General features: G+C 66.7%; 55 protein-coding genes and 2 tRNA genes (1 of these 57 cut by a window edge). 36 read left to right on the top strand and 21 right to left on the bottom strand.

Features of this window, described 5'->3' with window-relative positions; translation table 11 throughout:
- The 5 genes in view from WEG36_05245 to dapB are tightly spaced (at most 54 nt apart) and all read right to left on the bottom strand, a layout consistent with a single transcriptional unit that may run on beyond the window.
- Positions 1–212, bottom strand: the beginning of a protein-coding gene (locus WEG36_05245; GenBank protein ID MEX1257005.1) for a hypothetical protein. 601 nt of this gene lie to the left of the window's left edge; 212 of the gene's 813 nt are visible here — the first part of the coding sequence; the start codon lies at positions 210–212; its stop codon lies beyond the left edge, outside the window.
- Between the two features lie 54 nt (positions 213–266).
- On the bottom strand, positions 267–731 hold the full coding sequence (locus WEG36_05240; GenBank protein ID MEX1257004.1) for an Lrp/AsnC family transcriptional regulator: 465 nt from the start codon (positions 729–731) through the stop codon (positions 267–269).
- Complete coding sequence (locus tag WEG36_05235; protein MEX1257003.1) at positions 728–1594, bottom strand: 2,3,4,5-tetrahydropyridine-2,6-dicarboxylate N-succinyltransferase; 867 nt, start codon at positions 1592–1594, stop codon at positions 728–730. The genes WEG36_05240 and WEG36_05235 overlap by 4 nt, the downstream gene beginning before the upstream one ends.
- A complete protein-coding gene (dapA, locus tag WEG36_05230; protein MEX1257002.1) occupies positions 1591–2493 on the bottom strand; it encodes a 4-hydroxy-tetrahydrodipicolinate synthase in 903 nt (300 codons plus the stop codon). The genes WEG36_05235 and dapA overlap by 4 nt, the downstream gene beginning before the upstream one ends.
- 4 nt (positions 2494–2497) lie before the next feature.
- Positions 2498–3259: a 4-hydroxy-tetrahydrodipicolinate reductase gene (gene dapB / locus WEG36_05225; GenBank protein MEX1257001.1), complete on the bottom strand. Its 762-nt coding sequence runs from the start codon at positions 3257–3259 to the stop codon at positions 2498–2500.
- A 288-nt stretch (positions 3260–3547) separates the two neighbouring features.
- Here dapB and WEG36_05220 point away from each other — a divergent pair, with 288 nt between their 5' ends.
- Positions 3548–4003 (top strand): Hsp20/alpha crystallin family protein, encoded by a 456-nt coding sequence (locus WEG36_05220; protein MEX1257000.1) that lies wholly within the window; start codon positions 3548–3550, stop codon positions 4001–4003.
- Between the two features lie 79 nt (positions 4004–4082).
- Here WEG36_05220 and WEG36_05215 read toward each other — a convergent pair whose 3' ends face one another.
- Positions 4083–4901 (bottom strand): inositol monophosphatase family protein, encoded by an 819-nt coding sequence (locus tag WEG36_05215; protein ID MEX1256999.1) that lies wholly within the window; start codon positions 4899–4901, stop codon positions 4083–4085.
- Between the two features lie 170 nt (positions 4902–5071).
- On the opposite strand from WEG36_05215, the gene trpS reads away from it, so the two are divergent.
- The 16 genes from trpS (at position 5072) to WEG36_05135 (ending at position 20399) form a co-directional block, all read left to right on the top strand.
- The gene (gene trpS, locus WEG36_05210; GenBank protein ID MEX1256998.1) at positions 5072–6082 is read left to right on the top strand and encodes a tryptophan--tRNA ligase; all 1011 of its coding nucleotides are present in this window, start codon (positions 5072–5074) and stop codon (positions 6080–6082) included.
- Positions 6079–7200, top strand: a complete 1122-nt coding sequence (locus tag WEG36_05205) for a PilT/PilU family type 4a pilus ATPase (GenBank protein MEX1256997.1) — start codon at positions 6079–6081, stop codon at positions 7198–7200. The genes trpS and WEG36_05205 overlap by 4 nt, the downstream gene beginning before the upstream one ends.
- Positions 7201–7215: 15 nt before the next feature.
- A complete protein-coding gene (locus WEG36_05200) occupies positions 7216–8148 on the top strand; it encodes a dihydrodipicolinate synthase family protein (GenBank protein ID MEX1256996.1) in 933 nt (310 codons plus the stop codon).
- Positions 8149–8243: 95 nt separating this feature from the next.
- Positions 8244–9539 carry an adenylosuccinate synthase gene (locus tag WEG36_05195; GenBank protein MEX1256995.1) on the top strand — a complete coding sequence of 432 codons (1296 nt, stop codon included), beginning with the start codon at positions 8244–8246 and terminating at the stop codon, positions 9537–9539.
- A gap of 191 nt (positions 9540–9730) precedes the next feature.
- Complete coding sequence (locus WEG36_05190; protein ID MEX1256994.1) at positions 9731–11329, top strand: TolC family protein; 1599 nt, start codon at positions 9731–9733, stop codon at positions 11327–11329.
- A gap of 229 nt (positions 11330–11558) precedes the next feature.
- Positions 11559–12875, top strand: a complete 1317-nt coding sequence (gene ffh, locus WEG36_05185) for a signal recognition particle protein (GenBank protein ID MEX1256993.1) — start codon at positions 11559–11561, stop codon at positions 12873–12875.
- 19 nt (positions 12876–12894) lie between these two features.
- Positions 12895–13407, top strand: coding sequence for a 30S ribosomal protein S16 (rpsP, locus tag WEG36_05180; GenBank protein ID MEX1256992.1), 513 nt, complete (start codon positions 12895–12897; stop codon positions 13405–13407).
- Positions 13408–13428: 21 nt separating this feature from the next.
- The gene (gene rimM / locus WEG36_05175; GenBank protein MEX1256991.1) at positions 13429–13989 is read left to right on the top strand and encodes a ribosome maturation factor RimM; all 561 of its coding nucleotides are present in this window, start codon (positions 13429–13431) and stop codon (positions 13987–13989) included.
- Between the two features lie 41 nt (positions 13990–14030).
- Positions 14031–14723 carry a tRNA (guanosine(37)-N1)-methyltransferase TrmD gene (gene trmD / locus WEG36_05170; GenBank protein MEX1256990.1) on the top strand — a complete coding sequence of 231 codons (693 nt, stop codon included), beginning with the start codon at positions 14031–14033 and terminating at the stop codon, positions 14721–14723.
- A gap of 190 nt (positions 14724–14913) precedes the next feature.
- On the top strand, positions 14914–15264 hold the full coding sequence (gene rplS, locus WEG36_05165) for a 50S ribosomal protein L19 (protein ID MEX1256989.1): 351 nt from the start codon (positions 14914–14916) through the stop codon (positions 15262–15264).
- 11 nt (positions 15265–15275) lie between these two features.
- Positions 15276–15938 (top strand): ribonuclease HII, encoded by a 663-nt coding sequence (locus tag WEG36_05160; protein MEX1256988.1) that lies wholly within the window; start codon positions 15276–15278, stop codon positions 15936–15938.
- A gap of 77 nt (positions 15939–16015) precedes the next feature.
- A tRNA-Lys gene (locus WEG36_05155) sits at positions 16016–16088 on the top strand.
- A 341-nt stretch (positions 16089–16429) separates the two neighbouring features.
- Positions 16430–17395, top strand: coding sequence for a DNA cytosine methyltransferase (locus WEG36_05150; GenBank protein ID MEX1256987.1), 966 nt, complete (start codon positions 16430–16432; stop codon positions 17393–17395).
- Positions 17392–18405 carry a DNA cytosine methyltransferase gene (locus WEG36_05145; protein MEX1256986.1) on the top strand — a complete coding sequence of 338 codons (1014 nt, stop codon included), beginning with the start codon at positions 17392–17394 and terminating at the stop codon, positions 18403–18405. Before WEG36_05150 ends, WEG36_05145 begins: the two co-directional genes overlap by 4 nt.
- A gap of 96 nt (positions 18406–18501) precedes the next feature.
- Complete coding sequence (locus WEG36_05140) at positions 18502–19653, top strand: HNH endonuclease signature motif containing protein (GenBank protein MEX1256985.1); 1152 nt, start codon at positions 18502–18504, stop codon at positions 19651–19653.
- A 681-nt stretch (positions 19654–20334) separates the two neighbouring features.
- Positions 20335–20399: transfer RNA gene (locus tag WEG36_05135), tRNA-Ser, on the top strand.
- A 34-nt stretch (positions 20400–20433) separates the two neighbouring features.
- Here WEG36_05135 and WEG36_05130 read toward each other — a convergent pair.
- The 5 genes from WEG36_05130 to WEG36_05110 all read right to left on the bottom strand — a co-directional run bounded on the left by WEG36_05130 (position 20434) and on the right by WEG36_05110 (position 25756).
- Positions 20434–21714 carry a TadE/TadG family type IV pilus assembly protein gene (locus WEG36_05130; protein ID MEX1256984.1) on the bottom strand — a complete coding sequence of 427 codons (1281 nt, stop codon included), beginning with the start codon at positions 21712–21714 and terminating at the stop codon, positions 20434–20436.
- A 28-nt stretch (positions 21715–21742) separates the two neighbouring features.
- Positions 21743–22264, bottom strand: coding sequence for a TadE family protein (locus WEG36_05125; protein MEX1256983.1), 522 nt, complete (start codon positions 22262–22264; stop codon positions 21743–21745).
- A gap of 77 nt (positions 22265–22341) precedes the next feature.
- Entirely contained in the window at positions 22342–22743 is a 402-nt protein-coding gene (locus WEG36_05120) for a TadE family protein (GenBank protein MEX1256982.1), read from the bottom strand.
- Between the two features lie 468 nt (positions 22744–23211).
- Positions 23212–25242 (bottom strand): M1 family metallopeptidase, encoded by a 2031-nt coding sequence (locus WEG36_05115; protein ID MEX1256981.1) that lies wholly within the window; start codon positions 25240–25242, stop codon positions 23212–23214.
- Positions 25243–25306: 64 nt separating this feature from the next.
- Positions 25307–25756, bottom strand: coding sequence for a cupin domain-containing protein (locus WEG36_05110; protein ID MEX1256980.1), 450 nt, complete (start codon positions 25754–25756; stop codon positions 25307–25309).
- Positions 25757–25870: 114 nt separating this feature from the next.
- Between WEG36_05110 and WEG36_05105 the strand changes: the two genes are divergently transcribed.
- The 3 genes from WEG36_05105 to WEG36_05095 are packed head-to-tail and all read left to right on the top strand — an operon-like array spanning position 25871 to position 30089.
- Positions 25871–27334, top strand: coding sequence for a cytochrome c (locus tag WEG36_05105; GenBank protein MEX1256979.1), 1464 nt, complete (start codon positions 25871–25873; stop codon positions 27332–27334).
- Entirely contained in the window at positions 27334–28338 is a 1005-nt protein-coding gene (locus WEG36_05100) for a hypothetical protein (GenBank protein ID MEX1256978.1), read from the top strand. The genes WEG36_05105 and WEG36_05100 overlap by 1 nt, the downstream gene beginning before the upstream one ends.
- Before the next feature lie 35 nt (positions 28339–28373).
- Positions 28374–30089 (top strand): PQQ-binding-like beta-propeller repeat protein, encoded by a 1716-nt coding sequence (locus WEG36_05095; GenBank protein MEX1256977.1) that lies wholly within the window; start codon positions 28374–28376, stop codon positions 30087–30089.
- Between the two features lie 46 nt (positions 30090–30135).
- Here the strand turns inward: WEG36_05095 and WEG36_05090 are convergent, their stop codons facing one another.
- From WEG36_05090 to WEG36_05065, 6 genes are all read right to left on the bottom strand, one after another.
- On the bottom strand, positions 30136–30675 hold the full coding sequence (locus tag WEG36_05090; protein MEX1256976.1) for a DUF4136 domain-containing protein: 540 nt from the start codon (positions 30673–30675) through the stop codon (positions 30136–30138).
- Between the two features lie 35 nt (positions 30676–30710).
- Positions 30711–31442 (bottom strand): N-acetylmuramoyl-L-alanine amidase, encoded by a 732-nt coding sequence (locus tag WEG36_05085; protein MEX1256975.1) that lies wholly within the window; start codon positions 31440–31442, stop codon positions 30711–30713.
- A gap of 163 nt (positions 31443–31605) precedes the next feature.
- Positions 31606–32880: a ferric reductase-like transmembrane domain-containing protein gene (locus WEG36_05080; protein MEX1256974.1), complete on the bottom strand. Its 1275-nt coding sequence runs from the start codon at positions 32878–32880 to the stop codon at positions 31606–31608.
- A 19-nt stretch (positions 32881–32899) separates the two neighbouring features.
- Positions 32900–33850, bottom strand: a complete 951-nt coding sequence (gene msrP, locus WEG36_05075) for a protein-methionine-sulfoxide reductase catalytic subunit MsrP (GenBank protein MEX1256973.1) — start codon at positions 33848–33850, stop codon at positions 32900–32902.
- A gap of 141 nt (positions 33851–33991) precedes the next feature.
- On the bottom strand, positions 33992–34519 hold the full coding sequence (locus WEG36_05070) for a phosphatase PAP2 family protein (protein MEX1256972.1): 528 nt from the start codon (positions 34517–34519) through the stop codon (positions 33992–33994).
- Entirely contained in the window at positions 34516–35481 is a 966-nt protein-coding gene (locus WEG36_05065; protein MEX1256971.1) for a zinc dependent phospholipase C family protein, read from the bottom strand. Before WEG36_05065 ends, WEG36_05070 begins: the two co-directional genes overlap by 4 nt.
- A 246-nt stretch (positions 35482–35727) precedes the next feature.
- Here WEG36_05065 and WEG36_05060 point away from each other — a divergent pair, with 246 nt between their 5' ends.
- From WEG36_05060 to WEG36_05030, 7 genes are all read left to right on the top strand, one after another.
- Positions 35728–36363, top strand: coding sequence for a hypothetical protein (locus WEG36_05060; GenBank protein MEX1256970.1), 636 nt, complete (start codon positions 35728–35730; stop codon positions 36361–36363).
- The gene (locus WEG36_05055) at positions 36360–37115 is read left to right on the top strand and encodes a glycosyltransferase (GenBank protein ID MEX1256969.1); all 756 of its coding nucleotides are present in this window, start codon (positions 36360–36362) and stop codon (positions 37113–37115) included. Before WEG36_05060 ends, WEG36_05055 begins: the two co-directional genes overlap by 4 nt.
- Positions 37116–37189: 74 nt before the next feature.
- Positions 37190–38053: a hypothetical protein gene (locus WEG36_05050; GenBank protein MEX1256968.1), complete on the top strand. Its 864-nt coding sequence runs from the start codon at positions 37190–37192 to the stop codon at positions 38051–38053.
- 4 nt (positions 38054–38057) lie between these two features.
- Positions 38058–38561 carry a hypothetical protein gene (locus WEG36_05045; protein MEX1256967.1) on the top strand — a complete coding sequence of 168 codons (504 nt, stop codon included), beginning with the start codon at positions 38058–38060 and terminating at the stop codon, positions 38559–38561.
- Positions 38562–38564: 3 nt separating this feature from the next.
- Complete coding sequence (locus tag WEG36_05040; GenBank protein MEX1256966.1) at positions 38565–39155, top strand: DUF4202 domain-containing protein; 591 nt, start codon at positions 38565–38567, stop codon at positions 39153–39155.
- 76 nt (positions 39156–39231) lie between these two features.
- Positions 39232–40002, top strand: coding sequence for a transglycosylase domain-containing protein (locus WEG36_05035; protein MEX1256965.1), 771 nt, complete (start codon positions 39232–39234; stop codon positions 40000–40002).
- A 3-nt stretch (positions 40003–40005) separates the two neighbouring features.
- Positions 40006–40572, top strand: coding sequence for a nitroreductase (locus WEG36_05030; GenBank protein MEX1256964.1), 567 nt, complete (start codon positions 40006–40008; stop codon positions 40570–40572).
- 21 nt (positions 40573–40593) lie between these two features.
- Here WEG36_05030 and WEG36_05025 read toward each other — a convergent pair whose 3' ends face one another.
- Positions 40594–41184, bottom strand: a complete 591-nt coding sequence (locus WEG36_05025) for an isoprenylcysteine carboxylmethyltransferase family protein (GenBank protein ID MEX1256963.1) — start codon at positions 41182–41184, stop codon at positions 40594–40596.
- Positions 41185–41226: 42 nt separating this feature from the next.
- On the opposite strand from WEG36_05025, the gene WEG36_05020 reads away from it, so the two are divergent.
- The 4 genes from WEG36_05020 (at position 41227) to WEG36_05005 (ending at position 47578) form a co-directional block, all read left to right on the top strand.
- Positions 41227–42051, top strand: a complete 825-nt coding sequence (locus WEG36_05020) for a DUF6544 family protein (protein ID MEX1256962.1) — start codon at positions 41227–41229, stop codon at positions 42049–42051.
- The gene (locus WEG36_05015; protein ID MEX1256961.1) at positions 42048–42788 is read left to right on the top strand and encodes an alpha/beta fold hydrolase; all 741 of its coding nucleotides are present in this window, start codon (positions 42048–42050) and stop codon (positions 42786–42788) included. The genes WEG36_05020 and WEG36_05015 overlap by 4 nt, the downstream gene beginning before the upstream one ends.
- A 183-nt stretch (positions 42789–42971) precedes the next feature.
- Positions 42972–45197 (top strand): DUF6351 family protein, encoded by a 2226-nt coding sequence (locus WEG36_05010; protein ID MEX1256960.1) that lies wholly within the window; start codon positions 42972–42974, stop codon positions 45195–45197.
- Between the two features lie 44 nt (positions 45198–45241).
- Entirely contained in the window at positions 45242–47578 is a 2337-nt protein-coding gene (locus WEG36_05005; protein MEX1256959.1) for a pyruvate dehydrogenase, read from the top strand.
- On the opposite strand, the gene WEG36_05000 is transcribed toward WEG36_05005, so the two are convergent.
- Positions 47575–48738: a pyridoxal phosphate-dependent aminotransferase gene (locus WEG36_05000; protein MEX1256958.1), complete on the bottom strand. Its 1164-nt coding sequence runs from the start codon at positions 48736–48738 to the stop codon at positions 47575–47577. The two genes, WEG36_05005 and WEG36_05000, sit on opposite strands and share 4 nt — an antisense overlap.
- A gap of 172 nt (positions 48739–48910) precedes the next feature.
- On the opposite strand from WEG36_05000, the gene WEG36_04995 reads away from it, so the two are divergent.
- Both WEG36_04995 and WEG36_04990 read left to right on the top strand, forming a co-directional pair.
- Positions 48911–49267 carry a hypothetical protein gene (locus WEG36_04995; protein MEX1256957.1) on the top strand — a complete coding sequence of 119 codons (357 nt, stop codon included), beginning with the start codon at positions 48911–48913 and terminating at the stop codon, positions 49265–49267.
- A 7-nt stretch (positions 49268–49274) separates the two neighbouring features.
- Positions 49275–50759 (top strand): aldehyde dehydrogenase family protein, encoded by a 1485-nt coding sequence (locus WEG36_04990; protein MEX1256956.1) that lies wholly within the window; start codon positions 49275–49277, stop codon positions 50757–50759.
- Positions 50760–50810: 51 nt separating this feature from the next.
- On the opposite strand, the gene WEG36_04985 is transcribed toward WEG36_04990, so the two are convergent.
- Positions 50811–51821, bottom strand: coding sequence for an NADP-dependent oxidoreductase (locus WEG36_04985; GenBank protein ID MEX1256955.1), 1011 nt, complete (start codon positions 51819–51821; stop codon positions 50811–50813).
- 57 nt (positions 51822–51878) lie between these two features.
- Entirely contained in the window at positions 51879–53435 is a 1557-nt protein-coding gene (locus WEG36_04980; protein ID MEX1256954.1) for a M28 family peptidase, read from the bottom strand.
- Positions 53436–53606: 171 nt separating this feature from the next.
- Between WEG36_04980 and WEG36_04975 the strand changes: the two genes are divergently transcribed.
- The 3 genes from WEG36_04975 to WEG36_04965 all read left to right on the top strand — a co-directional run.
- A complete protein-coding gene (locus tag WEG36_04975; protein MEX1256953.1) occupies positions 53607–54791 on the top strand; it encodes a CoA transferase in 1185 nt (394 codons plus the stop codon).
- Entirely contained in the window at positions 54788–56353 is a 1566-nt protein-coding gene (locus WEG36_04970) for an acetolactate synthase large subunit (GenBank protein ID MEX1256952.1), read from the top strand. The genes WEG36_04975 and WEG36_04970 overlap by 4 nt, the downstream gene beginning before the upstream one ends.
- Positions 56354–56662: 309 nt before the next feature.
- A partial coding sequence (locus WEG36_04965) for a hypothetical protein (protein MEX1256951.1) occupies positions 56663–57122 on the top strand: 460 nt, incomplete at its 3' end.

Raw genomic sequence — 57122 nt, 5'->3', positions numbered from 1 at the left:
GAGTCGACGAACCAGAACCGATGGTCGAAGTGGAAGGCCTGCGTCCCCGGGGTGCCGATCCATCCGCCCGAGAGGTTCGGGGTGCGACCCACGACCTCCTGGGAGTTTCCGGAAACGGGAAAGAGGCAGGCGGCGAAGAGGGCGACGCACAGGGCGAGGGGAAGTGCGTGCGTCCGGCCGCGCGAGGCATCGTTCGAACGAGGAAGGAACATCACTCTCCTCCGGTCTGGGGGGGCGGTCTCGGTTCCGATTCCAACTCCTTCTCTCTAACCCGCGACCTCGTCGAGAGGCAACGTGCGTGTCTCTTTGGCCGAGGTGAGCACGATCGTGGTGCGGGTCGAGGCGACCCCCGTGATCGTCTGGAGCCGGGAGTCGAGGAGCTCCGCGAGCGCGGTCGTGTCCCGCACGCGCACTTTCACGAAGAAGCAGTCCTCCCCGACGACGCGGTGCACCTCCTGGACCTCCGAAAGCGCGGCCAACGCCTGCGTGAGGTCCGGAGCCCGTGCACCCTCCCCTGTCTGCACGCGGACGAAGGCCACGAGCGCCCGTCCCACCGAGCGCGGATCGATCTTGGTCTCGTACCCCTGGATGACACCCGACTCCTCGAGCTTGCGGATGCGGTAGTGAACGGCGGAAGGTGCGAGGCCGATCTCCCTGGCGATCGCGGCGGCCGGCACGCGTGCGTTCTCCTGGAGGAGCCCGAGGATCTTGCGGTCGGTCGCGTCAATCATCGGAGCACCTCCTCGAGAGCGGTCGCCGCATCCGTCTTTTCGTCACGGTACTTCACGATGATCGGGGCGTACAGCTGGATCCCGTTGGCAAGGGCGTATTCGCCTCGCGCGGGCCGCGTCCCGGGCACGACAACCGCTCCCGCGGGAACACTCACGGGCCGTCCGGGGACGCTCCGATAGATCTCCCCCTTCACCAAATCCACGAGTGGGGTCGCGGCAGTCAACTGAACGCCGGGGGCGAGCACCGCTCTCGCTCCGACGACGACTCCCTCGAAGACCCCCGCGTTCGCCCCGACCATGACCTCGTCCTCCACGACCACCGGCCGAAGCCCGACCGGCTCGAGCACTCCACCGATCTGCGCCCCCGCGCTCAGGTGCACGCGCGCGCCGATCTGGGCACAGGAGCCGACGAGAGCGTGGGAGTCCACCATTGTTCCCTCCCCGACCCAGGCGCCCACGTTCACATACGCGGGGGGCATGATGACGACACCTGGGGCCAGATAGGCCCCAGCGCGCACCGAGCTTCCGCCGGGAACGATCCGGACTTTTTCTTCGACTCCCCGCGTTCGCCGAAGCGGAAGGGTATCGCGGTCGAAAAACTGAAATGCCGCGGATCCGTTCCCGCCTTCCGGGTAGGGTGCGGTGACTCCTGCTCGAAAGGCGAGGAGAATCCCCTCCTTCACCCATCGCACCGCTTCCCAGCTATCTCCCTTCCGCTCCGCCGCGCGCACTTCGCCTCGCTCCAGGGCGCGGAGGAGCCGGGCCACCGCGGCTCGGGCCGCGTCCCGGTCCTCGAGCGGGGACTGGCGCGCGAGCGCTTCGATCGCGTCGCGCAGCGCGGGTAGATTCTCCCGTGCCGTCATGATCCGCTGCCGAGGAGGCCTAAGTCGGCGAGCGCCTGGCGAAGGCGACTGCGCGACTCTTCACCGAGCGGGGCGAGGGGACCTCGAAGGAAGGGGCCCATCAAGCCCATCATCTGAAGCGCGGCCTTCAACGGAACCGGGTTGCTCTCCAGGAAGTTCGCCCTCAGCAGGGGAAGGAGGTCGTAGTGGACGGCGCGTGCCCGATCGAAGTCCCCCGCGAGCGCCGCGGAGACGAGCGCTTTCATTCGCCCCGGCACCTCGTTGGCGGCCACGGACACGACACCTTCTCCGCCCAGGGCCATGATCGGGAGGGCGATCCCGTCGTCTCCGGCGAGGACGAGAAATCCCTCCGGGCGGTCGCGCACGAGCGTCATGACCTGGTCGAGATCCCCGGAGGCTTCCTTCACCGCGACGACCGGCTCGAGCTCGGCGAGACGAAAGACCGTTTCGGGACGCAGGTTCACCCCCGTCCTGCTCGGCACGTTGTAGAGGACGACCGGGAGACCCCCTCCGGCATCCACCACCGTCTCGTAATGCCGCCGGAGCCCCTCCTGCGAAGGGCGATTGTAATAGGGCGTCACGAGGAGGAGGCCGGATGCACCCTCGGCGCGGGCCGTGCGCGCTAGGGCGACGGAGCCGGAGGTGCTGTTCGTTCCCGCGCCCGCGAAGACCGGGACGCGGCCGGCGGCGACCGCGACGCAGGTGGCGACGATCCGTCGCTGCTCCTCCGGCTCGAGCGTGGCGCTCTCCCCGGTGGTCCCGCAGGGCATCAGCACGTCCACCCCGCCTTCGATCATCCGCTCGACATGGCGTTCGAGCGCGGGGAGGTCGAGCGATCCATCCTCTGTCATCGGGGTGACGAGGGCGACGGAGAGTCCAGCGGGCGACGAAAGGGTCATCGGATCAGGCCGGGGCGCGCCCGGAAAGTAGATCGTCCATGAGGTCGGCGAGCGTATGGATTCCGGCCCGCCCTTCGAGCCATTCGGCGGCGAGCACGGCGCCGCGGGCAAGCCCCTTCCGGCTGAGGGCCTCGTGCCGCAGCAGAATTCGGTCGTCCGGACCCTCCAGCACGATTTCGTGAAGTCCGAGGATCTCCCCCGACCGTGTCACCGCGACCTGGAGGACGCGTGGATCCACTGCCTCCCCGTCCGGGAGAATCGTTTCCCAGCCTTCCTTCCGATCGAGAACGCGGACCAGGATCTCCGCCAGGCGGCGAGCCGTTCCGGAGGGGTGGTCGGTCTTGTGCCGGTGGTGCGCTTCGCGAAGGTGTACGTCGTAGTCGTCGAGCCCGTTCGCGATGTGCGCCGCGACCTCCACGACCCGGGAGAAGAGGAGCATCCCGATCGAAAAGTTCGGCGCGACGAGGAGCCCCGTCCCTGCTTTTTGGACGGCCGCCTCGACCTCCTTCGCCTGCCCCTCCCAGCCGGTCGTGCCCACGACGACCCCCACCCCCAGCGCCGCCGCCTTCCGGACGTTGTCGAGGACCGCGTCGGCCCTCGAGAAGTCCACCGCCACACGCGCTCCCCCGAGAGACTTCGCCGTGATCCCCCGTCCGCCCGCATTCGAATCCACGTCCAGGGCGGCCGTGATCTGGTGTCCGCGCTCCTTTGCGACCTCCTCCACCGCGCGACCCATCCGGCCGTATCCGAAGAGGGCGAGCTTCATCGCCCCCGACCCCCACGAACCCGGGGAAGCGCAGCTCCCGCGGAGGCGCTGAAGGGAGGGCTGCCCGGGTCGGCAAAAATGGCGGCACCGTCGGTCAAAGTGACAGTCTCTGTGGCAGTCAAGTCATTGTGCATGTGCGATTTGGCAGAACTCTGGCAGGTCCGGCCCGGCATGCCTTCTGCATGACGTGGTGGTCGCTTCGAGAGCGCGGGCCGCTCGGGCTTCACTCCCGTGGTCCGCACAATGTGTCACTTCCGACGAATAGGAGAAAGGAAGGAGGATCCGACCATGTCCATCACCCGCTATCGCGACCGCAACTGGCTTTCCCCCTGGAGTGACTTCGACGAGATGGCGAACCGCTTGAACAGGGCGTTCGCGGGGCGCGAGCTCGGCGAAGGGGACGGGACCGCCTGGCTTCCCGCGGTCAACGTCGAGGAGACTCCCGAGGAGCTCCTGCTCACGGCGGAGCTTCCGGGCCTTCGCCAGGAGGACGTCGAGCTCGAAATCGAGAACAATGTTCTCACCATCCGCGGGCGGAAAGAGGAGACCCGCGAAGAGAAAGGCGAACGGCGCTTCCACGTATGGGAGCGGCGCTACGGCGCATTCCAACGCTCGTTCAGCCTCCCTCGCACTGTCGCGGCCGATCAGATCGCGGCGAGCTTCGAAAACGGTGTCCTGCACGTAAGGATGCCGAAGGCCCCCGAGGCCAAGGGGAAAAAGATCGAGATCAAGAGCGAAGCCTGACGATTCGCTCCTCGAAATGGGATGCAGCCCCCGCCGGAAGCCTTCCTCCGTGAAGAGCCCCGGCGGGGGCTGCGTCTTTTCATCGGTCGCCGAGGAGGGCGTGCATCGCTTCGAGCAGCTCGGGGGAGTTCGCGGCGACAACCGATCCGCTCTCGTCCGCCGCGATCTGGCCCCCGCCGCGCCGGGTCGCGACGCCCCCCGCTTCCCGAAGGATCACGACGCCGGCCGCGATATCCCAGGGCGCGAGTGTCCCCTCCCAGAAGACGTCGAGAGACCCCTGCGCGAGATAACAGAGGTCGAGCGCCGCGGCCCCGCCCCGCCGGATCCCCGCGGTGGAAAGAAGGACCCGGGCAAAATCCTTCAGGTAGCCGGGGAGCTGCTCGGGGTGCTTGAAGGGAAATCCCGTTCCGATGAGGGCCGTCGAAAGATCGCGTAGCGGGGACGTGCGGATTCGGGTGCCGTTTCGAAACGCGCCCTCCCCGCGGAGCGCCCACCACCGCTCCTCGGTCGCCTCGGCGATCACGGCCCCAGCCACGGCGTCCCCCCCGGTCCAGACGCCGACCGAAGCCGCGTAGGCCGGGTGGTCGTGAAGGAAATTCGTCGTCCCGTCGAGCGGATCCACGATCCAGATCGGGCCCTCGGCGTGGGATGCCGCCGGAGTCGAGGGACCCGTTTCCCCGTCGTCCTCTTCCGAGAGGATTCGGTGTTCGGGGTGCCGCTCCCGAATCACCGATAGCGCGGCGTGCTGGGCCTCCAGGTCCACTCGTGAGACGAAGTCGGCACGTCCCTTTCTCTGGACGCTCTCCCCCCTGAGCTTGCCGGCGTAACGACGATGGACGGTGGCGGCCGCCTCGGCGGCGCGAAGTGCAGTGGCAAGAAGGTCGGATTCGGAGGTCAAAGGCGGCTCGGAGGTGGGGTCGCACGGCCCTCGGGGGCACGCTAAGTTACCGGCTCGCCAGTCGAGGGACCAAACGGGAAGGAGCCTCCGCGCGCCTCCCCGCCGGGACCCCAGGGAAGACTCCTCCGCGGCGGATCCCGGGGGACCGGCAATCGGAGGAGCGGTCGAAGATGACGGGACCCGAGGCGCGCGCTCGCGTCTTCAGCGGGATGCAACCCACGGGGGAGGCCCATCTCGGGAATTATTTGGGCGCGCTTCGGCAGTGGGTCGCCCTCCAGGACCGCCACGAGTGTTTTTTCTGCATCGTGGACGAGCACGCGATCACCGGGGACTTCACGCCGGCCGAGCTTCCGGCGCGGATCCTCGACCTCGCCGTGAGCTTCCTGGCGGTCGGACTGGATCCCGGGAAGTGCACCATCTTCGTCCAGTCCGACGTCCCCGAGCATGCCGGGCTCGCCTGGCTCCTGAACGCGGTCACGCCCCTGGGTGAGCTGGAGCGGATGACGCAGTACAAGGACAAGTCCTCGCGCACCGAGTCCATACCGGCCGGGCTTCTGAACTATCCCATCCTCCAGAGCGCGGACATCCTTCTATATCGGGCGGCCCTTGTCCCCGTAGGCGAAGACCAGCTCCAGCACCTCGAGCTCGCCCGAGAGGTCGCCAGGCGGTGGAACGCGCGTTTCGGAGAGCTCTTCCCCGAGCCTCAGCCCATCCTCTCGAAGGCGGGGCGGATTCTCGGGCTCGACGGAGGTGCGAAGATGAGCAAGTCCCTCGGAAATACGGTCGGAATTCTCTCCGAACCGGAGGAGGTGTGGGCCCGGGTGCGCACGGCGGTCACCGATCCTCAGCGGGTCCGGGTGACCGACCCGGGCCGGCCCGAGGTTTGCAACGTCTTCACCCTCCATCAGCACTTCACCGATCCGGCGCGCCTCCCGGACATCGCGGAACAGTGCCGGGGAGCGACGCGCGGATGTGTGGACTGCAAGCGGATCCTCGCCGACTCGATCTCGGCGCACTTTGCAGAAACGCGGGCCCGCGCGAACGAGCTGAAGGCGAATCCGGTCCGGGTTGTCGAGATCCTCGACGCGGGCGCCGAGCGTGCGCGCGCGGTGGCACGTGAAACGATGCAGGCCGCGCGGGAGGGCATGGGAATGAACTGGCGGAAGGGAGGCGCTTCATGATCGAGATCTTCAAGGCCGCGATCCAGCGCGGGGCGAGCGACATCCACATCAAGGCGGGGGATGTGGTGCGCGCGCGCGTGTTCGGTCGGCTCATCCCTCTCAGCGAGCAGCGGATGAGCCAGTCGCAGGTGCGCGCCCTCGCGGTGAAGCTCATCCCGCACGAACGGGACCGGGAGCGGATCGACGAGATCTCGGACTACGACTGCTCCTGGGGGATCCAGGGGATCGGACGCTTCCGCGTGAACATCCTTCGCCAGCGGGGAACGTACATGATCGTCATGCGCGTCCTGCCAATCGAGATCCCGACCTTCGAAGACTTGCGCATGCCGAAGGTGCTCGAAAAGGCCGCGGAGAACGAGCGTGGTCTCGTCCTCGTGACGGGGGTCACCGGCTCCGGGAAGAGCTCGACCATGGCCGCGATGGTCGAGCATATCAACCGGGGGATGCAAAAACACATCGTGACGCTGGAAAATCCGATCGAATTTCTCCATCGCGATAAAAAGAGCTCGATCACCCAGAGGGACATCGGGACCGACACGGCCTCGTTCAGCTCGGGCCTTCGTGCCGCGCTTCGCCAGGACCCCGACGTGATCCTCATCGGCGAAATGCGAGACACGGAGACGATAGACATCGCGCTCAAGGCCGCCGAGACGGGGCACCTGGTCATCTCCACGGTGCACACCCAAAACGCGGTCCAGACGATCTCGCGGCTCATTTCCGTCTTCAACCAGGAGGAGCAGGAGATGGTGCGGATCCGCCTCTCCGAGACCCTCCAGGCCGTGGTCTCCCAACGCCTTCTTCCCCGAGCGGACGGGGAAGGACGGGTCGTCGCGGCCGAGGTCATGATCGTGACGGGAACGATTCGCGACTGCGTGAAGGATCCACACCGCACGCACGAGATCCCCGATCTCATCGAAGAGGGGCGGGACCACTACGGCTCGCAGAGCTTCGACCAGCATCTCCAGGAACTCGTCCGAGACGGGCTCGTGGACTTCCGGGTCGCGAAGGCCGCGGCCACGAATCCCTCGGACTTCGAGCTCAAGATGAAATTTCTCGGGGAGGGGGCCGCGAAGGATTCGAGTGGTGGGGCGGCCGAATCGACCAAGCTGTTCAGCTGACCGACGGAGAACTCAATGCGCCCCACCCCCGAGTCAAGTCCCCGCCTCGACGGGATCGTCGTCGCTTCGGTTACCCCCTTCGATCCGGCCACGGGGGATCTGGACATCCTCGCGCTCAGGGCGAATATCCGGAGTTGGCTCGCCACCTCGATTCGCGGGGTCTTGATCGGGGGCTCGACGGGAGAATCGGCGTTTATCGATTCGGACGAACGAGACGCCGCGCTCCGGGCCGCGCGTGAAATGCTCCCGCCGGAACGGCTTCTCGTCGCGGGAACGGGCGCCGAGTCCACACGAGAGACGATCCGGGGGACGAAGCGCGCCGCGGAGGCGGGGGCGGACCTCGTCCTCGTGCAGCCGCCCGCCTATTATCGGGAGTTGATGGACCGGGTCGCGCTCGAGGAGCACTACGCGCGGGTCGCGGACGCCTCTCCCGTCCCCGTCCTTCTCTACCAGCCTCCCCTCCGCGTTTCCACTGTGGAGCTCTCCACCCCCCTGATCGCATCCCTCTCGAACCATCCCAACGTCCTTGGCATCAAGGACTCGCGCGGAAATCTCGAGATCCTTCGCGAGATCCTGGCCCAGTCGGCGGAGGGCTTCCAGGTCCTCACCGGGTCGGCGGACCGCGTCGTCGGCGCGCTGGCGACCGGGGCTGTCGGGGCGGTGCTTGCCGCCGCGAACTTTGTCCCAGCGGAGTCGTGTGCCCTCGCGCTGGCGTACGCGGGGGGCCGGCTTCCCGAGGCGGAGAGACTGCAGCAAGGGCTCCTCCTCCTCGGAAAGGAGATCGTGGCGGCGCGGGGCGTCGCCGGAGTGAAGACGGCGATGGACCTCGTCGGGCTCAGGGGCGGCGTCCCCCGGCCTCCCCTCCGCCCGCTCGATCCGGAGGGGATCGCCGCGGTCCGCGCCGCGCTCGAGGGCGCCGGGGTCGTCTTGACACACCTGGTGGCCTGAAATACCCTTTCCTGAAGGATACTTCCGCCGTCGGCCCATCCCCCGGGGTGGGCTTTTTCGTGTCCTGATCCCATCCCCCAAGGAGCTGGAAGAACGTGGGCCACCGAGCCGCGGAGGGCCGCTGCGTCGTCGTCGTCGGGTGCCAATGGGGCGACGAAGGGAAGGGGAAGATCGTGGACGTCCTCGCCGAAGAGATGGACGTCGTCGCCCGGTATCAGGGCGGTCCGAACGCCGGACATACCGTACATGTCGGCGACTCGGAGTTCGTCCTCCATCAGATCCCCTCCGGGATCCTTCACGCGGGGAAGCGCTGCCTCCTCGGGAACGGGGTGGTCCTCGATCTCCTCCGCTTCTTCCACGAATACGATGAGCTGGCGACCCGTGGAATCCAGCTCGAGGGGCGGGTCGGGGTGAGCCTGCGCGCCCACCTTCTCCTCCCGTACCACCGGGTCATCGACCAGGCGTCCGAAGATCAGGCGGTGGAGAAGATCGGCACCACGGGGCGGGGAATCGGCCCCGCCTATGAGGACAAAGCGGGGCGTCGCGGGATTCGAGTGGCGGATGCCTTCGACGAGACGCGTTTCCTCGAACTTCTCGGGCGCGGGATCGCCCGTGCTCGGGCGAGCCTCTCCCAGCTCGGGCGGGAGGACGACGGGACGCTGGAGCGGGAGGTCGGGACCTGCCTCCGTCTCCGCGAACGGCTCCTCGAGATCGCCACGGACACCGGGGTCGAGGTGGATGCGTCCCTCGTGCAGGGGAAGAGGATCCTTCTCGAGGGCGCACAGGGGACCGCGCTCGATCTCGACCACGGCACGTATCCCTTCGTGACGTCTTCGAACACGACCGCCGCGGCCGCGGCCACTGGAATCGGGGTCGGACCCACGCGCATAGACGCGGTTCTCGGGGTGGTCAAGGCGTACACGACGCGGGTGGGGAACGGCCCGCTTCCCACGGCCTTCGAGCCCGAGATGGACGCGCACATCCGCGAGCTCGGCGGGGAGTTCGGGGCCACCACGGGTCGCCCGCGACGGTGCGGTTGGTTCGACTCGGTTCTGGCTCGGTACGCGGGCCGAGTGAATGGATTGACCGGTCTCGCGGTGACGAAGCTCGACGTTCTCGACACCCTCTCCGAAATTTCGATCGCGACGGCGTACCGCACGCCCGGCGGAGTGACGGAGGACTTTCCGGCCGACACTCATGGGTTGGACCGGTCCGAGCCGGTCCTCGAAGCCCTGCCGGGGTGGCAGGCCTCCACCGCGGAGGCGCGATCGATCGCGGATCTCCCGAAGAACGCGCGGCGGTACCTCGACCGGATGGAGGAGCTCACCGGCGCCCCCGTCGAGATGGTCTCCGTCGGTACCCGGCGAACCCAGATCATCCACGTCGGGTGAGCCCCCCGCAGGGGCAATCCCGGTTCGTACTCGGCGCCCCGGGCTAACATCCCGGTCCCCCCGCGTGTCATTCAGGGTAAGTGGGGTGCATCCCGCGGGATGCCGTGCGGCTCCCCGAATCCCGAAGGGCGAGCCCCCCGTAAGGCTACCCGAGGTCGGGACGAAACTCAGCAACTCGCAGAGGAATCATCGTGAAGAAAATTGTCCATAGGATCGGGATCCTGGCCCTGGCGCTCGCAGCTGGACTTCCCTCGATTCTCGAGGCCCAGCAGGTTCCCGCCGGAGCCGCGCTCGAACTCGATCCTTACGTGGTCGGCGAAGCGAGGCCCCCCGTGGACCCGGGAGCGCCCTTCATCGAGATGACGCTCCAGGAGGCGATTGACCGGGCTCTCGAGAACAATCTGGACATCCAGAGCGCGCGGCTGAATCCGCTCATCCAGGACTATTCGCTGGACGTGGCCCGGGCGGCGTTCACGCCGTCCATCAGCATATCCAGCGGCTACAACAACCGGACGAACCAGTCCACCAGCCAGCTCGACGGGGGCCAGCGCACGGTCAGCGAGTCGCTGACCTTCAACACGACGTTCACCCAACCCATTCGCTGGTATGGCGGTCGGTTTTCGACGAGCTTCAATAACTCGCGGAGCGAGACGAACAACTCGTTCTCGACCCGAAATCCGAGCTACAACTCATCCATCGGCTTCAGCTACACGCAGCCGCTCCTCTCAGGACGCCGGACGGACAGCCAGCGGACGGCTCTCGAGACGCAGCAGATCCAGCGTGACGTCGTGGACATCCAGCTCGAGAGCCAGGTCCGAAACCTCACGGACCAGGTCCGCGTAGCCTATTGGAACCTGAAGGCCCAGGTCGAACAGATCGAGATCCAGCGGAGAAGTCTGGCACAGGCGGAGCAGCTTCTGGAGAATAACCGAATCCGGGTGGAGCTGGGGACGCTCGCTGAAATCGAAGTCTTCCAGGCTGAGGCACAGGTCGCGAACGCGCTGCAGTCGCTCCTCAACGCCGAGATCACCTGGCGGAACCAGGAGCTCGCCTTCAAGCGGCTCCTGGTCGCCGGGACGCAGGATCCGCTTCTGGCTCAGACGATCGTCCCGACCGAGCTCCCGAGCTTCGAGGCGCGCGAGGTGGACATCGCCTTCGCGATCGAGAGGGCCCTCCGCGAGCGGACCGATATTCAGCAGCAGCGCCAGCAGAGGGCCATTTCCCAACTCAACCTGGCCGTGACTCGTGAGTCGCGGCTTCCGGACCTCAGCCTCTCGGCCGGCTATTCGCTCCAGGGCGTCGGAGGAAACCTCTTCGCGCGCTCCGGCCTCGGGGGTGAACCCGAGCTCGTCGAGGAGGGTGGGTACAGCGACGTCTTCCAATCCTTCGCCGACTTCGACGCCCCGAGTTGGAACGTGGGGCTGAACTTCTCCTATCCGCTGGGCACGAACGCGGGGAGCGCGAACTATGAGCGGGCGCAGCTCCAGCTGAGGCAGTCGGACATCGCCCTCCAATCCCAGGAGTTGGTGATCACCACCGAAGTGACGAACGCGGGGCTCGCCGTGGGGAACACCTTCCTTCAGCTCGAGGCCGCCCGCAGGAGCCGGGAGGCGGCCGAACGGAGCCTCGAGGCCGAGCTCACCCGCTTCAACGTGGGTGTTTCGACGAATTTCCAGGTCGTGACGACGCAAAATTCCCTTACCTCGGCGCGCCAGGCCGAGCTCCGGGCGATCGTGAACTATGTGAACGCCGTCGAGGAATTCGAGCGGGTCCAGCGGGTCGGGAGGTAACTCCTTCGTCTCGTGCGGGCCTCCGGATATTTTCGGGGGTCCGCCGGCGACACGGCGTCCGCCGGGCCAAGCACTTTCCCGCCCCCATCGGAAGCCTTCCGGTCCCCTGGCCAGGTCCCCTCCCGGAGATCTCCCGGATCCTTCACTTCCCCCCTTTCGCGGGCTATCTTGTTAAGCTCTGCGGCTTTTGCCGGGCCGCCGGCGTGGTCAAGGGGGAGACCGTTCGCGCATGTTCGACGAGCTGAGTGACAAGCTGGATTCCGTCCTCGGCCGCCTGAGGCAGCGAGGGGTCCTCACGGAGCCGATGATTCGGGACGGGCTCCGCGAAGTGCGGCGGGTCCTCCTCGAGGCGGACGTGAACTTCGGGGTCACCCGCGAGTTCCTGGCCCGCGTACAGGAGCGGGCCCTGGGCGAAGGGGTCCTCCGGTCGGTTTCGCCGGGACAGCAGGTCGTGAAGATCGTCCACGACGAGCTGGCGGCGCTCCTCGGGGGGGAGCCACCCAGGATGGAGTGGGCCGAGCGGCCGCCGACGGTAGTCGTGCTCGTGGGTCTTCAGGGGTCGGGGAAAACGACGACCGCCGGAAAGTTGGCGCGGCGTTTTCTTCGGGAGGGAAGGGAGCCGGTCCTCGCGGCCTGCGACCTGGTTCGGCCGGCGGCGGTCGAGCAGCTCCGGACGTTGGGCGAAGGAATCGGGGTGGAAGTGCATGCGGGGAGTGCGGGGGAGGACCCCGTCGCGGTGGCCCAGGAGGCCTACCGGCGAGCGAAGGAGGCGGGGAAGGCGGTCCTGATCGTGGACACGGCGGGGCGGCTCCAGATTGACGAGCCGATGATGCAGGAGCTTCGCCGGATCAAGGCGGCACTCTCGCCTCAGGAAATCCTCCTCGTGGCCGACGCGATGACGGGACAGGAAGCCGTGAAGATCGCGCAGGGTTTCGACGAAGCCCTCACGCTGACGGGGATCATCCTCACCAAGCTGGACGGGGATGCGCGGGGCGGTGCGGCCCTTTCCATCCGGGGAGTGGTAGGGAAGCCGATCAAATTCGTGGGGGTCGGGGAAGGGCCGGACGATCTGGACCGCGCGGACCCGCGGAGGCTCGCGGACCGGATCCTCCAGAAGGGCGACGTGGTCGGGCTCGTGGAGCGGGCCCAACGAACGATGGATCTGGAGGAGGCGGAGAAGCTTCAGGAAAGGGTGCTCTCGAAGGGGCGCTTCACTCTGGAAGACTTTCTCTCCGCCCTCTCGCAGATCCAGAAGATGGGGCCGCTGGAGCAGCTCCTGAAGCTCGTTCCCGGGATCGGGAAGAAGATCCCGAACGTGGCGATGGATCCGAAGCGGATGAAACATGTCGAAGCGATCATCCTTTCGATGACGCCCGAAGAGCGGCGGCGCCCCGAGATCCTGAATGGGTCGCGGCGCGCGAGGATCGCCAAGGGAAGTGGGAGGTCGGTTGCGGAAGTGAACCGGCTGATGAAGCAATTCAAAGAGATGCAGAAGATGATGAAACAGTTTGGACCTGGGAGCCCCGCCTTCGGCGGGCGCAACTGAACGCCGACGGGAAGGAGCCATGGCCGTAAGAATTCGCCTCCGGCGCATGGGCCGGAAAAAGACGCCGCACTACCGGGTGGTGGTGACCGACCGCACCGCGCCCCGCGAAGGGCGGTTCGTAGAGAGCATCGGGTATTACAAGCCGCTGAATCAGCCCGCACGGCTGGTCCTGGACCTCGAGCGCGTGGACTACTGGATCGCGCAGGGCGCCGTCCCGTCGGATACGGTGGGCTCGCTCATTCGGAAGGCACGGATCGGGGGGGACGACTCTCTCGCGGTGGGCGAAGTGAAGGCCGACGAGGAGAAGGCGAAGAAGGCCGAAGCCGTCGCGACGCGCCGCAGGGAGGAAGCCGAGAAGGTCAAGGCGCAGAAGGCCGCCGAAGCGGAAGCCGCAGCGGCAACCGAGGCCGCAGCCGCAGCTGCAACGGCGGCCGAAGCTGAAGCCGCAGCGGCTGCGACCGCGGTGAGCGAGAGTGGTGCGGCGGCGGCGGAGGAAGGTGCGAAGCCCGAAGAGGAAAGCGGCGACGCCTGATCGCCGCCCCCTTCATTCGCCGTGACGCCGGCAGGGGAGCGCCCCGCGCAGGACCCCGACTTCGTCGTCGTGGGACACTTCAGCAAGCCGCACGGGACGAAGGGTGAGCTTTTTGTTTGGCCCCTGACCGATCGTGCGGAGACCACCTTCGCTCCGGGGGTTCGGCTCTACGTCTCGGATCCCAAGGGGGAGCTGCCGGACCCCGAATTCGCCCCCGTGCGCACCTCATCGGTCCGGCCATTTCGCCGCGGCTTCCTCATTCTCTTCGAGGGGATCGCGGACAGGGAGGCGGCGGAGGTTCTCCGCGACCGCTACCTCCTCCGCCCCTTCGACGAGATCGAGCCCCTCGCCGAAGGAGAGCTCTTTTACCATCAGCTCCTCGGGATGACGGTCGTGACCACGGATGGGGAAGAGGTCGGGCGCGTGCGTGAAGTTTACGCTCTGCGCCCCGCCGACCTCCTGGCGGTCGAAGGGCCCAACGGGGAGCACCTGATTCCCTTCACCCGTGAGATCGTCTCCGGGTGGGAGCTCGAAGAGGGGAAGCTGGTCATCAATCCACCGGCCGGGCTCCTCGACCTCTGACGCCAGCGAGGCCGCGGATTCCCTGACGGGCGAGGTGCCCCGTGCGGATCAACATCGTCACGATCTTCCCCGATTTTTTCGCGCACTCCCTCTCGTTGAGCATTCCGGGGCGCGCGAGGGAAGCCGGGGCCGTCGCGTACCGGATCGTGGACCTCCGGGAGTTCACCCACGACCGGCATCGGACGGTGGACGACGTCCCGTACGGAGGGGGTGCCGGGATGGTCTTGAAGCCCGAGCCCTTCTTCGAAGCGGTGGAAGCGCTGGCGCCGGCGGGCCCTGTCGTCCTCCTCTCCCCCCGCGGAAAGGCCTTCCGGCACGAAGATGCGGTACGGTTCTCCGTCCAGCCCGAGCTCACCCTCCTCTGCGGCCACTACAAGGATGTGGATCAGCGGGTGGCCGAGCATCTGGCGACCGAGGAGCTGTCCCTCGGGGATTTTGTTCTGTCGGGGGGGGAGATCGCGGCCCTCGCCGTCACCGACGCGGTCGTGCGGCTCCTTCCCGGCGTCCTCGGGGATCATGAATCCGCTTCCACGGATTCGTTCTACGATGGATCGCTCCTGAGCCCTCCGTCGTGGACCCGCCCGGCCGAGTACCGGGGGCACGCCGTTCCCCCCGTCCTCAGGGAAGGAGACCACGCCCGGATCCAGGCCTTCCGACGGGAGCTCGCGGAGGCGATGACCCGGGCGAGGCGTCCGGACCTCTGGGCGCGCCACGAGGCCGAGGAAGAGTCGTAAGTAAGATCCGGCGTCCGCTGGAGCGGGCCGCGCAGGTGCGGCATGTCACTCCCCCGAGGGGGCCAACCCTCGAATTTGGTGCCGCTTCCGGGGCTTCACCCGTTTGAAGGCGCGCGTTATACTACGCGTCTATTCCACGGAAGGGGCGCGGGCGTGGCCCCGGGGTGGACGTACCCGGAGGGAGGCGGCCATGGCCGATCTACTGAGAGAACTCGATCAGGAAGCGCTCCGGGACGATATCCCGGACTTCTCGCCCGGCGACACGGTTCGCGTCCTGTACCGCGTCCGTGAAGGCGACAAGGAGCGAATCCAGGCCTTCGAAGGTGTCTGTCTTGGTCGGCGCGGCGGCGGGATGCGCGAGTCGTTCACCGTCCGGAAGATCTCGGCCGGGGTCGGCGTGGAGCGGATTTTCCCCCTCCAGTCGCCGTTCGTGAAAGGGATCGAGGTCGTACGCCAGGGACGGGTGCGCCGCGCCAAGCTCTATTACCTGCGCGGGCTGCGCGGACGCGCCGCCCGGATCCAGGAGAAGCGGACCGGCTGAACCGCATCGGCATGGAGCCGAAGCCTTCGTCCCCTCCGTCCGATCTGGACGGATCACGGCCCCTGGACCCTCTCGCGTATGAGAAGTGGTTCTGGGGCCGCGGTCTTTCGTGGGTGGCGGGGGTGGACGAAGCGGGGCGCGGTCCGCTGGCCGGGCCGGTCGTGGCCGCGGCGGTCATTCTTCCGGAGGGATGCTGGGTCGAGGGCGCCACGGACTCGAAGACGCTCGGAGCGGCCCGGCGGGAGAGCTTGTACGAAGAGATCCTCGCCGGGGCGCTCGCCATCGGGGTCGGTGCGGCTTCGGTTCGGGAGATCGATGCGCTCAACATCCTGCGCGCGACGTCGGTGGCGATGGGACGTGCCCTCCGGGCGCTGGGTCGGGATCCCGCGCACATTGTCGTGGACGGGCTCCCGGTGAGAGGAGTGGAGTGGGAGCACGAAGCGGTCGTGGGAGGGGACGGGATCGTACATTCGATCTCGTGCGCCTCCATCGTCGCGAAGGTGAGCCGCGACCGCCTGATGTGCCGTCTGGCGCGGCGGTATCCTGCCTACGGATGGGAGCGAAACATGGGGTATGGGACGCCGGGGCACCTTCGGGCGATCTCGGAATGCGGGCGTTCGCCGCACCACCGCACGACTTTCGGGGCCCAACTCACGATGGGGCTCGAGGGGTAACCGAACGGTCAGTGGGTGGGGTAGCAGACGGGGCGGAGTGCAGCGCGCGGGTTGAGGTAAGTGCTAGCGTATCGTTGGAGCCGGTAGCTCAGTTGGTAGAGCAACGGACTTTTAATCCGTAGGTCCTGGGTTCGATCCCCAGCCGGCTCATTGGATAACCTAAGATGTGACAATAAGATGACTGAGTAGGAGTTCGGGCCAGATCGACGCATATCTGCGCGAGTGCAGTGACAGTGCAGACACGGTCGGGTTGGCCGGCGCGTGCTGCAGCCGAGGGATCAAGGGCGGGTCAGGGAGCGGCTGCCCGTGAGTCAAGCTGCTATACGCCGGCCCAACTTCATGACCTACGATGTTGATGGACCGGACTTCCAAACGGGCCGAGCTGTTAACTTGACGCATGGCCCGAGCTCTTCTCATGGTGCATGGCGACGGCCCCGTTCAGATCGCTCCGCCGGCCAAGATTCTTGAGTTCCATTCCGAGGCAATCGAAGATGAGTCGCGTTATTTCCCTTTTCTCCGGAGCTGGTGGGATGGACCTGGGTTTCCGGATCGCGGGCCACGAGTTGGCCTGGGCGAACGACGTCGATGCCGACTGCGTTGACACCTATCGGTTCAACTTGGGAGACCATGTTGTCCTCGGGGACATCTCTGAGCTTCCCGAATCAGAAATCCCGGATGGGGAGATCATCATCGGAGGGTTTCCTTGCCAGGGATTTTCCCGAGCGAATCTGAAGCGTTCTCCCGAAGATTCGCGGAACCGTCTCTACCTTGAGTTCGTGCGAGTTCTCAGAGAAAAGCAGCCGCCGTACTTTGTCGCGGAGAACGTTCGGGGGATCCTGAGCCTTGATGGGGGCAAGGTCGTCGAAATGATACTTCAAGACTTCAAGGATTGCGGGTACAGGGTCTCCCACCATCTCGTGAACCTGGCCGACTTCGGGGTTCCGCAATCGCGTCGTCGCGTGTTCTTTCTGGGCACTCGGCACGACATCGATGAAATTCTACGGATGCCGAGTCCGACCCATGCAAGAGAAGCAACGCTTCTTCGGAAGTCCTGGGTTACCATTGGTGAGGCGCTGCGGGACATTCCTGACCCCGAAGAGCATCACGACCTTCTCAACCACGTAAGTTCTCAGTACAAGGTGACTGACCGGAATTTCACCGGGCATCGAAGGACAGATCCGAACAAGCCGTCTCCCACAATCCTCGCCCGTGGCGATGGGGGTGGCGGCGTCTGCGCACTCGCTCATCCGAGGCATCACAGGAGGCTATCGGTGCGAGAGTCCGCAATCGTTCAGTCTTTTCCGCTCGACTTCCAATTCTTCGGGTCGCTCAACTCCATGTACCGGCAGGTGGGCAACGCAGTGCCTCCCGTGTTCGCTGCTCGTCTCGCTGAAGGTATCCCTCGTATGGAACAGGACGCATCCGAGGCCAAGGAGTGTGCCGGGGTGGCGAAGTGAAGGCAGTGTCGCTGTTTTCCGGAGCTGGCGGACTCGACCTCGGCTTCCGCCAGGCGGGCTTTGATCTCGTATGGGCAGTGGACAGCTACGCGGATGCGGTCGAGTCCTACCGGAAGAACATTAGCGACCACATTGTCCTTGCCGACCTGGCAGGAGTTGAGGCCAGTTCCGTCCCTCACGGGGACGTGATAATCGGAGGATTTCCGTGCCAGGGGTTTTCGGTCGCTAACATTACCAGGTCAAGCGAGGATGGTCGAAACAAGCTCTATCTGGAGTTCGTGCGCATCCTTCGAAACATCCGGCCGCAGTTCTTCTTGGCCGAGAACGTCAAGGGTATCCTGAGCCTCGCCGACGGAGTCGTCTTTCAAGAGATTCTGGCCGATTTTGCCAAGGTCGGTTACACAGTGGCCTATTCGCTGCTCAACGCGGCAGATTACGGAGTGCCGCAGTCCCGGCAGAGAGTGTTCCTGCTTGGAGCCAGGGAGGACGTTGCTTGCGACCTGAGCGCCTTTCCTCCAGTGCGCACTCACGCTGACTCAAGTGAGGCGGCTGCCCTGGGTCTGTCGCCCTGGATCGGGGTGGGGGATGCGCTGGCGGACGTGCCGGAGCCGGATGCCGAGCATGACTTGCCGAACCACGACGGCTACTCGCGCTACAAGCTGCGGTTCAATGGCTACCTCGGTCACCGTCGAATCAATCCTGCGATGCCCTCGCCAACGTTGACGGCACGGGGGGATGATCGCGGTGGAGTCGTAGTCCTGCATCATCCGGACAATCACCGCCGTATTTCCCCCAGGGAGGCCGCGAGGATACAGGGTTTTCCAGATTGGTTCGCCTTCGCCGGCACACGGACCTCAGCCTACCGGCAAATTGCGAACGCTGTGCCTCCGCCGCTCGCTCGGGCCGTGGCCGCCTCAATTCTCGACTGCGCATCGGGGTCGTCGGAGAGCGCCATCGCCCATGGATCGAGGCTTGAGGCTGAGCACCCTATCCAGCCTTCCCTGCTCTGAATGTCCGGCGTTCCCGCGCCACCCAGGAAGCCTTTCGACGGATACAAGTGGCGTTGGGCTGAGCTCACGCCCACCGAAGGCTTCAACGAGCCCGCCATGATACTGGGCGGCCTCCGGGCGATGCGCGACTGCCAAGGCATGAGGAAGAGCTCGTCCGAGTTCCGCGAAGCCCTGAAGAGAGTGCAAGAGGAGATCGCTCCGAGAGTCGAAACGCCGGCGACATTGGTCAGGGGCAAGGAGCGGAACGTCCTCCGGAACTCGGGAATCTACTGGAAGGCCCTCAACCTTCTGGGGCCGCGACCGGGAGTAATCGAACTAACTGATTTCGGGCAGCGGGTTGCCGACGGTGCGATTTCTCGCGCCGAGTTTGCCGCCGTCGTCGTTCAATCGTTCACGCTTCCGAATCCGCATCTTAGCGGGGTCGATTGGTCCGGGTGGCGAGATGCCCACCTCGAGATTCGGCCGCTCCTACTAATCCTGGAGATCATCCTCGCCATGCGGGAAGCCGGCAATCCCGGAGAGGCTTATCTGGCGCTTGAGGAGTTGGTCCGGGTAGTGATCCCGCTCGCGGGGGCGAAGGCGGAACTGGACGACTACGTGGCGGCGATCGAAGCCAAGCGCCGCGGCGATCTCGACTTGTCTGCGTGGCCCGACTGCGTCCCAGAAGACAACGATCCGAGGATGGCTGATGAGTTCTTGCGGTTTCTTAGCCACTGGGGGTACCTGAATCGAGAAAAGGGATCTACCCGTTACACAACTACTTACTGGCTCTCGGAAGACCGACTGGCGGAGGTGAGGGAGGTAGTCGAGGCTAGAGTGGCCGGGTCTTCGTATGAGGATGCGTTGACGGGGCTGCGAGAGAGTGGTCGCCCTCTCTTCGTCGATCGCGTTCGCATTACGATAGAGGTGATCCGCCGCCCTGGGCAGCAAGCCTTTCGGCGAGAGGTGCTGCGGTCTTTCGAGAGCCGATGTGTTCTGACGGGCGAGACCATTCCGGACGTGCTGATCGCCGCCCACATAATTCCGGTGAAGTATGGCGGCGGCGACGATCCCGGAAACGGCCTGTGCTTGAGGTCAGACGTTCACACTCTCTTCGACGCTGGGCACATTCGGATCTCACCCGAGAGAGCGGTGCATCTATCTGAACTTGCAGGTGCCAGCCCGAGCTACGGAGGTCTCGCAGGACCCCTGGCCCTCCCGCCGGCTGTAAGCGAGGAGGTCCTGAGATGGCGATGGAGGTACAACTGACGATGACTGACCATGTGAGCTCAGAGGGACGGAGTCGCATCATGTCGGCCATCCGAAGTAGCGGTACTATCCCCGAGAACCGGCTATACGAAGCCGTGCGAGGCGAGCTGGACCATCGATGGCGCATTGAGCGGAACGTGGCCACGCTGCCGGGAAAGCCTGACCTGCTAATTCCGTCGCTCTGGCTGGCGCTGTTTGTGGATGGCTGCTTCTTTCACCTCTGCCCCGAGCACGGGAGTGTTCCGGAATCCAACCGCGACTACTGGGAGCCGAAGCTTGCACGCAACGTGAAACGGGACGGGAAGAACCGAAGGCTCCTCCGAAACGCTGGATTCGCAGTGTGGCGATTCTGGGAACATGAGCTGCGGCCCGAGGAGCTGAAACACACGCATCGCAGGATCCGCCGGCGTCTCTCCAAGCGTCTTCGCGAGCGGGAAGACCTTCCCTCAAGACCCGCTCCCATCGCGGTGTCTCCCCGAGTGCGACTGGATTCGTCCAGGGGCCTCAGTGCTGTCCGCTCATTGAGCGTCTAAGAACAGCGTGCTTCCGTGGGGCAAGCCATGTCCGAGACCTGCTTCCCCTCGGCCATCATCGAGGCTAATCGCTGCCAGGACGCGATGGCCTGATCGAAGTAACCGATTAGATCGTCCTCAGATACGTAGATTTCGACGCCGGCCATCGGAGTGAAGATCGTGGCCGGTGGTCTTTTAATCCGTAGGTCCTGGGTTCGATCCCCAGCCGGCTCATTCAGGATCGGGACGCTTCTCTGCCCCCCTGCCTTTACCGTGCCAGCCGTACCAGTAGATCCTGCGCGACCTGATTGAAGACCGCTTGGAGCTCCGCCGGGGAAGGGGCGAAGTACGCGCGTCCGGCGGGCTGGTCCTCGTCGCTGATCCCGCCTTCGTTCGCGATCAGCTTGAGGTAGTTCATGTCGGGCACGAGGAGGGGATCGCCCGCGTTCGGGTTCCCGAGTCCGATGCTGTAGATGAGGATGTCCTGGCCACGGACCACGTCCGCGACCTCGAGCCCCGCGTCCCTCCCCTTCTCGCGAACCTCGTCCTCGTCCCATCCCCAACAACTCGAGACGTTTTGGCACCCGTTCGGGTTCGGAATCGAGTTGGATGGAAGGGCGTCCGGATTGTTGAAGTAGCCGCGAACCAGATTTCCCGTCGTGTAGACGGCCATGATTCGGTCTTCGACGCCGGGGGTCGCGGAGGTGAATGGGCCCAAAGCGGAACCTCCGTTGATGGGTCCGTTGTTTCCGAGCGCTCCCCGGAAGGCCGTGGGACGTCCGTCAGTGAAAAAAACCACGACCTTCACCGAGCGGTCGCGCACGTTGGGGAGGCTGAGTTGACCGAGCGCGAAGCGGAGACCTTCTCCGGCGTTCGTGTCCCCGGCCGAGGTCATCGCGTTGATCCGGTTCTCGATCGTGGTCGTGAAGCCGTGGCCGATCGAGAACCGGTTGGTGGCACGGAGCGCGAAAGAGACCAACCCCACTTGATCGATGTCGTCGTCGAAATGCTCGATGAAGGCGATCGCAGCGTCTTGGAGGTCGTCCCAAGCGCCGTTCGCCGCGAGCGACCCCGACTGGTCGAGGACCAGGACGAGGTCCACGGGCGGCACTGCGGCCATCGCGGACGACGCGATCAGGAGTTCGTTTAATCCGACGGCTCGGAGAAAGATCGTGGGCATCGGACGGCTCGCGATCATTTCGACGGTGCTTTCCCCCTCGGCATTCGTTGCGAAAAGGACTTGGAGGGAAGTTCCGTCTCCTTGGCTCACCCCGTTCACGGCCGCGAGCGCGAGCGCCTGGTCGCGCGCCACGTCCTCGCCGCTCCGGAGTGTCCGTGCGCCGGCGAGGGAGCCGGCATCAACCGCCCGAGACATCTGTGCGCGATTCACATAGGCGAGGCCGAGGTCCATGACCATTCCGGTGAGCCCCGCAATGACGACTCCGAGGATCGCAACCATCAGGAGGATCGCGCCCCTCTCGTCGGCGATTAGGGCGCGTGCCTGCACCGGAATCCTACGATTCGACGGCCGAACGGTGTTCGGTCTCATGGATCGCTCACTCCCCTGGGTTCAGGGATCAGAAGATGGCTCGATCGTAAAGGACGTCCGGCACCATGACAGACAGGAATGCCATGACGGGAGTGAGGGTCGGACGTGTATAAAAGATTTCGAGGACGTAGATGTTGGCGCCGTCGGCCATCGTGATGTCGGTCAACTCGTCCAGCTCGTCGCCCACCATGCCCAGCCGACTGGCGCTTTCATATCCAATGCTCGCGATCTGTTCCTCGACGTTGGGGACGCCGTCCCCGACGACGAGCCGGCTCAAAACGAGACCCCCCCTTTCCTCCAACTGGATCCCGGATCCGTTGTCGAGCGTCGCGTTGAGGACCGCCGGCATGGATACGCCGCGCGAGGCCATGCTGGCGCCTTCACGGGTGAGGTAGGAGACCGCCTGTTGGGAGTCGAGGATGTTTCCGAACTCGAGAATCCCGAAGACTACGAGGCAGAGTAGAGGCGTGACCATGACGAGTTCGACCAGGTCCTGTCCCGACTCCTCTCGCGCAAGGCGGCGAGCGGAGCCGAAAGCCCACCGGCCCATGGTCCGGCGTCGGCGCGGCCCAGACCGTCCGCGAATCCCTGAATCGAACCGTGCATTGGAAGGTTTCACGGAAGTTCTCAATTGAAGAAGGGCTCGTTACGCATCGAGGTGGACACCTGGAAGTCGAAGAGCCCGGTGCCAAGCACATGCTCCATCAACGGCATCGCGACTTCATATTCGTAGTTCAGTCGGACCGTCACGACTTCTTCCGGGGCTCCCCCGTCTTCCGGGGTGATGATGATGTCCCCCGAGGTCACGCCGAATCGCGATGTGTGCTCCAGAATGGTGTTGCGGATCGAGGTGGCGCGGTCGATCGCATCGCCCGATTCTTCGTCGATCTGGAAGTTGCCGGTCGTCGCGTAACGGGTGCCCTCGGCCACCGCGTTCCGAATCGTGAGCCGGTGGATATAGTACCGGCTGAACTCGAACATTCCGGACATCATGACGAGGAAGACCGGGATCGCGAGGACGAACTCCACAAGACTCTGGCCGCCCACGCTTCGAGCGAGTCGGCGGATCCGGGGCTCGCGTCTCCGATCCCTAACGTCACGTCTGACCGGTCTTGCCATGGTGAGGTCCTCGATTCTTTCCCGTACATCATGCACGGACCCAGGACGCCGCTCCGCCAGGGGGCGGCGTGGCGCGGTTACGCAGGTCGTTTCGTGCGGTCCTGAGAGGCAGGGATCATGCCAGTTTCCCCCGCTTGACGGGGCAATTCGGGCGATCGAGGGGTGTGGGAGGCCGCGGAGGGCGGCGCGACTGGAGTGCTGAACCGGCGCGTCGAAGCGGCGCAACACCTCACGAATGCCCGGAAGGGGACGGAAGTCCCAGGAACTTGCTTCCAGAAGCCATCTGTTTGCGAAAAGACTACGGAAGGAACTTCGCCTCGGAGTCACCCCGCGAACCGGATTTCCGTCTCCGCGGCCCGGAGGTTCCTCAGTCGGTCTCTAACGCTCCCAGGCGTTGTTCGTCCGGTCCGCGTCGGGAAAGATCCCCTCGGGATCCACTTCGACCCGTTCGAGCGCAGCGTCCGCGGGAAGCTCGAAGTAGAGCTCGTGGCGACGGGCCCCCTGGAGCCAGACCTCCACGGGGATGGTTTCCCGCAGTGCGCCTCCGGCGATCCCTACCTCGACGATCGCCGGCATGGGCGCTTCTCCCAGGTCCGCGATGGTGACGCGGACCCCCCGTGACCCGGACGGCGTCGAAACCATCTCGACCGCTTCGACGGCCTGGTCGAGGGCCGCCGTCTCATACCAGAAGGGATGCCAGAACCAGTCCAGGTCGCGCCCCGCAACCGCCTCGACCGCGTTGAAGAAGTCCATGGGGTCGGGGTGGCCGTAGATCCAGGCGGAGTTGTAGCGCTGGAGCGCCTCCCACACGGCCTCACGCCCGATCAGACCCTCGAGCGCGCGAAGCAGTGTGGCCGGTTTCCAGTACGCAGCCTCTCCGTAAGTGCCTGTGGAGCCGTGGAGATCCGCGTGCCGCATGATGGGGGTCTCGAAGTCCGCGCCCGCCACGTTCGTGTACGCGTCCTGGTCCCGCCTCCAGGAGTCCGGCTCGCCGAAGAAATCTCCGGTCGCATAGGCCTCGATGTACGTCGTCAGTCCTTCGTCCATCCACGGATAAGAGGCCTCGTTCGAGCCGACCATCATCGGAAACCACATGTGTCCGATCTCGTGGTTGAGTGTCTCGTAGACGTCCCGCGCCTGGGGGAAGGCGGCCACGAAGGTGAGCATCGGATACTCCATTCCACCCACCGGTCCCTCGGCCCCCGTCATCTGCGGCCAGGGATAGGGGTGCCACCGCTCCGCGTGAAAGGTCAGGGCGTGTTGGATGTATTCCGCCGATTCCGTCCACGATTCCGTCTCGGGCCGGTAAAAGGAGTGCACTTCCACGATCTCGGCCGCACCGTCACCGTCCGCGCCGGGGGAATGCGCGCGCGTCGCATCCCAGACGTAATCGCCGGAAGCCGCGAAGGCGAAGTCACGGACCCCGTTGGCCTTGAAGCGCCAGGTGAGCGTGCCGTCGGGCTCGGATAGAGTCGCGGTTCCCGCTCCTCTCCCGGCCTCCGTGACGATGTGGACCACCACGTCGCTCTGGAGGGCGGTGGCGAGCCGCGACCGCACCGTTTCGGTCAGGACCTCTTCGGGATTCTGGAGCGTTCCCGAGGCCCCGGCGAGCCACCCCTCCGGAAGGGTGAGGGAGACGTCGAAGTCGCCGTATTCCAGGTAGAACTCGCCGTTCCCCAGGTAGGGCCAGGTGTCCCACCCCCGGAGGTCGTCGAAGACTGCGACCTGCGGATACCACTGCGCCACGTTGAAGAGGCGATTTTCGATGTGGCCCTGGCGCGGGGCCCCCTGCGGCGGAACCTCGAAGTTCCAATCCACCTCGAGCTCGATCGCACCGTTCGGGGGGATGGGATCCTCAAAATACACCCCCATCAAGGTCCCCTGCACGATGTAGGCGCCGGCCCGGCGGGTCGGCGAGAGCTGAAACTCGCGACCACCCACGGCCACCCGCCCGACGGTGATCCCGCTGGTCACCGGGACCTGCCGCGTCCGCTCCACCCCTTCGGAGAAAAGGTTCTGATAGAGGTGGAGGATGACGAGACCGACCTCGGTCGGTGATTCGTTCCGGTAGGTGATGACCTCCGATCCGGTGAGGCGCGCGGTCACGGGATCGAGGGTGGCGTCGATGCGATAGTCCACCCGCTGCGTCCAATAGTTGGGACCGGGGGTCCCGACCGACGTGCGAGTCCCGGCTTCGATCGCCGCCTGGAAGGCGGCGGGCACGGGGACGGGGCGGGCGGACCATCGGATCCCGGTGGGATCGAAGGGCGCGGGTGAGGATTCCCGGGGGGCTGCGACCTGCGGGCCAGCCGCGGGCGCGACGCCCGGCTCCGCAGCCCCTCCGGCACACCCCGACGCGGAGAGGACGAACGCGAAAACGAGCCCTGGGGCGCGGAGGGACTCGCGCACGCTGGACACCGCCTGAGCTGGATTTCGAAGTCTGAGGGCGCGGATGGGCGCTCTGTCCGATCGATTACCGCTGGCCAGGGGCAACCCGGTACTGCTCGTCGGTGACGGGATCCAACCAGGTCACCTGGCCGTTGTACACGGTCCATTGGGCGACGTCCGAGTCGGGGGCGGCGCCGTGCCAGTGCTCGATCCCCGGGCCCGTGTACCAGGGCTGGCCGGGGCCCACTTCTTCCACGACGCCCCCACGGACCTGGGTGCGGCCGCGGCCCTCCTCGATCATCAGGAGTTGCCCGTCGGCATGCGTGTGCCAATTGGAACGGACCCCTGCGGGAAACCGAAGCCGTAGGACCGTTAGCCCTTCCGCGTCGAGGATGCTCGGGCTTCCTCCCATGAAGTTGCTCTGCAGGGCCCCGGACTCCCGGGGGACCGGGAGGAGAACGAGGCCCAGGGTTCCGGCGGCCACGAGGGAAAGTGCGATTCCGATCTGTGACGCCCTTCCACGATTCCGGATCATCCTAGCACCTCCGCGCGGGGAATTGGCTTGCTTCGGGGGAAAGGCCAGCATATTCCTTCGAGTGGGGAATATCAAGATCGCCGGGCGAGCTTTCGACCAATCTTGGGGGGCGCGATGAAGGTTAGACGCTGGGCATGCGCCGTTACGGCAGGGGCGCTCTTCGGGCCCGCGGCGGTCGGCGCGCAAAGCCACGACGGAAGCGTCGCGAACCACGAGCCGCACTACTTCACCGCCGAGGAGTTCGGAATCGACCCCGAAGGGGTCAGCTTCTCGCGGGACATCGCACCGATTCTCCAGCGGAGTTGCCAGAACTGCCACCGCCCCGGCGGTGGCGGCCCGATGTCGCTGTTGACCTACGACGAGGTGCGCCCCTGGGCGCCCGTGATCGTGGAGCGGACGGCGATCCGGGACCGCATGGGGGCGATGCCCCCCTTCTTCGTCGAAAAGGAGATCGGAATCACCGCGTTCAAGGACGATCCTTCGCTGAGCGACGAGGAGCTCGCCCTCATCCAGACCTGGGTGGCGAATGGAGCCCCACAGGGGAACCCGGCCGATCTTCCGCCCCCCCTCGAATTCGTGGACGACGACGTGTGGACGATCGGCGAGCCGGATCTGATCGTCCGCTCCCGCGACGTGACGGTTCCGGCGGTCGGCCCCGACTGGTGGGGCGATCTCGGGCTCGTCCCCACCGGCCTCACGGAGGATCGGTACGTGCAGGCGGTGGAGGTGCGCGAAGTGAACGACATTCCCGCCGGCAACGAGTCGAATACGGTGGGCGGGCGCTACATCTTCCACCACATGACGTACACGGCCGGGCGTCTCAACGCGGATGGGACCGACGTCGCCGGAGGAACCCGGTTCCCGATCCACGAGGTCGGGAGGAACGCCGACCTCTTCCCGGAGCGCGCCGGCCGGCTCCTCGCGGCGAACTCCGCCCTGAGCCTCGGCCAGGCACACCTTCATCCGAACGGGCGCGAGTCGAGGGGACATCTCGAATTCGGCTTCAGGTTTTTCCCAGTCGGCTATGAGCCGGAGTACCGGCGCCAGGGCCCCCTCCTCGGAAACGGAATCGACATTGATGTCCGCCCGGACCAGGCGGGACAGGAGTTCCACTCGTACGTGGTGCTCCAGGAGCACACCAAGATCATCGCCTTCGAACCGCACCTTCATGCGCCGGGAGTGCGCATGTGCATGGAGGCGATCTGGGGGCACAACCAGTTCACCCTGAACTGCGTCGGCTACGACCACAACTGGGTGAAGCAGTACATCTACGACGACGAGGCGGCCCCGCTCCTCCCCAAGGGGACGATCCTCCACATCATCGGCTTCCTCGATACGACGGGCGAGAACCCGAACGTGGCGGACTCGCGGAATTGGGCGGGTGGCGGGCGGCGCTCCGTCGCAAACATGTTCATTGACCTGGGTTATTCGGTGCAACTCACCGAAGAGCAGTTCCAACGGGAGATGGCGGAGCGGCGCTCGAGAATGCGCGACCGGAACGAATACGACGTCGGATGTCCGCTCTGCTGGGCGCCCGTGGTCGAGCCTCCGGCGACCGCGGCGGCGGGAGTGAACTGATGGGGCGTGGACTGCGGACCGGAAAGCTTGGAGGACGGCGCGCTCGAGCCGCCCTCGTTTTCATCCTTCTCGTGGGTGCGCTGTTCGCGACGGAGGTGGAAGCGCAGACGCGCTTCATGTACCTGCGCGGGCAGGCCGTCTCCCCGGCTTATGAGGGGTGGTGGCCGAACCAGGACGGTTCGTACACCCTCTTCTACGGCTACATGAACACGAACTGGGAGGAGGAGTTCGACATCCCGGTCGGACGCGAGAACTACTTCACCTTTACGGAGCCCGGTGGACTCGACGACACCGAGCGGACCGCCTATGATCCGAACGTGGCGGACCAGGGGCAGCCGACCCACTTCTATCCCCGACGCAATCCCTTCCTCTTCACCATCGAGGTCCCGTCGGATTTTGGAGACGCCGAGCTCGTCTGGACGCTCCAGACGCAGGGCACGACGCTCCGAGCCTTCGGATCGCTCAAGCCGGACTACCGGATCGATCCGCATGTGATCTCGACCGAGATCGGCGGCGCTTTCGGCAGCCTGAGCGACGCGCTCCGGACGAACATCCCTCCGGAGCTTTCCGTGGAAGGCGAGCTCCGTCGCACGGTGCGTGTGGGCGAGCCCCTCGAGCTCGCCGTGGTCGCGAACGACCCGGACAACATCCCGGCGCGCTCCGGGCGGGGGGCGAACCCGCCCGCCACTTCGGAGGCCCTCTACAATCCGCCCTCGTCGGTGGTCTCGATGAGCGGGCCCGGGCTCCGCTTTTCCTGGTCCGTGTACCGGGGACGGGCCACGAACGTGACCTTCGATCCCATCCAGATGAAGACCTGGACGGACACCCGGGTCTACTCCAACTCCCCCTGGTCGCCCCCGTGGGGAATTCCCGAGCCGCCCGCGGGAAGCCGATGGACCGCGACCGCGACCTTTACGGAGCCGGGGGAATACGTGCTGCGCGGGATCGCGAGCGACGGGGCGCTCTTCACCTACGAAAACGTCACGGTCACCGTCACGCGCTGACGGCGACCCGGTCCCTCGTCGTGGAGCCCCGCGCCATGCGCCTCTGGCGCCTCCTTCCCCTCGCCCTTACGGGGCTCTTCCTCGTCGCCAGCTCGCCGCTGCCCGCCCAGTCCACGCTCCCGGCCTGGGAGCCGGTGACCGCCGAGCGCCTGCTCGATCCCGAAGACGGGGATTGGATGAGCTACCGCAGGAGCTACGACGTGACCGGCTTCAGCCCGCTCGACGAGATCGATCGCTCGAACGTGGACGAGCTCCGCCTCGTATGGGCTTACTCCGTGAACGACAACAATCGGTGGGTCCCGACCCCGATCGTGGCGAACGGGCTTTTGTACGTCGCGGAGGGATCCGGGCGTGTCCTCGCCTTCGAAGCGGCCAACGGGGATGTCGCCTGGATCCACGAGCGCCCCTATCCCGACGACATTCGGGGTTCGCAGGCCTTTGGAAAACACCGAGGCGTCGCGGTTTACGGGGATCGGATCTATTGGGGGACCGCCGACTCTTACCTCGTCGCGCTCGACGCGCGCACGGGGGAACAGATCTGGGAGGTCCAGACCGGGGACTATCACGCCGCGATGGGACACTCCCATCCCCCGCTGATCGTGGAGGGGAAAGTCCTCCTGGGTCACTCCGGAGGGGATTTGGGAGCGCGGGGCACCTTCTGGGCCTACGATGCCGGGACCGGAGCGCTCCTCTGGACCTTTCACACCGTTCCCGGCGCTCCTGGGGACCCGGGGTGGGAGACGTGGACGGCGCGCGATGTCCCTCCGCTCGGGGGCGCGACCTGGAACACCATCAGCTACGATCCCGAGTTGAGGCTCGTCTACGTCCCCACCGGACAGCCCTATCCCTGGTCGGCGCTCCTCCGGGGCCCCGGGGATGCGCTCTACACCAACTCGATCGTGGCGCTCGACATTGATACCGGCGCGCTGGCATGGCACTTCCAGCTCCTCCCCGAGGACTCCTGGGACCGGGCCGCATACGAAGCCATGCTCGTGGATCTGGAGATCGGGGGCGAGACGAGGCGCGCCCTCATCCAGACGAGCAAGCTCGGCTGGGGGGTCGTGCTCGATCGCGCCACCGGCGAATTCCTCCACGCCTTCCGGACCGGGGTCGACAACCTCGTGACCGGCTGGACCGACGAGGGGCGTCCCATCCTCAATCCGGCTCTCGTTCCGGTTCCCGCCGACATGGAGACCGGAAAGGTGTTCGAGGTCTGCCCGTTCTATCACGGCGGTCGCGACCTGAACGCGCCGAGCTTCAGTCCGGAGACGGGGCTCTACTACCTCGGAGTCAACAACACTTGCATGGACATCTCTTTCCGGGCGCAGGCGGTTCGGCCCGGGACCCTGTCCAGCGGCCTCACGGCGGTCCCGAAGTTGGCGCCCGGTTACGACTTCGTCGGCGAGTTCGTCGCCTTCGATCCGTCCACGGGAGAGCGGGTGTGGGCATACCAGCCGCCGAGCGGATCCGCGATGACGGCCTCCGCCCTCGCGACTGCGGGAGGGATCGTCTTCGGGGGGACGGCGGACCGCGAGTTCTTCGCGCTCGACGCCGATTCCGGGGAGTTGTTGTGGGAGACGCGCCTGAACGGGGACATCTCGGGCGCACCGGTGACCTTCCAGGTCGGCGGGAAGCAGTACCTCGCCGTGGGTGCGGGCGGACGGATCGCCCAGACGGTCACCTACGGTCCCCTCACCGGAACACACCTCTCCGAAGGGAGCGGGGTGATCTGGGTTTTCGCGCTTCCGTAAAGGTATCGGGGCGGGGAACTGAGGAAGCCGGGGGGGCCTCCCGAAGCTACATCGGGAAGAGCTCGAACATGTTCTCGACGGCCTCGCCGACCCATTCCTCCATGGCCGGCGAGGTCGTGAGCGCCCGGCCGATGTCCCCCTGAGCCCATCCGATCCAGAGGTTCTGGCGAGTCCGCGCGTCCACGAAGTGCAGGATGAAGGTTCCTTCCTCGTATTGGACGACCTCGGTTCCGGGTGGGGCTCCGGGCCGGGGCGGTGGATACCCCGAGGCGGGGTCCGCCTCGTACACCTCGATGTGGTCTTCGACCGAGAGGTGGTAGTGCACGAGCAGATCGGGGTCCGCCTCAGCCTCGCGGATGCCGCGCGACTCCAAGGCGGATGCGACGGCCACGAAAAGGTGCTCTTCGAAGAAGGGGTTGTTCTCCAGGCGGACATCGCCGCCCCGGCGAATCGCGTCGTCGTCCCAGGCGTAAGTCGTGTATCCGCCGAAGGAGGTCCCTGGCCGATAGTCGGCCCCCGCCGCGATTCCAAGGCCGCACCCGGCGACGGAGAGTGCGAGTACGAGCATGACGAATACGGAACGCAACGGGAGTGCCTCTTGAGTGTGGATGGGTCCGCCGCTCAGCGAGCGACGATCGTTGCCGGGGGCGCCGGCGGAATCTCCAGGTAACGAAGGACGGCCGCCGCGATTCCCTCGGCGGACCGCTCCGGGGCATCCACGATGATCGCCCGGTCCTTGGGGCTCGTCAGGAATCCCGTCTCGATGATCACCCCGGGCGTCGTGTCGTGGATCGCGTGGTCGTAGCGGCGCGAGTTAAAGGCGTAATAACTCACCATCCGCCGCGTCACGTTGGTGTGGTGGCGAAGTCCCGTCGCCTCACGATAGGTCTGCGCGAGGATCTCTACGAAGGCACTCCCCCTGCCCGTGCGGTCGCGCCGCGAGGCGGCGACGCTGAAGCCGTTGGCATCCGAGCTGTTATTCCCGTCCGCGTGGATCGAGATGAAGAGGTCGGCCTGGTAGCTCGGCGGAACGGTCGTGGGGAGGACCTCCACCTCGACCCCCGCCGCGCGAAGGCGTTCCGCGGCGAGCTCCGCGATCCGGAGGGTCACTTCCGACTCGTGGAGCCCGTTCCAGTTCGCCCCGTTGGAACGCAGGCGGCGGAGCTCGTCCGGCGCTTCGGAGGCGAGCCAGTGCCCCGCCTGCAGGGCGACCCTGGGGGCTGCGCGCTCGGGCCTCTCCGGACCACCGGGAATGACAGGGGCCTCGGCCGTCCCGCTCGAAAAGCCGATCGTGAGCGAGGCTGCGACAAAGACGCCGGCGAACCGGGCCGGCCTGACGGGAACTCGCTTCACCGCGCACCTCGCTGAACCGCCATGTAATCCTCCGTGCCGGAGTACCCTGCCGGCCGCACCGGGACCGAAACATGTTCCTGAGAAGCTAGGACGCTCCGGGCTCTCAGGTCAATCGTGCTTTCGGGTGCTGAACGGGGTCTTGCACGACCCTTGCAAACGGATGTTACGGGGGGACGGCCCCGAGAAGAGCGTCCCGATTGGCCTCCAAGAACGCGCGAGCGGTCGTCGGGGACCGGCCGGTGAGATCGGCGACGGCTGTGCTCACGGTGGCCAAGGATCCCGCTGGCGGGCCGCCGCCCGGGGTCACCCCTCCCTCCACGACCTCGATGGGACGTCCGGTGATCTCGCTCGCGATCTGGGCGATCCCCCTCGGCCCGATGGGCTCCGACCCCGTGATCTCGTAGATCCGGTTCTCGTGCCCAGGTGTCGCCAGGACGGCGGCCGCGGCGAAGGCGCAATCCTCGCGGGTTGCATAGGCCGTCCGGGCCGCACCCGGCGGCACGACGACCTGCCCCGCCGCGATCATCCGGGTCGCCTGCCCGAGAATCCCATCCATGTAGAGCTGATAGGGAAGCATCGTCCATGCGACGCCGCTCTCCCGGTCATAGCCCGCGAGCTCCTCGGGAGTGCGACTCACGAGGATGAGGCGCGCGGGCGCCACCCCGAGCGCGAGGAGGCGCTCGACGACGAGCCCTCCGAGCTGGCCGGATGCCCCGGAGACGATGATGCGTTCTTCCGCGCCCTGCGCACCGAGTCCACCGGGGACGGTGGAACCGAAGGCGGCGAGAGAGAGTGCGAGGACGGTCCTCGAGGTCGCCGGAGCCCTCACCGTCGCCTGGCGGCGGCGTCGCTGGCTCAACCAGCCGGGGACGCGCGCAGCGAGAAGGATCATGAGAATTCCCGCGAGGAGGAGGGGGAGGCGAACATCGGCCTTCACGAGCCAATAAAAGTGGAGCGCCCCGAGGGAAGCCGCGACGTAGACCAGGCGATGCAGCGTGCCCCAACGCCGCCCCAGCCGCCGGATCCACCCCTTGGTCGAAGTGATCGCGAGGGGGATCAGGGTCAGAAAAGCGGCGAAGCCGACCGTGATGTATGGACGCTCGCGAATGTCGTCCCAGACCCAATCCATCCGGAAGCCCAGATCCAGAGCGATCCAGATGAGGAAGTGGACCGATGCGTAGAAAAAAGCGAAGAGCCCGAGCGGACGGCGAAGTCCGATCACGGGGTGCCATCCGGTGACCCGGCGGAAGGGCGTGACCGAGAGGGTCACGAGGAGGAGCACGAGGGTCGTCATCCCGGTGACGTGCGTCACCTTTTCGATCGGATTGACGCCCAGCCACCCGAGGAAGCTTCCCGCCACGATCCAGGTGGCGGGCGCGAGCGCACCCGCCCAAAGGACGAACTTGAGCGCGACGACGCCCGTCTTCCGACCTGCCATCAGGCAAGACCTCTCCGGCTCAGAACCACCGGGTCAGGTCCATCCCCGAATAGAGCGACGCGACCTCGTCCGCGTACCCGTTGAACATCAGGGTGTCGCGGCGCCGGATCTCCCCGATGCGGCGTTCGTTCCCCTGACTCCAACGGGGGTGGTCCACCCGCGGATTCACGTTTGCGTAGAACCCGTATTCATTGGGGTTCGTCGCCCACCAAGTATTCACAGGCATTTCTTCCACGAACCGGATCCGGACGATGGACTTGATTCCCTTGAAGCCGTACTTCCACGGGACGACGAGGCGGAGGGGCGCCCCGTTCTGATTGGGGAGGTCCACGCCGTAGACGCCGGTCACGAGGAAGGCGAGGGGATGCCGCGCCTCGTCGAGTCGGAGCCCTTCGATGTAGGGCCAGTCGAGGATCGAGGCCCGTTGACCCGGCATCTCCGCCGGACGGACGATCGTGGTGAATTCCACGAACTGCGCCGCGGGAGTGGGATCCGCGCGCTGGACCAGCTCGGCGAGGGGAAACCCCCGCCACGGAATCACCATGGACCAGGCTTCGACGCAGCGGAGTCGGTAGACCCGGTCCTCGACCGTGTGGGGCGCAAGGAAGTCTTCGAGGGCGAAGTCGCCGGGATTGTTCACGAGCCCGTCCACCCGGACGGTCCAGGGAAGGGGCTTGAACGACCCCGAGTTCCGGTAGGGATCCTCTTTGTCCGTCCCGAACTCGAAAAAGTTGTTATACGTCGTAATCTCCCGGAAGGAGTTCACCTGTTCACCGAGCTCGTCCGTGAGCGTCTGATACCGGGGTTCCTGGGCCGCGGCGCGCCGCGCGAAACCTGGAACCTCGATCGGGGCGAAGGAGAGCGCGGCCGCTCCGGCAGCCGCCGTCCTGATGAAGTCTCGCCGGTTCAGGTAGACATGCTCAGGGGTGATCTCCGAGGACGGGATTTCGGCTCGGCGGCGGATGAGCATGACTCCTCCGGATCGGATTGCGGAGTGGGGCGTGGATTCGGGGTCGGGTTTCCCCCGGGCACTCTTCCTAACCCACTGCCCGCGCCGGGGGTTCCTCGGGGACGCCTGTGGCGCCACGCCCGGTGCAGACGGAGTCCGTCGTCAGCCCAGAATGTTCAGGAGGATGGCTGCGAAACCGGCGAGCCCCCAACCGGCGACCACGTCGCCCGGATAGTGGACCCCGAGGTATGCCCGCGACACCCCGATGGTCAGCCCGATCACGAGGAGAGGCAGCCCCCAGGGGAGCGCGAGCCAGAGCGAAATCGGAAGGACCAAGGCGAGGCCGGCCGCGGCATGTCCCGAGGGAAACGAGAAGCGGTCCGGAGGCTCGACGAGGGAGTGGAGACCGACGGGAAGGATGGGCCGGGCCCTCGCAACTCTTCGCTTCACCAGCTGCCCGAAAAGGTTCGAGAGGAGGATCCCGAGCGCGGCCTCCCGTGCCACCTCGGGCGGGATCGGGAGCAAGCCGGCCCCGAAGAGCAGCAACGAACCCGATGCGAGCATGACGACCGGATCCCCCAGGCGGGTGATCTCCCTCATCCAGCGGTCGAGACGGGGCCGCCGCCGGGTCGCCAGGGCCATGAGGAGCCGGCGGTCGAGGTGTTCGAGGCGGAGAACGAGGTCGGTCACGCGGAGCTCCAAGGGAGGACGATTTCGCCCTCGAGAGCATCCAAGTATTCCACTTTCCTCAGGATCTCCTGCGCGACCGGTGTCGGAAACCCAGGGACGTCGGGCTGGCCCGTGTCCAGATCGAAGTTTTCGAGGCCTTCGAGGCGAGTATCGAAGTGCTCCGCGAAGGTCGCCGGGAAGATTCGCACTTCCTCATCCACGGCCTCCATCAGCCATTTGGACGGGGGAACGGGGTTCAGGACAGCGAGAGTGAGCGTCGCGAGGCCACGCCGGACGGCGATCTCATCGTGAGCGCGCCGCAATGCTCCTCGCGCCAAGAGGGCGGCGCGTGAGAAGGGGCCCGATCGGTGAAGCCGGGCGAGGAGACTCGTCAACAGCAACGCGCCGCGCGAAACGCGTGCGGCGGCGCGGTGAGACGTGACGAAAGGCCAGCGTCCGAATTCGATCCCGTAGATGAGCCGGTAGGTCTCGCTCAGGAACTGGATCGAATTCGGATCGAAGACGGGTGCCATTCGCCCCACCGGTGGCGTCGGGTACCGTCGCCGGCAGTCCACGTCGAGGCCGATCTCGACGCGGAGGTGGACCGCCGGCTCGTGATGTCCGCCCACGAACCTGTCGGGGTCTCCATGCATGACTTCGCCCACCCCACGCCCCACGAGCGGGTGGATCGCACGGTCGGCAAGGACGTGGGTGACCCATCCCCAAGAAAAAGCCCGCTCCGTGGAGGAGCCGGCCGCGTGAATCAGCGCGCGGGTCAGATCCACGGATCTGACCCGGTGTGCGAGATCCGAGAGCAACCTCTCGCCTCCCGGGAAGTAGCCGAGGTCGGGTCCGATCGCACCATGGTGGAACGCCCGCACCGAGGTGGAATCCCATGGATCGAAGGGGGCGGTCTCGGGCGTCAGTTGCCAGCGTTCGAGGACCCGGTCCGCGAGGGCAAGGTGGAGCGACACACTCGGCACTCATTCTCCTTTCAGGAGCCCTAGGGGCGGGACTTTCCCCTTGAGGATACCGGTGCCGCGCGACGGGTTGGTGAGCCGCCGGTAACGGTCGTGTCTCGGAACGCACAGGGCTTTGGAAACATTTGACGGCGGGGCGTGCGGACATCTTCCGCGAGCGGATGCGGAGACATATCGTCCAAACCGTCGTTCAGCTTCGTCGCGGCAGTGTGACCGGGCGAAGCGCTTCCCGCGGAAGGGAGGGAAGAAGTGGAGAATTCGAGCATCGAAGGGACGACCGACCCGCTCGATCCGCTAGTGGAGCGCACGGCGGGTCCCCAGCCCGGCCGGCGTCTTTTCCACGCGGGGAACGGCCTGGTCATCTGGGCCTTCCTTCACTATTCCGGAATCGAGTCCGGGCCGGCGGCGCTCCTGATCGGAGGGCTCGCGGCCGGCGCGCTCGCGCTGGACATCGCCCGGCTCAACGTTCCGGGTCTGAACCGCCTCTTCTTTCGCGCGCTTCCTGCATTCGCCTCGCCGCGCGAACGGAGCCGCGTGGCGTCCTCGACCTGGTATCTCGCGGGAGTGGCGTTGTCGCTCGCCCTCTTCGCGCGCCCCTTCGCGGAAGCGGGGGTGCTCGTTCTGGCTCTTGCCGATCCGGTGGCGAGCTGGTTCGGACGGCGTTATGGGCGTCGGCGTTTCGGGGCGGGGAGTGTGTTCGGATCCTCCCTTTTCTGGATCGTTTCGGTCGCAATCCTCTGGTCCACCGCGGGGCTCGTTCCGGCGCTCGCCGCCGCGACAGCCGTGACACTCGTGGAGGCGGCGCCGTGGGGGCTCGACGATAACCTCGCCGTTCCGATCGCGACCGCGGCGGCACTCGCGCTCGTTACCGGAGTGTTGGGTTGACCGACTCCACGACGAGCCCGCGTCCCGCGGCTCCGCGGGTCTCCGTGGTGATCCCCGCAAAAAACGAGACGGCGGCTCTCCCGCGCGTTGTCGCGGACTTGCGGGCGCAAGCCATCCCGCCGCTCGAAATCGTCGTCGCCGATGCGAATTCCACGGATGGGACGCCCGATCTGGCCCGTGAGCTGGGGTGTGCGGTCGTCCCGGGCGGGCTTCCCGCGGAGGGAAGGAATCGGGGGGCCGCGCGGGCCCGAGGGGAGTGGATCCTCTTCGTGGACGCCGACATGGGGCTCGAGCCGGACGCTTTGGAGATCGCGATGCGGGCATGCGAGCGTCGCCGACTCGACGGGATCTCGACCTGGTTCAAACCTGACCATGGAGGTCGGCTCCTCCGGCTCTCCCTCTACCTCTCGAATTGGTACTTCTACCTCACGTCGAAAGTTGGGTGGGCCCACTCCATCGGAGGATTCATTCTCGTGCGGCGGGAGACACACGAAGCGCTCGGGGGATTCGACACCTCGATCCTCGTGGCCGAGGACGTGGAGTACACGCTCCGAATCGGGCGTTACGGGCGCTACGCTTACCTGCGGCGGCCGGTCGTGGAGTTCGCCGTTCGCCGTTTCGACAAAGAGGGGACCTGGAGCATGAACCTCAAGTGGATCGGGGTCGAGCTCCACCGGATTTTCCTCGGCGAGATTCGGAAGGACACGTTTCGCTACTTCAAGCCGGGAGAGCGGATCCCGCACCACCCTTGAGAACGTTGGGTCCCAGCGTTACCCTGCACCCTCACTCCACGCACCCTCACTCCACCCTTCGCTTTCGGAGGCATATGATCCCCGCCGCACCCCATCATGCGTCACCTCCCGTCGCCCCGGAAGGGCGGCTCGGAGCCTCGGGTTTCGCCGTGGCCCTCGCGCTTCTCCTTTCGGCGTGCGCCGGCGACGCGCCTCCTCCTCCGGAGGAAGCAGGGCCGGAGATCGTCTACGGCACTGCGGTCCCCCTCGGCGGGGGGAACATGCGAACCTACATGGTGAGCGAGGGCGACCTCCCGGTCGAGCTCGGCGTGGCGTTCGACGAGGCGACTCTGGCCACCCTTCCTCCGCAGCATGGTCCTGGATCCGTCCCAATGCCGGACGGGAACTCGACCTACCAGCACATCCTCGAGCTTCCGGCCGGGCATGGAACGCCCTTCCAGTTCGCCTTGGTGGACTGGAATCCGGGCGGCCACGAACCCCCGGGGGTCTATGACATCCCGCACCTCGACTTGCACTTTTATCTCGTTTCGGACGAGACCCGGATGGGAATCGACCCGATGAACCCGGAGTTCATGGCCATGGCGGCGGCGATGCCGGCTCCCGAGCTCATGCCGCCGGGCCACATTCATCCGATGCCGGAGCCCACCGCGGTCCCGATGATGGGTGTTCATTGGCTGGATCCGGCCTCGCCCGAGGTCGCGGGCACGGGGGCCTTCGCGAACACTTACATCTACGGAACCTGGAACGGGGAGCTGATCTTCATGGAGCCGATGATTACCGTCGCGCTCCTCCAGGCGCGGCCAAACATCCGGCAGATTGTCCCGGTCCCGGAGAGATACGCGACCCCCGGCCACTACCCGACCGAATATCTGGCCCGCTGGGACGAGGGGGCGCAGGAGTACAGAGTAGCCCTGTCCGGCTTCCGGCCCGCCGGGTGAGACATTGAGGTTCTCCGGGTCCCATCGGAGGGCCGGCCGGCTCGCGGCATGGACCGTCGCGCTGGCGCTCATCGGTGCGCCCGGCGCTTCGGCCCAGTTGTTATATGGAGGCCACCTTGCCCACGCCGCGGACGCCTTCGGGGGGACGACGGGGGTCGGGGCACGCGTCGGTCTCGGCCTTCCGGCGCTGCCGATCCAGGTCCTGGCGGGGGTGGAGTACTTCTTCCCGGGATGTTCGGGGGCGTGCGGCTTTCAGGGGCTCTCGGTCGACGGCAACGTCTCTCTTCCCTTTCCCCTTCTCGCGCCCTACGCGACGGGCGGGTGGGTCCTGCGCCGCTACGACCCACCCGATGCGGCGGATGCCAAGACATTCTCGGGAGTGCATTTCGGCGTGGGAATCGGCGCGGGGATCGCGGGGGCCAGAGCCTTCGGCGAGGCGCGGTACGAGTTCGTCAGGGCGCCGGAGCGGCAGCTCGTCCTTCGCGCGGGGTTTATCATCGGCGGGTGACCCGTGGGCGACTCTCCACTCCTGGCGCGCGCCCTCGCCCGCATTGACGCGGTCAACGCGGAGGACCCGAGGACCGAGCGGGCCGGCGGCGTGGACGAGCCGAAGGAGCTCCTGTACTCCCGGCGGATGTCCCGGACGCTCGATCGCTTCTCTCCCGGCGCATCCGAGCCGCTTCGCCTCGCGGCCCGCGCCCAACACATCGCCCGTTGGAGGATTCCGCGGTCCGACTATCCCGAGGGACGGGAAGGATACCGCGCCTGGCGGACGAAGCTCCTGGACCTCCATGCCGAGCTCACGGCGGGGATCCTGCACGACGTCGGGTACCCGCGGGAGACCGCGGATCGGGTGACCGCGCTGATCCGGAAAGAATCCCTCAAGAGAGATCCGGAGGCGCAAGCGCTCGAGGACGTGGTCTGCCTCGTTTTCCTCGAGCATTATTTCGATGACTTCGCGGATAAACACGACGAAGAGAAGCTCGTGGGAATCCTCCGGAAGACGCTGGCGAAGATGAGCGCGAACGGCAGGGAGGAGGCACTGCGAGTCGAGGTCGCTCCGCGGGGCGCCGCGCTCGTCGCGCGGGCTCTGGCGCGGTAAGGTCGGTTTGGCCGCGCCCCCGACTTCCGCGAAGATCGCCCCTCGCCGTCCGAGGCCTGGGCTTGCCGCGTGCGCCGTGGCGCTCTTCCTCGCCCTCGCATTCGTCTGGATCCCCTGGCCCTGGGGGCTCTCCAGCCGGGATCCGGAGCGCACCGCCCTGATGCGCCAGCGGATCTCCGAGGCGCGGAGCGCCGGGGATACGCTCGCGATCCGTCACGACTGGGTGCCGCTCGATCAGATCTCCCCGAATCTCGGGCGCGCGGTGATCCTCGCGGAGGACCAGCGTTTTCCGGAGCACGACGGAGTGGACTGGCACGCGCTCGCCGAAGAGGTCCAGTGGGAAGGCCGGGAGATCTTCTCCTGGACCCATCCGGGCGATCTTGTGGCGCTCGCGTCCGCGCTCCGCTACGCATGGGACCATCTCGAAGAAATCCGCGGCAGGAGCACGATCACCCAGCAGCTCGCGAAGAACCTCTACTTCGGGACGGACCGGTCCCTCCTCAGGAAGGGGATGGAGCTCGTGGTCGCGCGACGCCTCGAGATGACGCTCGGTAAGGACCGGATTCTGGAGCTCTATCTGAACATTGCCGAGTGGGGACCGGGGATCTTCGGGGCCGAGGCGGCGTCCCGCGCCTACTTCGGGCGGGGCGCAGACGCACTCACCCTCGAACAGGCGGCCGCACTCGCCGCGACCCTTCCGCATCCGCTCACCTCCAATCCGGCGCGCGCGCCGGCCGAGATGCGGTGGCGCCAGTCCATCATCCTCGATCGGATGCGCCCCCAAGCTCCGGCTCCGCCGGAGCCGCCCCCGGCGATCCCGGCGCCGATTTCACCGATACTCCCCTGAGCCATGGCTACCGACATCATCGAAGCAATTCGCCGTCGCAGGTCCATCAAGCGCTTCACTGCGAAGCCCGTTTCCCGGGAGGAGATCACGCGGCTTCTCGATCTGGCGGTCCTCGCGCCCAACCATCGCATGACCGAGCCGTGGAGCTTCCTCGTCCTCGGTCCCCTGGCGAAGCGGGCGTATGGCGAGATCAAGGGGCGCAGCCGAGCGGCGAAGGTGGAGGATCCGGGAGCCGCCCGGGCGGTGTTGGAAAAGACGGTCTCGGGAATGGAGGCGGTTCCCGCGATGATCGCCTTCGTCCAGAAGGTGTCGCCAGACGCCGAAGTTCGAGAGGAGGACTACGCGGCCGTATACATGGGGATCCAAAACTTCCTCATTGGTGCGACGGCCTCGGGATTGGGTACCCACGTGCGAACCGGCGGGGGGCTGGACTCGGCCGAGACCCGAGCTGCGCTCGGGGTTGTCGAGGGGGAACGGATCGTCGCGCTGGTCGAGGTCGGCGAGGAAGGTGAGCCGCCGCGCGAAAAGCCGCGCACATCGGCCTCGGAACGGACCCGCTGGCTTCCCTGATGCCCGCCCGCGGGGCGAACGTCAGGGGAGGACGATGAGGACCGGAAGGAGCGACGCGGCCTGGGCCCACTTCACGACCTCGACGACGATCAACACGAGGGGAATCGCCATGCAGTCGCGCAGCGCGCGCGCGAAGTTGCGCGGATTCACGGGGACCGTGTCGCCCAGATCGAGGTCTCCGAAGCTGGGAATGAAGCGGGGGACGGAGGCCCGATAACGCTCGTACACGGGCCCGAACACGCCGAGGAGGTTCTTTTCCTCGGCGTGAATCGTCGGCCAGTGCGTCAGAAAAAAGACGACGGCGAAGCCCACGGCCAGTGTGGCGGACCCGAAGGCGAATCCCGCGCCCACGAAGCCAATGAGAGAGAAAAAGTAGAGGGGGTTGCGGACCATGGAGAAGGGCCCGTCCGTCACGAGGGTGTCGTTTTTTTTCCCGGCGACGTACAGGCTCGCCCAGGCGCGCCCTCCCGCCGCGAGAACTACGAGGAAGATCCCGGCGGAGGCGAGAAGGACGCCGGCCAGCGATTCTTCGTCCAAGCGGGGACCCGTCACGAGCGCGAGGAGCACCACGGGAACGATGAGGAGCCGAATGAGGCGAATGCGCGGGGGCATGAGTCCGAGAGCGGGAAGGGAGCCGAAGGGACGGAATATACTATGAAGGGGATTCGGGGCGACCTACTCCCTACGAGTTTTGCTGCGCCCCTCCTGGGCCTCCTCTTCGGGACCGCCTGCGGCGGGGGGGGGCCCGCCGAGACGCTCCGCGAAGAGCTCGCCGTCCTCGGGCCCGGCGATCCCTTCGATCCCGCCTCGGTGGCTGGGCTTCCCGAACCGGCGCGCCGCTATCTCCGCCGCTCGATCGCGCCGGGAACGCCTCTCTCGCGCTCCGTGGAGCTCGAGATGTCCGGAGAGATCCGGCTGGAGCCCGCAGGGGATCCGCTCGCCATCGTCGCGGACCAGATTCTCGCACCCCCCCTCGGCTTCGTCTGGAACGCGCGGGCGGGCCGGGGAATCATGCGAATCCAGGGGTTCGATCGCTACGGCTCCGGGGAGGGGGAGATGCGCTGGCGCTTCTGGGGCACGATTCCCGTGATGAGCGCGAGGGGCGCGGACGTCACCCGTTCGGCGGCCGGACGACTCGCGATGGAGGCGGTCCTCCTTCCTTCGAGTCTCGTGCCGGGGAAAGGCGCGACCTGGGAGGGGGTGGACGATCGGAGCGCGCGTTTCCGAATGCGCGTGGGGGAAGAACCGGTCGAGAGCACGCTCGAAGTGGACGCGGACGGGCGCCCGGTCCGGGTGAGCGCGATGCGCTGGTCCGAGGATGCCGGCCCCGGATACGATCTCTTCGTGGTGGAGTTGCGAGGCGAGCTGGAGGTGGACGGATACCGGATCCCGAGGGAGCTGACGGCCGGGTGGCGGCTTGGGGCCGAAGACGAGTTTCGCTTTTACCGGGCCACCCTTCAGCGAGCGCGCTTCCAATGAGCCTTCCCATCGTATTCCTGCACGCTTTTCCACTCGACGCGTCCATGTGGTTGGACCAGGCTTCGGCCGTTGCGGACCGCACGGTTCTCGCACCGGACTTCCCCGGATTCGGATCCCGCCCCGCGGGCCCCTCTTCGTTGGACGAATTCGCGGATGTCGTGCTCGCCGACATGGATGCGGCGGGGGTGGAACGGGCCGTCGTGGTGGGTCTCTCGATGGGCGGATACGTCGCCTTCCGGATCCACGCGAAACGCCCGGACCGGATCGCCGCCCTCTTCCTCGCGGATACCCGTGCGGGTCCAGACGACGAAGCGGGGCGAAAGCGCCGGGCGGATCAGGCCGAGCGGGTCCGCCGTGAGGGGGTCGCCTGGCTGGCCGGCGCGATGATTCCGGGAGTGCTCGGTGAAACGACGCGGAGCGAACGGCCCGAAGTCGTGGAGAGAGTGCGTTCGCTCGTCTCGGGGGCCGACCCGGAGGGAGTGGCGCGCGCGTTGCTGGCCATGCGCGATCGCCCGGATTCGCGACCACAACTCGAGCGGATGGACTTTCCAGTGGTGGCGGCGGTCGGCGAGGAGGACACCCTTACGCCGCCCGCTGAGTCGCAAGCGATCGTGGACGGGGTCCCCCAGGGGAGATTCGTGGCGATACCTGGGGCGGGGCATCTCTCCAGCCTCGAGGAGCCGACCCGGTTCAACGCGGCGCTCGGCGCCTTCCTTGCGAGACTGGACCGCCGTTGACCTCCACCCGGCATCGCCGGCGCGGGAGTTTTCGGAATGCCCGGCCCGCGGGGGGGGGTGTACGCGCTCCACCGGAGCGGCGGGGACACGCTTCCCTGGCGCCGGTGCGAGCCTCGGTCGCACTTTCACTTCAGATCTCGTTCGGTTTCGCCGGACCTCAGCATCCGTAGGGAGGACCGCACCATGCACTTCGCCGATTCGCCCATTCGCAATCCCATCGTTCTGGCCATGTTCGCCGCCGCCACTTGGGGACTGGCCGCTTGCGGCGGGGGCGGAAGCGGAGAAACGACGCTCCGCACGGTCCCCACGCCCGCCGACTACGTGAGCGGAGGAGAGACGCTCGTCCTGCTCGAGGCGCCAGGGGGAGCGGACCTCGAAGACTTCGAGATCACCCTGAACGGGGGCGACGTGCGATCCGCGTTTCGCCCGGCCCCGTCCGACCGCCTCGGCCGGGAGAGTCATGCCTTCCTTGGGCTCGTCGAGGGGCTGGCCGAGGGCACGAATACGATCACCGCGACGAGGCGTGGCGTCGAAGTGGCCTCGCTCTCGATCACGAACTACCCGATCGAGGGGCCGATCTTCTCCGGAGAGCACCTCCAACCCTACCTATGTCTGAACGACCTTTCACCGGGGGGAAATGGTGAGCCCCGCCGATTCTCCCTCGGGAACGACGAGACCCTCGGCGGCCCGGCACAGGACGCGAGCTGCTCCTATCCCACACGTGTGGACTATCTCTATCGTGCGGCCGGCGAGAACGGTTCGCCTTCGCCGCTGGCGAGCCCGGCCTCCCTCCCCGCAAATGTAGATCTCGTCGTGACCTCTCTCGGCGATACGGTCCCCTTCATGGTTCGACTCGAGACAGGGACGATCAACCGGGCGATCTACCAGTTCGCGGCGCTGGTGGATCCGGCGAACCCCGAGCCCGATCCCTGGAATCCGCCTGTGGGGTGGAACGGGCGGCTCATCTACACCTTCGGCGGCGGGTGCGAAGCGGGATTCTTCCAGGGGACTGCGACGGGCGGCGTCCTTCGGGCAGACCTCCTCGCCTCCGGATACGCCGTCGCATCCTCGACCCTGAACGTGAACTCGCAGGGGGGCTGCAATGATCCCCTTTCGGCGGAGACCACGATGATGGTGAAGGAGCGCTTCGCGGAGACTTTTGGGCCGCCGCTCTATACGATCGGAAACGGAGGATCCGGCGGCGCGATGCAGCAACTCCTGATCGCGGGCGCCTACCCCGGAATCCTCGACGGAATTCTTCCCACGCTCACATTCCCGGACGCAATCACCAACTTCATTGATGCCACGGAGTGCAGCCACCTCCTTCGACCCTATCTGAACGAAACGGCGCTCGACGAGGAAACGAAGCGCGTGATCGGAGGGTGGGCGGTCTGGGCGACCTGCGACCGGTCTCTCGCGGCGCGCCCGAACCGTGTGGCGCCCTACGACTGTCCGGCGGTCATTCCCGAGTCGCAGGCCTACGATCCGGCCACGAATCCCACCGGGATCCGCTGCTCGATCTACGACGGGATGCGAAACGTCTTCGGAACGCGGATGTATCCGGAGATCGAGCCGACGCCCGTCTCCGAGTTCGCGAGAAGCCCGCACGACAACGTCGGAGTGCAGTACGGGCTCATGGCGCTGAACGCCGGACGGATCTCCAACGAGGTCTTCCTCGACCTCAACGAGCGAGTGGGCGGATGGGACATCGACGGCCGCTGGAGGCCGGAGCGGACAACCGCCGACCCCGACGCGCTTCGAATCGCGTACGAGACCGGGCGAGTCACGAGCGGGACGGGCGGGCTCGCCATCACGCCGGTCATCGAGGAACGCGCCTACCGCGATTTCACCGGCGACTTCCACACGAGTTACTACTCGTTCGTGACCCGCGCGCGGCTGATCCGCGACAACGGGCACGCGGACAACTACATCATGATCCGCCGGGGGGGAACGCCCTCTCCGAGCTCCCTCGAGATGATGGATGCCTGGCTCAAGAACCTCGCCCTGGACGAGTCCGCGGATCCCCAGATAACGCGGATCATGCGCGCCAAGCCGCCGGAGCTCCTGGAAAGCTGCTGGGACGAGGAAGGTGTGCAGATGGTGGAACCGCAGACCTTCGACGAGGGAAGCCTCTTCAACAACACCGCAGGGCGATGCAACGCGCTGTTCCCGCCCCACACGGGGCCGCGGATGGTGGCGGGCGGGCCGCTCGCGAACGACATCCTCAAGTGCCAGCTGAAACCACTCGACCGCGCGGATTACGGGGCGCTCTTCACCGACGAAGAATGGGCGCGACTGGGGCGGATCTTCCTGGAGGGGGTGTGCGACTGGTCGAAGCCGGGGGTGGGTCAGGTTCCGCAGGTGGGGACCTGGCTTTCTTATGGTCCGTCCCCGGTCAACCGGTACTGAGGACGCGCAGATAACTTGCCGGAACCGCCGCCGCGACCGTGCCGATGACCAGTACGCTCATCGAGTCGACCGAGACCGCCGAGTTCCCGCGGACGCTCGACCGGGTCCAGCGTCGCGTCCTCTGGCTCGCGGTGAGCATCGTCCACCACGCCAACAAGGTCCGGCCGAATTTCTCGGGCGTGAAGGTGGGGGGGCATCAGGCCTCCTCCTCCTCGATGGTGAGCATGATGTCCGCGCTGTATTTCGCGCATCTTCGAGCGGAGGACCGCGTGTCGGTGAAGCCGCACGCGGCGCCCGTGCTCCACGCGATCCAATACCTTCTGGGAAATCTCGATCGGCGGTACCTCACCGAGCTCCGTGCATTCGGGGGGCTCCAGAGTTACCCGAGCCGCGTGAAGGATCCTTTCCCCGTGGACTTTTCGACCGGGTCGGTGGGGATCGGTGCGACCGGGACGATCTGGAGCGCACTTGCGCATCGTTACGTCGCGGATCACTTCGACGTCCCGCCGAGCGGTCGCCAGATCGCCCTCGTGGGGGACGCCGAGCTCGACGAAGGGGCCTGTTGGGAGGCCATCGTGGATCCGATGGTCCCCCGCCTCGGCGAGGTCCTTTGGGTCATTGATATCAACCGGCAATCCCTGGATCGCGTCGTTCCGGAGATGGCTACCGGGCGCATCGAAGGGATGTTTGAAGCGGCGGGTTGGCACTGCGTGACCGTGAAGTACGGGGCGCTCCTCACGGAGATCTTCCTTCGTCCCGGGGGGGAGGCTCTGCGCCACCGTATAGACGGGATGGCGAACGAGGAGTACCAGCGTCTCCTCCGATCCGACGCCACGGAGCTGCGCGACCGCGTTCCCGGCGACGGTCCCGGGCGCGCGGAAGTTCGGCGGGTGCTCGCCGGGCTCGACGACGACGAGCTCGTAGCCGCGATCCGCGACCTGGGAGGTCACGATCTGGGCGCGCTGGTGCGCGCCTATCGCGAAGCGGACTCGGTGTCGGATCGCCCCTCCGTCGTCTTCGCCTACACCGTGAAGGGGTGGCGCCTCCCGATTCAGGGGCACCCTGGAAACCATTCGGCCCTGCTGAGGACCCGGCAGTGGGAGGAGCTGGGGCGCGAGCTCGGGGCCGACCCCGCCGACCCCTGGCGCCCCTTCGACGAGGGGAGTGGAGAGGCTCGCCTCTGCGTGGAGGCGGCCGAACGGCTGCGGCGGGAAGAGCGGCGGATGAGACCGGTTCCGGCGATCCCGCGCGATCTGGGGCGAAACCACCACGGGATGGCCTCGACCCAGCAGGCCTTCGGGCGCTTCTTCAGCGATCTCGCGCGAGAGGCACCCGAAGTGTCCGGGCACGTGGTGACCGTGAGCCCCGACGTCGCCTCCTCCACGAATCTCGGAGGGTGGATCAACCGCGTGGGCATCTGGAGCGTCCGTGAGCGATTCGATTGGTTCGCCGACGACGCGGAGCGGCTCGTGAAGTGGCGCGAGGGGATGCGCGGCCAGCACATCGAGCTCGGGATCGCCGAGATGAACATGACGGGGCTCCTCGTGGAGCTCGGGCTGACCTGGGCGCGGGATGGCCAGCCGCTCCTTCCCGTGGGGACGCTCTATGACCCCTTCGTGACCCGGACGCTGGAGCCCTGGGCCTTCGGTCTCTACGCGGGCGGGCAGTCCATCCTGGTGGGGACCCCTTCGGGCGTCACCCTGGCACCCGAGGGAGGCGCCCACCAGTCCGTCATCACGCCCTCCATCGGGCTCGAACAGCCGGGGTGCATCGCCTGGGAGCCGGCCTTCGGACAGGAGGTGGAGTGGGCCTTCCTCGCCGCCCTTGGCAAGTTGGGCCGCCCCGGCGGTACCTCCGCCTACTTCCGCCTCTCCACGCGTCCGGTCGAGCAGGAGCTCGCCGCCATCCCGGAGGATGAGGAACGACGCGAAGAGCGCCGGCGCCACGTTCTCTCGGGAGGGTACCGCCTCCGCGAATCGGCTTCCCCCCCGCGCGTGACTCTCGTCGGAGTAGGGTCGATCCTCCCGGAAGTGATCGCGGCCGCGGAGGAGCTCGAAGAAGGAGGCGTCCCGACGGACGTCGTCTGCCTCACCTCTCCGGATCTCGTCTTCCGGGCGCTCCGGGCGCGCCAGGGATTCGGGACCGAGGACACGGCGATCCTCGACGCCCTGTTTCCGGCCGACCGAGTCGCTCCCCTAGTGACCGTCCACGACGGGCACCCACACACCCTCGCCTTCCTCGGCGCGGTGCGGGCGGTGCCAATCGTGAGCCTCGGGGTGACCGGCTTCGGCCAGTCGGGCGACCTGAAGGATCTCTACCGGCACTTCGGGCTCGACGCCGACACGATCGTAGGCGCCGCACTCGACCTGGTGGACGCCTAGTTCGCGGCCTTCGAGCTCGAGCTCCCCAACAGCCCTTCCATCCTTCGAAGCGCTTCCCGCAAGTCTTCCTGCGAAGCGGCGAAGGAGATACGCGCGTACCGCTCACCGAACTCCCCGAACGAAGTCCCGGCCAGGAGCGACACCCCCGCCTCGTTCAGGATCCGGCGCTCGAACTCCGCGCTCGACATCCCGGTACCCTTGACGTTCGGAAAGACGTAGAAGGCTCCACCGGGCTCCGAGCAGATAATCCCACGAATCCGGTTGAGCCCCGCGACGACGAGGTTCCGACGCGCGTGGAATTCCGCCACCATCGTGCGGACCGGCTCCTCCGGTCCGGTCAGCGCGGCGATCGTCGCCATCTGGGAGAAGGCGGCGGTGCAGGAGACGCTGTTCGTCATCAGCCGTGCGACCGGCTCGACGAGTGCCTCGGGAAGAACCGCATAACCCACACGCCATCCGGTCATCGCGTAACTCTTCGAGAGCCCGTCCAGGACGACGGTGGCTTCGGGCATCCCCGGGAAGCGGGTGACGGAGAGGTGCTCGCCTCCATACAAGAAGTCCTTGTAGATCTCATCGCTGAGGACGACCGCTCCCGTCTCGGCCGCGAGCTCGGCCACCAGCGCGAGCGTCCCCTCCGGGATCACGTTTCCACATGGGTTGCCGGGCGAGTTGAGGACGACGAGCCGCGTCTTCGAAGAAAAAAGACCTCGAATCTCGTCCGGATCGGGGTTGAAGCCGAGCGATTCGCGGAGCCGCATCGGGACCGGCGTCGCACCGGTGAAGCGAATCATGGATTCGTAGATCGGGAATCCCGGGTTCGGATAGATCGCCTCATCGCCTTCTTCGCACAGCGCGAGAATCGTGAAGAAGAGAATGGGTTTCGCGCCGGGTGTGACGACGATGCGCTCCGGTGAAATGGGGAAGCCCAGACGCTTCCCCATGTCGGCCGCGATGCAGGCGCGCACCTCGGGGAGCCCTGCTGCCGGCGTGTAGTGCGTGAATCCGCGATCGAGAGCGTCTTTCGCGGCCGCAACGATGTGATCCGGAGTGTCGAGGTCGGGCTCCCCGATCCCGAGATTGACGATCGAGCGCCCCTGGGCCATCAGCGCCTTGGCGCGCGCCAGGGCCTCGAAGGCGGTTTCCGTGCCGAGTCTCGCCATCCGGGAAGAAAGTCTCATAGGGCGACCACCATCGCGAGGGTTTGTGGATGCGGCAAGCCACGACTCTGAAACTTGTAATTGTTCGGTGGGTCTGGTACCCTGAATCGGGCAAAATACGGGCCGCCCGGTCGAATGTCCGAGTAGTAAGTCACCCAAGTGTCGGGGAGGAAATATGCGACTTCGAATCCTGATGGGCTTGGGAGCTGTGACACTTACCATCGCTCTCGGGGCGGACCAGGTGGAAGCGCAGCGCCTTCTGATCCTCGTGGGGGGGCCGGTTTTCGCGTCGACCGATCATGAGAATGCGAGCTCGAAAACGGGCCTCTTCGTTGCGGCCGGGACGTCCTTCCTCATCAACGAACGATTCTCGATCGATCCGTTCGTTGGCTTCCCAATTACGGACTCGATCATGGGAGCCTTGGGCGCCGCGGCCGACTTCGGTCTCACCGAGCTGTTCGAGGACTTCGAAGAGAAGTCGAGAACCTATTTCCTTTACGCTTCGGTCGCCATTCCCCTCGGCGGCACGTGATCTGACGATGGCGACGAAGGCGGCGGAGCTCGGCATTCCAGAGGTGGCGAGGAGATTCCTCGACGGCAAGGCGAAGCGCCTCTTCATCGGGGGCGAGTGGGTCGAAGCCGCCGACGGGAGAACGTTCGAGACTCCGAATCCCGCGACGGGGGAGACGCTGGCGGAGGTCGCCTTCGGAGGCAAGGAAGACGTGGATCGCGCCGTGCAGGCCGCGCGGAAGGCGTTCGACGACGGGAGCTGGACCGGGCTCCATCCGAAGGATCGGGAAGCGATCCTGCGCCGCCTCGCGGATCTGATGGCGGAAAACGTCGAGGAGCTGGCGACCCTGGAAGTGCTGGACAACGGGAAGCCGATGCGGATGGCCCGCGCCGAGGCGGCGGCGGCGGCCGAATATGTGCGGTATTACGCGGGGTGGCCGACGAAGATCACGGGAGACGTCCTTCCGTCCGCGCCGACCCACCACAAGTACGTGCGGCGCGAGCCGGTCGGGGTCTGCGGGCAGATCATCCCCTGGAACTTCCCGCTGATCATGGTCACGTGGAAGGTCGCGCCCGCGCTCGCCTGCGGGAACACGGTCGTGTTGAAGCCCGCGGAGCAGACGCCGGTCAATGCGCTTCGTTTCGCGGAGCTCGCCACCGAGGCCGGCGTCCCCGCCGGGGTCCTGAACGTGGTCACCGGGGACGGGACGACCGGCGCGGCGGTCGTCGCCCACCCCGGGGTGGACAAGATCGCCTTCACGGGCTCGACCGAGGTGGGAAAGAAGGTCATGGCGGCGGCGGCGGGGACGGTGAAACGCGTCTCCCTGGAGCTCGGCGGGAAGAGCCCCAACATCGTCTTCGCCGACGCGAACCTGGAGAAGGCGGTCCCGGCGTCAATGATGGGCGTCTTCGCCAACTCCGGCCAGATCTGCACCGCGGGGACGCGCCTCTTCCTGGAGCGCCGGATCCATGATGAGTTCGTAGAGCGCCTCACGGCCTTCGCGGGAAAGCTCAAGGTCGGACCCGGGCTCGAGGAGGGGGTGCAGCTGGGTCCCGTCGTCTCCGAAGAGCAACAGAGCCGGATCCGAGAGTATCTCGAGACCGGGCCCGAGGAGGGCGCGACCGCGGCGCTCGGCGGTCATGTGAAAGAGGGACCAGGCTACTTCATCGAACCCACGATCTTCACCGGCGTCAACAACGACATGCGCATCGCGCGCGAAGAGATCTTCGGACCGGTCGTGTCCGTGATCCCCTTCGAGGATGCGGAGTCGGCGGTGCAGCTCGGCAACGAGACCGAATACGGCCTGGCCGCCGGAATCTGGACGCAGGACATCTCGAAGGCGCACCGCGTGGCGGCTGCGCTGCGCGCGGGGATCGTCTGGGTGAACACTTATGGAGAGTTCGACGCGATGACGCCCTTCGGGGGCTTCAAGTCGTCAGGGTACGGACGCGAGCTGGGCGAGGCGTCCCTCGAGCTCTACACCCAACGGAAGTCGGTCGTCATCCGCCTCTGAGCCGGGCTCGCACGCGCGGCCGCGCCCGCCGGACCGCCTCGGAGCCCCAACTCACTCCGCGTCGTCCACCTTCACGACCATCTTGCCGAGGTTCGCCCCGGTGAAGAGGCCGATGAAGGCCTCCGGCGCGGCTTCGATCCCTTCCACGATCGTCTCCCGCACCGCGATCCGCCCCGTCCGCAACCATTCGGACATGTCGGCGAGGAATCGCTCGCGAACATGTTCGTATCTCGAAACGAGAAACCCGCGGAGCGTGAGGCACCACCCGACCGCCCGGGAAAGGTTCGCCGGACCCGGTGTGAGCTCGGTGTCGTTATACCGGGAGATCGAGCCGCAGAGCGCGATTCTCCCGAAGACCCGCATCTGACCGATGGCGGCTTCGAGAAGCTTCCCTCCGACATTGTCGAAATAGACGTCGAGCCCGTCGGGGGCGCCCTCCCGAAGGTGGTCCGAGAGCTTGCCCTCGCGGTAGTCGAAGGCGAAGTCGAATCCCAGCTCGTCCGTGAGGTGGCGGACCTTGTCCGGTCCCCCGGCACTCCCGAGCACCCGGCACCCTTTGAGCCGGGCGATCTGGCCCGCCACACTTCCGACGGCCCCCGCGGCGCCGGAGACGAGGACGGTCTCTCCGTCCTTCAGCTCCGCGATTTCGAAGAGCCCCACGTATGCCGTCATCCCCGGCATCCCGAGGACGCCCAGGTACGCCGAAGGGGAGGCGACCATTTCCCCGATGGCGCGAAGCCGATCCCCCGGCGCGCAGAACGCCTCGCGCCAGCCGAAGGCGCTTACGACGAGATCTCCCTCGGCGAATTGGTCGTCTCGGGAAGCCACGACCCGCCCCACGGCACCCCCCGTCATCACTTTCCCCACCTCGTACGGCGGCGCGTACGACTTCTGGTCCGACATGCGCCCCCGCATGTACGGGTCCACGCTGAGGAAGAGATTCTGGACGACGACCTCGCCCGGCCCCGGATCCCCGATCTCGGCCTCGACGATCGAAAAGTCCTCGGGCACCGGCATCCCGACGGGCCGCCGGCGCAGGCGCACTTCCCGGCCGCGGATCATCGGTGGGCTCCATTGGTCATGGCACGGGTTTCGCCGGTCATCTTGTAGCCTCTCTGGTCACGGATCGAGAGCGGCGCGGGGGGCATTCGCTAGTTCCTCGATGAAAAAGGCGAAGAAACGAGCCGCCCGCTCTAGTCCCGGGACGGAAATCGTGCCCAGAACGTCACCGCTGGTGTGGTACATCGGGCCCGAGTGGATCGCCTGCACACGAGGGACCCCAAGGGGGGCGTACCCGCCCAGGTCCCCCGGCACGCCGGAGCCGAAGGTGGGCCGGAGGTTGAAGCCGGTCCGCTCCATGCCGCGGAGGGCGGTGTCGGCGATGAAGGGCGCCTCGTTGCTGATCCCGAATCCCATCGGCTGCTCGGTCGCTTCGACGCGCCAGTCGCCGGGGCGAATCTCGAGTTGCGAGACATGCTCGAGATTGAGCGCGAGGACCGCACGTTCACCGATTTCGGGATTCATCCGCACGAAGTTCGAAGGTCCGTTTAGCCCGCTTCCGTGATGCCCCGCGCTCGCGACGAAGATGAGGGTCCGGGGCGGCCGCGCATCCTGCGAAGCGAAGTGGCGCGCCAGCGCGAGGAGAACCGCGAGACCGTCTCCATTGTCCCCCGCGCCGTCGAACCAGCCGTCCGCGTGCGCGTTCACGATCACGACCTCGTCGCTTTCGCCTTCGAGGATGCCGACCGCGTTCTCGGCGGTCAGCCCCTCGAGCGTCTGCGCGCTGAGGGAGAGCGTCGCGGCGATCCCGGGCTCGATCCCTCGCCGCGCCGCTTCCTCGATCGCGGCGATCAGGAACGCGCCATCGGCGGTGCCCAGGTTGAAGCAGGGGCCGCCGCAGTTGCCGAAGTCCCGCACATGCATGTTCCCCGTCTGCTCGACCACGTTGAGCACGGCGACGGCGCCCGCCTCGAAAAGGGCGCGGGCCCGCTCGACGGTGCCGCCACGCTCCGAATACACCCCCCCCGCCGGCCGGACCGACTGCACTGCGATTCTCCCCCGAAGGACATCGCCGGACAGTATCACGGCTTCCGTGATCGCCCCGGCGAAGACGAGGGGCGCGGAAATAGCCCCATCCGGGATTTCGGATCCGCCGGTCGGGAATGCCGACTCGAGGACGAGGTCGACCGTTCCATCCCCGAAACGCCCATCCCCCGAAAGGCTCACCTCCCACTCGCGGGGCCACCACATTCCGGCGCTCGCCTCGAAGGTCTGGACCTGGACGTCGCGGAGTCCAGCTGCCCGAAACTGCTCGGCCACCCATTCCATCGTGTCCGTGAGGGAAGGGAACCCCGCAATCCGCCCCCAGAGGCGATTCCCGACCGCGCGGCTCGCGCGGGAAAATCCGGTGATTGTCTCGACATCGGCGACGATGCGCACTCCCGCGAGCTCCGGTCGAGCCTCTTCTGCGGCGGGGACGAGGGGCGCGGGAAGCGGAAGATCGGCCGGAATCGCGACGACGGGGACGTGCGGGTTTCCGAGCCCCGAAGGAAGGGACAATCCGAACCACGGAGCCCCGCCGCCCGGTCCCTGAGCTGTCAGGGGCACCGCGCCGATCGCACCAATGAAGGTCACGAGAAGGGTGGTCCGCGTGGAGAGGGTGATGTGGCTTCTCATGGCGGTCCTCGGAGCGGGTGGATCCAGGCCGAGCTGCGGAGGGATCGGACGCCGGGAAGGGCGACCCCTGGCTCGGCGTCCCTCGCGGTACAAGGTTGGAGGACGTTCGGCCCGGCGCAATCGAGGGATCGGGGACCCGGCTCGTGGCCCAAAGGCGGGAGGTGGAAGCGGATGGCGCGACTTCTCGACGGAGTCCGGGTCCTGGACTTCGGGCGGTACATCGCGGGTCCCTGGTGCGCGGCACTCCTCGGGGACCTGGGGGCGGAGGTGATCCGGATCGAAAAACGGAGGGGAGGCGAGGACCGCTATCTCGTGCCCGTGTCCTCGGAAGGTGAAGGGGCATTGTTCCTCCAGGTGGGAAGAAACAAGCTCGGGATGACGCTCGACCCCGTGACGGAGGAAGGCCGGGAGATCGTGCGGCGCCTCGTTGCGACGGCGGACGTGGTTGTCGTCAATCTTCCCCCGTCCGGGCTCCGCGCGATGGGGCTGGACTACGAGTCGGTCCGCGGGATTCGCCCCGACGTCATCCTGACGACGGTCACAGCGTTCGGGACCGGCGGCCCGGCGAGCGACCGGGTCGGTTTCGACGGGGTCGCGCAGGCGCAGTCGGGCGCCATGCACCTGAGCGGCCCCCCGGACCGGCCGATGAAGGCGGCGGTCCCCTTCGCGGATTTCGGGACCGCCACGCTCGCCGCCTTCGGGACCGTGGCCGCGCTCTGGCATCGCGAGCGGACGGGAGAGGGGCAACATGTGGACGCATCCCTCCTCGCGACCGCGCTCAGCTACACGAACGCGAGCTTGATCGAGCAGGCCGTGAAAGAGACCGACCGGGTCGGGAGCGAAAACAGGGGACAAAACGCAGGTCCGTCGGATACCTTCGCGACCCAGGACGGATGGATCCTCGTCCAGTGCGTCGGGGACCCGCTCTTCCAGCGCTGGTGCGGGCTCATCGGGGAGGAAAGCTGGTCTCGGGACCCGCGGTTCCGCGACGACCAGGCGCGGGGCGACAATGGGGAGCTGCTTAGCGCGCGCATGGCGGTGTGGTGCGCCGAGCGGACGACCGAAGCGGCACTCGCTGAGCTCGACCGGGCTCGCGTGCCCGCAGCCCGCGTCCTCGCTCCCAAAGAGACGCTGGAAGACGAACACATCCAGGCGATGCGGTTCTTCCGGGATATTCCCTATCCCGGGATGCAGCGCCCGGCACCGGTATCCGAAACCCCCGTTCGCTTTTCGACCATGGAGGCAGGCGTGCGCGTGCGAGCACCGAGCCTCGGCGAGCACACGGACCGAATCCTCGTCGGGCTGGGGTACGGGGAGGAAGAGATCCGGGCCTTCCGCTCGAAAGGCGTGATATGAGGGGGGAGCCGGGGCTCACCGGGGCGGATGTCCTCGTCCGGACCCTGGTCGCCGCCGGAGTCGAAGTCTGCTTCACGAATCCCGGCACCTCGGAGATGCACGTCGTCGCGGCGCTCGATCGGGAGCTCCGGCTCCGCGCCGTCCTCGGGCTCTTCGAGGGTGTCGTCACCGGCGCGGCGGACGGGTACGCCCGCATCGCCGGGAAACCCGCATGCACTCTCCTTCACCTCGGCCCCGGCCTCGCGAACGGGATCGCGAATCTCCACAACGCCCGAAGGGCGCGCGTTCCCCTCGTGAACGTGGTCGGGGATCATGCGGTCGGGCATAGACTCCTCGACCCGCCGCTCAACTCCGACATCGAGGGTCTCGCGGGGGCGGTTTCGGGGTGGGTACACCTCTCGAAGAGTTCTTCGACCGTGGGTGCCGACGCGGCCAGAGCGGTGGCGGCGAGTTACGGTCCTCCCGGACAGATCGCGACCCTGATTCTTCCCGCGGACGCGGCATGGAACCGCGCGGAGGGCGTCGGGGAAGCGATGGCTCCTCTCCGCCCCTCGATCCCGGAGTCGCGGGCGGTGGACATGATCGCCGAGCTGCTTCGTGGCGCGGGGGACGGCGCCACCCTCCTCATGAATGGCGACGCACTGTCGGAACGCGGGCTCGAATTGGCCGGACGAGTGCATGCCGCGACAGGGGCACGCCTCTTCGCGGACACCTTCGTCACGAAGATGGCCCGCGGGGGGGGGCGCGTGGCGGTGCCCAAGCTCCCCTATTACGGCGAAGATGTGCTTCGGCACCTCGCCGGCACGAGGCACCTCATCCTCGTGGGCACGAAAGCGCCCGTTTCTTTCTTCGCCTATCCCGGTGAGCCAGGCGCCCTGACACCGGAGGGGTGCTCGGTCCACGTCCTCGCCCGGCCGGATCAGCACCTGGTCGGCGCTCTTTCGGCCCTCGCCGAGGCCCTGGGCGCCTCGAGAGCCGACCCCGGAGCTGCGGCGCGCGAGGCCGTGCCTCTCCCCACCGGCGCACTGACACCCGATAGTCTGGGCCAGGCGCTCGCGGCGCTCCTCCCCGAGAATGCGATCGTGATGAACGAAGGGGCGACCGCGGCGCGCAGGATTCCCGGTTGGACCACGAATGCCGCACCGCACGATTGGATGGATCTGACGGGGGGAGCGATCGGGATGGGGCTTCCCGCCGCGGCGGGCGCCGCTATCGCCGCCCCGGATCGAAGGGTCGTCTCCCTCCAGGCTGACGGGAGCGGCATGTATACGGTCCAGGCGCTCTGGACTCAGGCCCGCGAAGGACTCGACGTGACGACGATCGTTCTCGCGAACCGCAAGTACGCGATCCTCGAGGGGGAGTACCGGCGCACGGGAGCCGGCGAGCCCTCTCCGAAGGGTCGAGCCCTCTTCGAGCTTACCCGCCCGGAGCTCGACTGGGTCTCGCTTGCCCGGGGAATGGGTGTCCCGGGGACCCGCGTCGGAACTGCCGATGCCCTCGCGGAGGCCATCCGAAAGTCGTTCTCCGAACAGGGTCCTTTCGTCATCGAGGCCCTTCTCTAGCATTCGGTCCGGCGCCGGATTCACCGCGCTGTAGAGTGCCTGCGGCGGCGGCGTAGCGCACGCGCCACACCCGAAGTGTTGGGATTCGGCAACAATTTCCGGGAATCCCCGGGATCCCTCCGCGGGACCACTCTCGTTATACCAGCATAAGTAACTGTTATGCATCGCCTTACCTACATATCGTTTCCGGCAAACCGCCCGGCATACGGATTGCGGTACCCCGGTTCGAGGAGATTTCCGTGTGGTGGGCCGACTTCGATTGGATGGTCGTGTCAGAGCCCTGGGTCGCTTTCCAAGGAGGGTGTGGAGATGAGGTTGACGCGGAGGGGATTCCTGGTGGCGATCGGCTGCGCCGTGACCTCGATCGTGCCGCGGGCAGGCGGGGCGGTCACCGCCATGGACCCAGGGGACGATGAGGAGATTTTCGCCTGTTACGTCCCCGCGAGCGGTACGGTCTATCGCATCAAGGAGCCTGGACTCCCCGATGCCTGTTTTTCGCCAGAGCACATTCAGTTCAGCTGGAAGGTCTCGGGCGAAGGTACGACTGGGCCACAGGGACCGGCGGGTCCTCAGGGCGATCCGGGTGCGACGGGAGCACAAGGCGAACCCGGCCCGACCGGTGCGCAGGGTCCGGAGGGATTCCAGGGGGAGCAGGGCCCTACCGGACCGCAGGGAGACACGGGTCTCCAGGGCCCCGAAGGACCGGCGGGTCCACAGGGCGATCCGGGTGCGACGGGAGCACAAGGCGAACCCGGCCCGACCGGTGCGC

It is taken from the genome of Gemmatimonadota bacterium, assembly GCA_040882465.1.
Taxonomy (GTDB): domain Bacteria; phylum Gemmatimonadota; class Gemmatimonadetes; order Longimicrobiales; family Gaopeijiaceae; genus JBBEBG01.
The sequence above is the reverse complement of the archived record's forward strand: the minus strand, read 5'-3'. Positions and strand labels throughout refer to the sequence as shown.

Bases quoted from the DNA above. Each gene is read 5' to 3' on its own strand.
- WEG36_05240 (MEX1257004.1), bottom strand. From the start codon at position 731: ATGATTGACGCGACCGACCGCAAGATCCTCGGGCTCCTCCAGGAGAAC.
- WEG36_05235 (MEX1257003.1), bottom strand. From the start codon at position 1,594: ATGACGGCACGGGAGAATCTACCCGCGCTGCGCGACGCGATCGAAGCG.
- dapA (MEX1257002.1), bottom strand. From the start codon at position 2,493: ATGACCCTTTCGTCGCCCGCTGGACTCTCCGTCGCCCTCGTCACCCCG.
- dapB (MEX1257001.1), bottom strand. From the start codon at position 3,259: ATGAAGCTCGCCCTCTTCGGATACGGCCGGATGGGTCGCGCGGTGGAG.
- WEG36_05220 (MEX1257000.1), top strand. From the start codon at position 3,548: ATGTCCATCACCCGCTATCGCGACCGCAACTGGCTTTCCCCCTGGAGT.
- trpS (MEX1256998.1), top strand. From the start codon at position 5,072: ATGACGGGACCCGAGGCGCGCGCTCGCGTCTTCAGCGGGATGCAACCC.
- WEG36_05205 (MEX1256997.1), top strand. From the start codon at position 6,079: ATGATCGAGATCTTCAAGGCCGCGATCCAGCGCGGGGCGAGCGACATC.
- WEG36_05200 (MEX1256996.1), top strand. From the start codon at position 7,216: ATGCGCCCCACCCCCGAGTCAAGTCCCCGCCTCGACGGGATCGTCGTC.
- ffh (MEX1256993.1), top strand. From the start codon at position 11,559: ATGTTCGACGAGCTGAGTGACAAGCTGGATTCCGTCCTCGGCCGCCTG.
- rpsP (MEX1256992.1), top strand. From the start codon at position 12,895: ATGGCCGTAAGAATTCGCCTCCGGCGCATGGGCCGGAAAAAGACGCCG.
- rplS (MEX1256989.1), top strand. From the start codon at position 14,914: ATGGCCGATCTACTGAGAGAACTCGATCAGGAAGCGCTCCGGGACGAT.
- WEG36_05160 (MEX1256988.1), top strand. From the start codon at position 15,276: ATGGAGCCGAAGCCTTCGTCCCCTCCGTCCGATCTGGACGGATCACGG.
- WEG36_05150 (MEX1256987.1), top strand. From the start codon at position 16,430: ATGAGTCGCGTTATTTCCCTTTTCTCCGGAGCTGGTGGGATGGACCTG.
- WEG36_05140 (MEX1256985.1), top strand. From the start codon at position 18,502: ATGATACTGGGCGGCCTCCGGGCGATGCGCGACTGCCAAGGCATGAGG.
- WEG36_05130 (MEX1256984.1), bottom strand. From the start codon at position 21,714: ATGAGACCGAACACCGTTCGGCCGTCGAATCGTAGGATTCCGGTGCAG.
- WEG36_05125 (MEX1256983.1), bottom strand. From the start codon at position 22,264: ATGGGCCGGTGGGCTTTCGGCTCCGCTCGCCGCCTTGCGCGAGAGGAG.
- WEG36_05110 (MEX1256980.1), bottom strand. From the start codon at position 25,756: ATGATCCGGAATCGTGGAAGGGCGTCACAGATCGGAATCGCACTTTCC.
- WEG36_05105 (MEX1256979.1), top strand. From the start codon at position 25,871: ATGAAGGTTAGACGCTGGGCATGCGCCGTTACGGCAGGGGCGCTCTTC.
- WEG36_05100 (MEX1256978.1), top strand. From the start codon at position 27,334: ATGGGGCGTGGACTGCGGACCGGAAAGCTTGGAGGACGGCGCGCTCGA.
- WEG36_05095 (MEX1256977.1), top strand. From the start codon at position 28,374: ATGCGCCTCTGGCGCCTCCTTCCCCTCGCCCTTACGGGGCTCTTCCTC.
- WEG36_05080 (MEX1256974.1), bottom strand. From the start codon at position 32,880: ATGGCAGGTCGGAAGACGGGCGTCGTCGCGCTCAAGTTCGTCCTTTGG.
- msrP (MEX1256973.1), bottom strand. From the start codon at position 33,850: ATGCTCATCCGCCGCCGAGCCGAAATCCCGTCCTCGGAGATCACCCCT.
- WEG36_05050 (MEX1256968.1), top strand. From the start codon at position 37,190: ATGATCCCCGCCGCACCCCATCATGCGTCACCTCCCGTCGCCCCGGAA.
- WEG36_05030 (MEX1256964.1), top strand. From the start codon at position 40,006: ATGGCTACCGACATCATCGAAGCAATTCGCCGTCGCAGGTCCATCAAG.
- WEG36_05025 (MEX1256963.1), bottom strand. From the start codon at position 41,184: ATGCCCCCGCGCATTCGCCTCATTCGGCTCCTCATCGTTCCCGTGGTG.
- WEG36_05020 (MEX1256962.1), top strand. From the start codon at position 41,227: ATGAAGGGGATTCGGGGCGACCTACTCCCTACGAGTTTTGCTGCGCCC.
- WEG36_05015 (MEX1256961.1), top strand. From the start codon at position 42,048: ATGAGCCTTCCCATCGTATTCCTGCACGCTTTTCCACTCGACGCGTCC.
- WEG36_05010 (MEX1256960.1), top strand. From the start codon at position 42,972: ATGCACTTCGCCGATTCGCCCATTCGCAATCCCATCGTTCTGGCCATG.
- WEG36_05005 (MEX1256959.1), top strand. From the start codon at position 45,242: ATGACCAGTACGCTCATCGAGTCGACCGAGACCGCCGAGTTCCCGCGG.
- WEG36_05000 (MEX1256958.1), bottom strand. From the start codon at position 48,738: ATGGCGAGACTCGGCACGGAAACCGCCTTCGAGGCCCTGGCGCGCGCC.
- WEG36_04995 (MEX1256957.1), top strand. From the start codon at position 48,911: ATGCGACTTCGAATCCTGATGGGCTTGGGAGCTGTGACACTTACCATC.
- WEG36_04990 (MEX1256956.1), top strand. From the start codon at position 49,275: ATGGCGACGAAGGCGGCGGAGCTCGGCATTCCAGAGGTGGCGAGGAGA.
- WEG36_04985 (MEX1256955.1), bottom strand. From the start codon at position 51,821: ATGATCCGCGGCCGGGAAGTGCGCCTGCGCCGGCGGCCCGTCGGGATG.
- WEG36_04980 (MEX1256954.1), bottom strand. From the start codon at position 53,435: ATGAGAAGCCACATCACCCTCTCCACGCGGACCACCCTTCTCGTGACC.
- WEG36_04975 (MEX1256953.1), top strand. From the start codon at position 53,607: ATGGCGCGACTTCTCGACGGAGTCCGGGTCCTGGACTTCGGGCGGTAC.
- WEG36_04970 (MEX1256952.1), top strand. From the start codon at position 54,788: ATGAGGGGGGAGCCGGGGCTCACCGGGGCGGATGTCCTCGTCCGGACC.